Here is a 54,480-nt window from a genome sequence, read left to right as displayed (position 1 = left end):
CGGTATTAAAGATGTTTTGTTTATGTTGCTCACTACATCTTAACGCCCAGCCATATTCAGACGGGAACAGATGTTTTATGTCCGTTTCGTTGTGGATAGGATTGTTTCGTGCAACCTTGATAGATTTCTTATAAAATCTCAAAAGTATGCTCTTGCGCATCAAAACTCCGTGGTGATTTTGTTTGAAACCCACATAGTCAATGCTCCTATCATCAACCGGGAAAATCTGCCAATTCTTTTTGAACTCCACTTTTAACTCGGCCGCCAGATAAAGCCCTGCCATATCGAGAACGAAATGCAGTGCCTCCGAACTTTCAGAGAGAAACACCATATCGTCCATGTAGCGGAAATAATAGAGCTTGCACCCGAAAAGCCGCCTAACCAACACCGCCAACTCCTCAACAACCCAGTGGTCGAAATATGCGAAATAGAGATTAGCGAGATATTGGCTTGTGTAGTTGCCGATTGGCAAACCTTTTTCTTTACCGTTGCTATCAATAATCTTATCTAACAGCCTCAAAAGTTGCTCATCTGCAATGGTTATGCGGATAATCAATTTGAGCGCGGCATGGTCTATGTTGTCGTAACATTTCTTAATGTCCGTCTTGAGGCACATTCGAGTGCCTTTCTTATCACGCATAAGGGCGTGTCGCACGTCAAGCATACATTTGTGGGTGCCGCGCCCCTTAATGCAAGAATATGTATTCTTTATAAAAATGTGGGTCCAGTGTTGCCCCAACACGTTTATAATGCAATGATGTATAATCCTATCTGGAAAGAACGGCGCAATCATAATTTCGCGCTCTTTCGGGTCGTGGATTTTCTTTATGCGATATTCGCCCGGCTTATACGTTTCATATCTTAACATATACCAAAGAGCGTACATATTCTCCAATATGTTTCCATTGAATCGCTTTATGTCGGAATGGTCGCCTTTGCCTTTCTGTGCCTTGTATTGTGCAGAGCAAAGGTTGTCATTGGTATAAAGCAGCCAGTATACATTGCGTAGCTTTTTGGTCGGCGAGCAAAAGAGTTTGCTTGTGTTACCAATATAAAGCCCGCAATCCTCAAAGTCGGAGTATTGGGAGAGGTATGTATGCGGTTTGTCGCTCATTGTGCCGTTAGTCAAAAACAGAGCTTTGGATTTCCTACTCACACTGTCTTAATCACTATTTTTTTACCAAGAGGTAAGGTGTCGGCGGTCAACAGTCTGGAAATATCTTATTCAAGAAAGTCGAAACCACGGTAAAAGCGGAACGCCCCATTCGCATTCGTCCACGAGCTACGATTATTCGCATTCAGATAACCGAAACCCGCATTCGCGCCATTGTTCGCATTGGCAGACAGGAGGGCACCCCTGACCGCCGACACCCGTATTTCGTTTTGCGTTAATTCGTTTTATTCCATTGTCTTATGTGTTTAATTGATAATATTTTCGTTGCTCCGTGTACCGTTGGTTTGCAGTCCGTTAAAAACGGCACAAGCGGAACGCCCCATCCGCCTTCGTCCACGAGCTACGATAATACGCAAGCAGATAACCGAAACCCGCAACCGCGCCAGCGTCCGCAACGGCAGACAGGAGGGCACCGTACCAACCATTTGCGGTTGCTTTTGCTACACGCCAAAAATAATCGCACATTCCTTGATTTGAAGCACCCCCTACGCTTGTAGGCAGTGTAAATCCATCATACGAAAAACCAAAATTCCAAATATAGCCCTCAGTAGTAGGTAACTCTGTGATAGGAACATATCCATCTGGAATAGAGGTTGCCGTATCGCTTGGTGAGGCGAATTTCGCAGGGTCTGTGCAACCGTAAGCAGTGCAATGTCCGGGGTCATCGGCAGTTTCGGGTGAACAGTGAACGAGCAAGTCATCAGCAAGTAGCCATAGATATTCATAGGGCAATTCAAGCCCGCGATAAGAGAGGCACTGTACCACCTTATCGCCGCCGGTCCAGCCCTTGATAGTATAGGATATGCGGCCGGTGTTGTTACCGAGCGGTGCAGTAACTCCACAAGGCACAAACGGGCGATAGCCCCCCCATGTATTCCACTGACCGCCGTCCACCGCAGGACCGCTTCCTAAGCCGCCTTGATGAAAACCATCGGCCGTGAGCGTTTCGTTGTATGCCTCTTGGCAATGGAGCGAGGCATATTCGATACGCTGGAGCCATGCTATTTCCATATAGGCACGAGCTACACCTAAGTGTGTACCATTCTTACAGAATGGACGTGCGCCGGCCTTAGAAATAGAGGTGCGGGGCATACCGAGCTGGGAGCAGAATGTGCCGTCTTTGTTTGCGTCCGAGGCTCCACTACCACCGCGGAAATTAGCCGCGTTGGGGAGTAAGGAAATGAAGCCATTCGCATCACGCAAAAGCTCATCGTCTGCGCCCCACTGGAGCCAGCAGCCGGAAACAGCAATAGAGTTAGCAATGTTGATTGTGGCACACCACGGCGATAGTGTTTTACGACTCATGCGCACAAATCCGGGCAAAGCATATTCTGAAATGCACATAGCCCACCTTGTACCCTCAACTTCAAAGCGGCAAAAGTATTCGGGCTTTTCCAACATCACGTTTCCATCCGTGGTGTCGAGCTTTGCAGTTGCACCAGAATCCTTTTTACGGGAATCGTTCTGGTGGAGATAGTATTTAACGGAGCCGTCCGTGTTTTCCACGAAACGCCTCAGCTTTTTCTGGATAGGTAGTGTGCGGTGCAAGTCCATATTACCAATGCGAGTGAGCTTATAGTCCTTGCTGGTAAAATCGCCTTGCACACCATACCACATATCGTAGGGGTATTGCGGCTTAGTGGAGCCGCTGCCTAAGATTAAGCCCATAGTGTTACGGTTTAATAGGGGTTATCGCTTGCACCCCAATAAATCTCATATTTGTCGGTGTCGATTGCGTTGGGGGGCAAAGCCACAATCTTACCGGGAGTCCAATCACCCACAGGCACGGGGAAATCGCCTATCTCCTTGTCACAAATAAGGCGGCATTGTATGAGAGTATCATTCTCAACAACACCCGTTTTGGAACGTAGGTAGATAGAGAATGGCAGACTTTCGGGTAGTCGAAAGCCTTTGGAGAGGTCTTTTATACGACCCTTTGCTACTATTCTTACATCTTCCATATTGTTAACTGGGTAAATTCAACTGCAAATATACAAAATAATGTGTTCATAGAACACATATTAAGATATAAATAATTGCCATTTGAAGCATTTGTCCCACAATACCGCCTAATATTGTGGCTAAGAGGTCAAGCCAATCCCACACTCCACCATGCGCCTTATCCTTAAACTCCATGCCGGCGGCAAGTCCACCGACAAAGAGAATAGTGAGGATAATAGCGCATGGTATAGCGTAAAGAAAATGCTTGAGGCGGTTGCTTTCAGTAATCCAGCTCATTGTTACGTTATTAGTTTAGTCCAACTTGTCCCGTTTTTGGAAACGGAAATATCACTACTCGTTACTCGAAAGTGGTAGTTACCTATTTTCACCGCTAATCCATCGGTAGAGTGCATTCGTAGATAATTAGCGTTGTATATTGCCATGAAGCCATCTTTAGCAATAATCATTTCGGTTTTAGCCGTGATAGCCCAAATAGCTTGTGTCGCAAAGGTAAATTTACCGCTATAATCGGTATATAGCGTTTGGTCTATTGTTCCATTGAACGACACTTTTATACGACCTTTCTTGGGTATGGTTATCTTTGCCGTGCTACTATCTTTGAGAGAAACACTGCCAATTGTTTGCCATTGAGTACCTACTTTTAGAAAAGCCGTTGCCGATAAAGAGCAATCTAACCATTCGTATTGTGTGGAATTTGTGCGTTTTACACCACAACCGAATTGAATACTACTTAGGTCTAACAATGTGTTATCTTCGGCTATATCAAATTCAATATAGGCGTATATGGAATCGTGCATATCATCTTCATGGTCATCACGCCCATAATAGCACCAGACATCTTCCTCAAAGCTCACCTCCCAATTAGTTGTGCCTGTATATGTTGCATCACCTCCAGTAGCTTTGATAATTACATCTTCATGACTGGAAGCACCACCGACACTTGGCAAAGAGCTTGGAGTAAGTCTTAATCGTTGAATACCGTCATCATCAAAACCGAGCAATTCTCGACCTACGATATTTAGCCAACCAAGTTTTGCACTTGCTCCGTCAAAGACTGCGCTTCCTGCTCCAAATGAGGCGATATTCTTTAATCCGTCAAGAAAGAAATTAGGAACACCGTTTGTCTGGCTTTGGCTTTCAAGTCTTTCATTGCGAAAAATAAGATTTGCGATATTGGCATTTTCAGCAAATAAGAACCCGGTAGCTATTGTTTCAAACTCCGCTCCAAAATCATTCCATTTCGCTGTGTTTGTTGGCAATACGTTATAAAATGTTCCCGCATCAGTACGAGCAACATAATAATGATTATTGTACTTTACGACATCAACACGTTTATCAGAGCCAACGTATGATTTTGAACTACTATATATGCCACGAAATACAAGAGCGGGACCAACATCACCATCTTTACCCGGAGTACCGTCCACACCATCATAGGGGGTTACACGAATCGGAGTAGTCCAATTCGCCCTCAAGGCATTGGTTTCTCCATTGATTTTTGCAGTAGTGAGCCAAAGATATTGCAAGCTGCCAACAGAGGGCATTACAGTTGTCCAGTCACTGCCGGGGTTTCTATCGCTGGCGGTAAATGCCTTTCCATGCGATAACTTGCCGCCACTCACAGCATAGCGATATTCGGTAAAATCGCCATTCTTTCCGTCATCGCCTTTTTCTCCGTTCAATGGCAACACCATCCATAACACAGGTGTAGAAAACGCGCCCCATTTACCATCTTTCTTTTTACGAACACTTTCATATTCGTATCGGTAGGCATTTGTTACTCCTGTTGGGTTATCAGACCAACCCTTGCGAATACTCCAATCCACAGATATAATCCAAAACTGGCCGCTCTTGGCTATTGGAGTTTCGGTTGTTGTGGTTACAACACATTCATAATAATTACCATCAGCACCAATAACGACATCGCCACGCTTGTACTCCTTGCCGACAATGTGTGTTTCGGTAGTAAGCGGTGGTACATAGTCATCAACATAAGCATCACTACCCGGAGTTGTAGGGGTCGTTTCGCTACCCATAAGGCGATATATGCGCTCCACATCTGGAGTGTCAATAGAGAATGGCACAGGGTCGCTCCAAGATACGATTTTTCCATCAGAGCCGATTGTTCCAACCGACATCCAGCAATTTTGAGGGGTGACAATGCGATAACGTCCGCAATCATTAAATCTCTCATTGGAGCTGTCTTTGGCGTAAGCTACATCAACGAAATGTGTGCCGGCTGTGGGGATAGGTAGATATACAACTTTCTTAACCTCATCACCACTAATGCGGTCGAAATAGTTTGCAGTTCTGGTAAGCCCCTCGGTGTCAAGTTTGCCAACAAGCACGAAGTCAAAGCCACTTTCACTTGAAGCCCATAGCTCAATTGCGAGTAGCTGGTTTGGTTTGCTTGTGGTAAATGTAAGCCTGTTTGTCGATATGCCATTGGCCGCGACAGCCGGAGATTTATAATAGCCATCCTTGAGGGTGAAAGCTGTGCCATGTGTGACTTTGATTGTGTCATTATCTGGGGTATCACTCCAGCCCGTGGGGTTAGGGTCTATTCCTGTTGGCTTTGCTGGCTTATCATATCCATAGCGGTATACCAATTTATTACCCGCGCCATTAACCCCGTCTATGCCCTTTGCCACAACTCCCCAATACACAGATTCAGTAGGCTTGTGACCTTTTGTCGGTGTATTGTGAATGTAACGATAGGTTGCAATCGCGCCTTTCTCATCGGTATAGCTTACCTCATCATTCTTGTAGTATGTGTAATTGACGTTCCATACGCCACGATATACGCCCAACGGTGCAACATCGCCACTCTCACTAATAACACTTACGTTTTTGAGAGTTATAGTGTTGTTTCGGCTCACATTCCAATCAATAGAACTTGACCTATCGCCTATGCGGAATTTATTACCGTCTAAGTCCAGATAGCACTCTCCATCACTCGTAATAATGCGCCCCGTGGTTATAGTATTGCCGTTTATGCGCGTAAATCCATAAGTGGTTGTGAAATCACGGAAGTTGTCATCTGCGTAGAGCGTTGAAAGAATACCCACAAGGAAATAGTAATTGTTTGGGTCATCGGTCGGCTCAAACTTATATTGCGTCTGGGTCATTATCCATGTGCCACTCTCTCCAGTCTTAGAGCATTTGGCAAAGAGATAATATCCGGCATTGCTTGGCAATTCAAATGTGAGTGCGCCCATTTGCCATGCCCTTATTCGGCTTGGGTCAATCGTAAGGTGTGATAAAATGCCGGCGGAGGCGGCAAAGTTATTTGGGTTGCCGTTTACATTGGCTTGGAGTATTACACCCGTCAACACAAACTGCTGGCTCTTTGAGCCGACAGTGAGCATATTTGTGTCAATAGAGTTGGGGCGAATGTTATCAACATCAAAAAAGCCGTCCGTGTCATACACCATATTGCGTAAGTCCTCGGTGGTGCGCCACCCGCGGCGAGCTTTGTTAAGGTCCCGTAGGCGGTTGTTATTTATAATCCGCTCATGGTCGATAACAGAGAGAACGGTCTGGGTCGAGATTGAAATTGCAGTCGTATCGGAGAGCGTGAGCTGATAATCCTGCTCCAAAAGTAGATTGCGGGTAATCTTTTGTATGCGTATTTGTTTCTCTATGCCAAAGCGAGTATCACGCACAGGTGCATAATCGCCCACTTTGAAAAGGCAAACATCAACGCCTCGCTCCAACGCCTCAAGGAAATACAAACGGTCCAGTGTTAGGCTGTATTGAGCCTTAGCTTGTGTAGCCTGCTTGAAATCGTCCATAGCGGCATACCATAAATCTTCCTCAGCATTTTCCTCGTAGCTTTCGGGCAAAAATATGTCGGTAATTTTGTAGGTCGCTCCTACCTCAATAGGGTATGCGCCACCTTGCTCAAATGGTACAGTCGGAGTAGTTAGGCCGCGATTGTCGGTAAAAGGAATCAATCGGAATTTCTTTGTCGTATGGTCATAGCCATTCTTAGCCTCAAGCTCAAATTGCTGCCCAGCAAGTCGGCCGCTGGTAAAAGTGATTTTCGCGCTAACCTCATTCACTAAGTAAACGGTGCCTTTGTCATCTTTCTTGCAAAGGTCAAAATCCATAGTGTCATCAATGAAAGCGTTAATATCGCCGGCCACCAGTGCAGTCACGCGCCCCGTGCGTGTAGGAAAAATTTTGTCATAGGTCTTGCAATCTTCCTCGCTGCCTATTTTGTCGCGCAATGCCACGTCCTCTAAAAAGCGGTCATTGTCGTTTGTTATGCCTATAAGTTCGGTGTTTGGCTCAACCACAGTGCCGTCACTAAGGACGTGCCTTTTACGATTGTAACGGCGTGGATATGGCAGTTGCAATCTCTCGGCATACTCACGGTAGTTTGTGCGGATATTGGTTGTGCCACCCTCTACCCACAAGCGAGTAATCACAGCCTTGTCATCAACCTTTTGCTCTTTGAGCTTGTATAGACCGTTGCCCTTGCCCCACTCAAAGTATTCTGCTCCGCCGGGGGGATTGACACGTTGCCCGAATTTACCGATATGGATTGTTCTTACATTCCCGTTTTGGGATATAAGAAATTCCAGATTGAAATTGTCTTTGTTGCAAAGCGTCTGTAACACTTGCAAGCAATTCACCCCGGAGAATTGGATTGTGATAGCCTCGGTTTCGGGGCAATTAAGCTCATCGAAAGCCCACATACCCGGATAATCGCGGTTAAGGTTGTATATAAGCACCTGCACAAATTCCTTAATTGTGTAGGTCAAATCGAATGTCGAGCGGTCGGATTTTCCGTCTTTGTCGCAATTTCGATATATGGTTTTCATAAGGTCGTACATCGGGCCGTAGAAAACAGGTTCAAAGATGTTGTAATCCTCGCCTTGAATTTCACGAGTTGTTGTAGTCCTTATGGTGTAGTCGAATCCGTCCACAACGATTTTATCCCCCTTGCTGAAAGAGAGCATTTCGGAGGAAACGATTTGTAATGTGATATTGTCATCGCCCATAAGGGAGCTATTTTGCGTAGCCTGCTTGACTACGCAAAACGGCTCCTTTGTATTGAGCTTGATAATCTCGCCGTTGCGTTTGATTATTTGAGTAATTCCCATACCATTATGGCGTTGGTTTCAAACTTTTCAATATCTTCTATCACCCCCGTTACGATAATGTCATACTCGCCGGGGAGAGCGTAGGTATGCTCCACGGTAGTATCATTGCCCCCCACGTTGAATGTGTGAGTGCCATCACCCCAGTAGATGTTAAGGTACTTGTAGGTTGACACGGTGATAGTGGCTTTTGAGTTATTGTTGTTGGAGATATGGCGTAGTACCTTTTTCACCGGCTCGTCCTCTGTTAGTTTGAGTGTGAATGTGCCTACCATTAGTTCCTCGTTGTAGCTGCCCCACTTTTTATCAACTGCCACATCATCAAGCAAATCCACCTCATACACAAGGGGCTTTGCCTTGCCGTCATACTCTACGGTAAGGCGGCGCGTATGGTCGCCGTCAAAGAGTGCGAGAAAGCGGTTAAGCCACTCTACAAACGCACTACGGCTTGAGGCTTCAATGAAACATTTGAGCGATATTGTGCGCTCTTTGAAACGCTTGCGCTTGCGGTCGCGCACAACACCGTGGTAGTTGTCGTAGTCTACCGATAGGCTTTCTTTCTGCGCCAGCCTGCCAACAAGCCCGTCAGAGGCCGACACATACACGCCGTAGTCCTTGAAATTGTGACCGTCAACATAGTATTCAACATCGTTGTTGGCTTGCATTTTGAGGATTTCTTTCTCGGTCTTTGCCACGTTGAACACTCGCACCTCATCGAGCTTTGCAGTCGTGGTTAACAGTTCCTCGGTGCAGAGAGCAAGCCCCGTGGGATTAGCGGCCAGATTGCCAACGTATGTACAATCAGCATTGAGAAAGACTTTGAACGTAGAACCAGAGCGCACAAAAGAAATAAAATACCACTCACCCGGCACCACATCGACCCATTGCTCTTTGTGCTGCTCTATACCGGGTAAATTCAAGAGCCAGCCCAAACGCCTCTGCTGAATCTGAACATAGAGTGATACGGTAAAATCGCCCGTAAATGGAATATTCTGCTCAGTGTTTACCTCTCCACCGCACAAGTCAAGAGCCTTACCGGCCTTTGCTTGTTTGGTAAACATCGCTCCACCAGAAAGTGTTGCGTCATGGCGACCCGCGGAGTAGTCGTAAGCCTTTGAGCCGTCCGGGTCATCAAAAGGCAGATACAAGATTAAATTTTTATCAACCATATCAGTATGTGGGTTTATCGTGAAATATTGTTTTAATTCTCGCAAACGATGAAATGCCGATATAATCTACCGTGGTATTACGACCATAGGCATTGATGTTGACACGCGCCTCGGTGCCTATTACGGAGATATGTATTTTCGCATTATCGAATAGGTCAATGGTAACAATGGCATTGTTGGAAACAATCACGGCCGCCTCGCTATCATGGCGCATATATAGACGCGAAACAGAAAAATCGTCATACTCCAACATGGCTTTGCAAGCCCCGTTAAGCACCATATCGGGCTTGTTGGCGGTCGAGGGTATCTCATCATCGACATACACCCCGAAAGGCTCACACTTGCCCTTGAAATGCTCCCGGAGAAAATTGAGCGTAGGGTAATCCTCGGAAATACAAAAGTCAATGCCCTTAATGTAGAGCTTTGCAAGTTCCTCGGTTGAAAGCCCAGCTCGGAGTTTCCCTTGCCATAGGCGGCATAGCCCTTTGTCTATGCCGTCTTGTTTGAGTTGTTGAATCAGTTCCATAGCCTTACGATATTCCTTGTGAGAGTAAAGAGTTGTCTTTGGTTTCTATCCGTTTGAGAGTATCGCGTACCTCGGAGAGAATAGTGTTGGCGGTTGCAGTGTTTTGAGCGATTGCCGATTGTGCCAAAAGCTGTTCACGCAACACACTTGTTTGCTCGGTCTGGTTTATGATGAAAGCGTTAAGACGGCCCGCAATCACACCGCCTGTTTCCTCACTCATTGAGGTAACGGCACCCGTCAAGGGGTCTGTTGCGACATCTTCAACATCTTTAATCCAATCGCCTACCGCGTCAAGAGCATTAGTGAATGTTTCACCGGCTCTTTTTGTCATCAATTCAAATGTTTCTTTCTCGCGGTCAGTCAAAACACCGTCCGACATTGCCTCTCCAAGATATTTCACGGCTTCGTCCATAGCCTTAGCTAAGAATTGGCGTTTGAGCGCATCTATTACAGCCTTTTTCAATACCTCTCTCGTGGTATCACCAAGAGCCTTTGCCGCGTCCTCTCCGGCGCAATATGCGTCAACAATAGCGTCTGCGTATTGGTCGAGAGCTTCTTGGGTTGTGGTCCCGGCAAAGGTTTCCATCATTTGCCGGTCTAAGTCCTCAATCTGCTGTTCAATCTGCTCTATTGCGTCATTCCACTGTTGGATTTTGTCGTTGTCGGTCTTTTTCTTTGAGCGTTCTGCGTCTATCTGTTGGCGCATCAAATCCTGTTGCTCACGGAGAGATTTTTTTTGCTGCTCATATAAGCCCAGCATATCATCACCCTCTTTGGCTTTTGACAACTGGCCGTTTAAGTCCTTAATTTGGGCTGTCAACTTTGCATACTGAGCAAAATCCCATGAGCGACGGGCAGTTTCGCGTTGTTTCTCCAATGCGGCTATTTGGTCTTCTATGAGCTTAATGTTTTGCTCAAAACCAGCACGTTCCTCATCATTAAACACCCAATAGGTGTTGTTAAAGGCCCGTTCAAGTCTATTGTATGAGCGTTCCAGCGCGTCAATCTGCTTTTGTAGGTTTTGTATTCGTTTCTCATACTTTGCATCATGGAGCTTGGAAAATATACCTATAACAGATGTTATAGATGAAATCATGCCAGTAACTCCACCTATAATATCGCCACTCATAAACTTGCCGACCGAGGCAGCGGCATTACCCAACTGCCCCATGAGTTCTATTGCAGTTCCCAGCCCGTCAGCCACACCGTCCATGCCCAGTGCGTCAAACATACTTTGTAGCGAAGATGCGCACTCTGTGGTAATATCCGTTACCTTTTCTACGGATTCTGTAATACCATTGGCGGCCGATTTCACCTCACGCTCGGCACTCTCAACATCTTCTTTGCTACCCTCGCCCCTTGCAAGCGCGGCCTTTGCTTTTGCCAACTTGTCTTTGGCTTTTAGGTAGTCATTAAAGAATGTATCTAAGGCGGCAAAGGGGTTGAGCTGCTGAATACGTTCCTTTGCTTGTGAAAGGCTGTCGATTACCGCTTTGAAATCAATAGGCGAAAGCTGGAGATTGCCGGAATTGAGTTGCTTTTCGACATCGCTAATCAGCTTGGAGATTTGCCCTACTGAAAGGGTGTCAAGGTCGCTAAACAACTTTTTCCAGCTATCGGTCTGCTGGAGAAACGATGTATTGAGAGTTGACAGTTCCTCGGTTTCGCTCATTTTGATAAGGCGTAGGCGTTCCTCGCGTGTACTCTTTACGATGTTAATGCGCTCTTGATTACCGCTTTCCTCGGCTGCTTTCAAGTCGGCCGCGGCCTGTCGCTCAACTTCTTCTCGCAAAAGTATGTGCTTGTTGATTATGCGACTTTTTTGTTCCTCAAAGGTGCTATAATCATTCAATACGGTTTCTCTAAGTTCCTTTTGCAGTTCGATGTTACGCCTTTCAAGGTCGAGAGCGGCGGCGGCTCTGTCATCATCATTGACAATGCCACTTTTGCCATTCTCTAATTTCTCTTTTGCTTTTGCGACTGCTTCTATCTTTTCGGCTAAAGTCTGGGCGCGTCCTACTGTCTGCTCCACTTGCTCCTTAAACGCCTCAAGAGCGGTTTTTGCACCAGTAATCTCATCGTATTGTGCTTTAAGCGTGATAAGGAAATTGCCCTCACCTTCGGATAGTTCCATGCCATTCTTTTGCTTGTTAGTAAGTTCGGCTATCTGCTTTTCAAGATATTCTTTGAATGAGCCGCCGGACTGGAGCAAAGATGCAAATTGTTTGTCGGCCACGTCCTTACCCATATTCTCAACCCAACGCCAATATAATTCATATTGCTTACGCTTGTAGTCAAGTTCATCGTCAAAGAGTTTGGCACTATCACGATTGTAATTCTGTTGGGCGTAATCGCGTCGCTGCTGAAATTGCTTTGTTTCAGTAGCGGACAATCCACCCTGTCCAGCTTCCTTTTTGGCTTTGGCAAGTTCGCGTTCCTCCTTATTTATGCGGTCAATCTCCTGCTTAAATTGCAAATCCAACAGAGCCTTGCGTTTGGCATAACCATCTTCCATTACCGTAATACGAGCCTCTTCCAAACGCCTATCGGCTTCAAGCCTTTTTTGACGTAAGGTTTCTGCATGGCGTTCAGCACTTTTTGCTTCCGTTTGCGCATTGGTATGTTTTGGTAGGCGGCCTTCAAGTTTTGCAATCTCTTTGTTTAGCTCTTTATATCGGGCTGTTGTCATATCCGTAGTCGAGCGTTCCTCTTTTAGTTGCTTTATACGATTAGATATGCCCTCCTCGGTATTGAGGTTGGTTTCTTTTGTGGAGATTGTACTTTTAATTTCTTTGAGCTTGCTTAACAACTCATTAAGCATGGTGTTGTCAGCGTCAACCTTGACGGTTTTTCCATTGATTGCATCTATTTCTTTTTGTGTTTCTACAACCAATTTATCCAATTCCTCAAAAGACATTTTAGCGTAGTCGGTGACACTCTCAGCTCCGCTTGTATCTTTTGGAGAAAGAAAATTATTTAGACGCTCATCAACTAATGCAATGGCTCTGTCATATACTTGAATGTCGCGTATCTGGTTATCCAAATAAAGAGTCAATTGTGTCTGGAAAGCCTGCATTTCGCGTTCAGTGGCTTTTGTTCCACCTTTTACACCTGCTACTATTTGGCTAACAATAGCATTGTATTTCTTTGTGTATTCATCGCCACTTAACTTTGAGAGTTCCTTAGCACCACTTTCTACCAAAGTACGCACGGCCTCCTTTACTTCCGGTGCCATACTGCGTATATTTTCAGCGGCCGCCTGAATATCTACCTCATAGGATTCTCCATGCTGTTTATCGTTTACAGTTCGTTTTTCACCCGTATTGTAGGTAAGATTATTTATACGGGTTTCAAAGCCACCATAGTTTGTATCGCCTTTTTCATTGAGCTTGTTTAATTCTTCCTCAATACGCTTGGCTTTTATTTTCTCTGCGGTTGTAGCTTGAACGGCTGCTTTAACTTCGAGATAACGAGCCTCTTGCTCTTTGAGAGTCGCGTTTTCATCAAGTAATGTTACATTATATTCTTTGCATATAGCATTGATTTTCTCCAGCATTTCCTTATAAGTTTTTGACTCCTTATCGGATTTTTGGAGAATAGCGTAATATAAATCAAGCCTATCATTTACCTTTTTAGTACCCTCAGCAAACTCCTCCATTACATCATTGGTTTTCTCTGTCTTTGAGGATAGCATGGTAATAATGCTATATACTGCGCCGGCAATAGTTAGTACCCAACCTAACGGATTTGCTTTAAGTGTAGCCCATAGAGCTTTGAACATTCCAGTCAGCTTGCTTGTGGCAAGTGCAAGAATATTGGTGCTTGCCGCTTGTGCAGTCTTTGCCGCGGTGTCTGCCACAGACGCATTACGCGAGGCTTGTGTGGCGGCTGTTTCAAGGGCTTTTTTCTTGGCATAAAAATCCGCTTGCGCTGCTAAGGCTGCTTTGCGAGTAAGTGCGGCATTATCCTCAGCCGCTTCAAGTTTCTTTTGGGCTATAAGGTATGAGTCCACTCCGGCCGTTACAGTGGCTCGGTGGAGTTCCATTTGTGCGGCTTCAAGTGCGCTCTTGGCTTTTATTGCGTCCATACGGGCCGATTCAGCTTTGGCGGCGGCCTCTTTTACAGATAGGCGCATTGATTCCAATGAGGCGGCTTGATTTGTACGCTTTGCGGCTACCTCTTGGGTCAGAGCGGCACGATAGGCGGCACTCTGAGTTGTAAGGTTGATTTTCGACAATGCCTCTCTTTGGTCTGCGTTCATCACACCAATAGCCGCAGCCTCGTAGCCCGCACTTGCAACAGTAAGCCCCAAAGTTGATAGATACTCTTGCTGTTGAGCGGTCAAAAGGCTTACAATAGCCCCTAAACGTACTTGTTTGGCAACATTCACACGTTCCTCTGCGCTCAACATTGCCTCAAGTGCGGCGGTTGTTGCTTGTGTAGAAACAGTTTCAGCGTTTTGCGATACAGCTAACTTGCCGTTCAAAATGATTTCCTTTTGGAGCAATGCAACTTTGGCGGCTCTTACGGTATTGTCAAGCACTGCAATGCCGGTCTGCCCTTTCATTGCTACGCTGGTAAGTATCATCGCAGCTTTATAGGAGCCGTAGGCAATGGTAATGGCTTTCACAATGCGAAGCACATCGTCCATGTGTTCAACAAAGTAGGTTGCTCCAGATATGCCAGCGGCAAAAATATCTTGCCCGGACTTGCCAAAATCATTAAGCACCGTATCCCATGCGTCCTCTAAGTTGGCAATCTGTCCCGTAAGAGAGGCAGATTGTTTTTCCATGAGGTTATAGAATTGACCGCCGGCATTTGTCATTTTTATTTAAGACTTCCTCAACATCTTTAAAGCCAACTTTGCCGGCCGATACCATTGCATTTATCTCATCGGTCGTTTTATGGTATTTCTCCGCAAGCTCTTTTACAAGCGGAATACCACGACCTGTAAACTGGCGCACATCTTGGGCGTAGAGCCTACCCTGTACCATTGTAGTACCATAGAGATAGACAATATCATTAAGAGGGATAGAGAGGCCGCTGGCGATATTTCCAAGCCTTACAAGGGTGTCATTGACTTTTTCAGCACTAACACCATACGCCATAAGCTGCTTTGCACCCTCGGCAACACCCAAAAGGTCAAATGGAGTTTTGGCTGCGGTGTCAATCATTTGCAACATAAGAGTATGCGCCTTTGAGCCATCACCCAGCATTGTTTCAAAGGCAATCTCTAACTGTTGAAACTGTCCGCGAGTCTGTATGACGGAATTTAAAAGGCCGTGCATACCTTGTCCTACAAGATAGTAGGATATGTATTGCCCTGCTTTTTCAGCCATGTGCCTAAAAGAGTCCTCAACCTGTCCAACCTCGCTAATAGCGTTATCGGAAAAATTCTTAATCTGTCGTTCCATAGCAAGTGCCGACACATTAAAATCGTCTATGTTGAGCGTTGCCCTAAAACCTAAGCTGCCGCCTATATTTTCCATTACATATAACCTTTGAGGTAATTTTTAATATCTTCTTTTGTCGTGAGTTCCTGTTCCACTATTTCGTTTTCATCAATAGGGTTGCCGTCCTCGTCTGTTGGTAAATCTTTTGTGCGTGGGCCGTCTGCAATCATTAATTGGAGATTGAGCCATGAAATGCCCCATAGCAAATAATCATAGCTCCATCCAAAGTTTCGCAATAGTTCACCACGGTTGCCCCACGGAGAGTTTAACCCGATTACTCTATTCGCTCGTTTTCGGTCTTGGGTCGGGTCGTTCCCATCTCCCGTATCAATCGAATAGAGGACGTAAAACCCGCGGGATTCATCATTTGGTTAATCACCTCAGCGAGCTTGCGTAAACGCGCCACAGTAAGGTGTTCCATAAAGAATTGTTTAAGTTCCCGGACGGCTTTATTTTTCGGGTCAACAACAGTTGGGTCGTTAATGACTGCAACGGCGGCTATCTCTGCCATTTGGGGTATGTACTTGAATAGCCTTTTGCTTTCTTGGATTGGCTGCTCTTGCACAGTTTCCTCATCATATTCTATGAGAATATAGAGTTGGCGTAGGCGGTCAATAGTACCCAAATAGAGCGGCTTGATATGAAAGTTGCGCATATACACCTCTTTCATCTTTCCCAACTCAACATCGGGTATCTCGGTAAGCGTAACGTCCCAGCCTTTGGGTATCTGCTCATCGCGCCATACAACTGTGCGGTTGCGAAATATGCGTTTTTTGAGGTTAAACCATTTGGACGGCTTAACCGGGTTAATTTTCAAAGGTACGGAGAATTTAGCCCCCATTGACAAGAGAGCCTGTATCGCCTTATCCTCTAACTCTAAACGCTGTTCTCGCGTGAGTTCCTGTTCCTGTTGTTCCATTGTCAATAGATATAATCAAGCCCCCTAACCGAATAGGGATAGGGGGCTTGGGTTGGTTGGTGTTGCCCGGTTTACGCTCCGGCTTTAGTGGGGTCGGTTATGCCCTCTTGGGTCGTGAGCTGGTCTTGGAAATTGATTTTCATAGGCACGAGGCAGATACCCTTGGCTGAATAGGTGATTTCAAACTTAGGCACAACTACCACATTGGGGCAGCCCACGAAAAAGCCCTCTTCTGGCATAAGCCAGATAGCCCATTCCTTGTAAACGGGCTTGAGGGGGCGTAGCCACTTGCGTTTGCCCTTGGTCCCGGAGAGTGTGCCACCGAAATAGCGGGCGAGCAACTCCATGTCCGGGTCCATAAGCGTGAGATTTACGGCTGTTACATACTTGCCCATGAGAGTGATAACCTTTGCGGACGTTTCACTTTCGTGCTTGGTCTGCTCTACGTCATCATCTACGAGTTGGCAGGTGTCTTTGTAAACATCGCCTAAATCGAGCCATGCGGGGCCGTTGGCGGGCATTTCGCCGGGGGTTGTGCCGGCAGGGGTGATGTAGATTTTTTTCAACCCCATTGTAGATAAAATAGGCATAGCTATATGAGTTAAAATTATTATTGGTTACTTTTCTTATCTCTCACGGTCAATTCCAGCGCAAACGAAACAAAATGCTCATCGTGGTCTGGCTCTTTGATTGGGGGATTTATAAGCCCTACATTCCAGTTGTAGCCTTGCCCGATTTCATAATGGTTTTGCAGTACTTCTATAGCTTTGGCTCGGATGGCTATCAACCGTGAGTGATTGATACGAAAGACGGATTTGCCGCACCCAACGGGTTTTGCAATGTCCGGCACATGGATATTCACATTGATTTGCCCGAAACGAACACTACCCTCACCGTCTATCGTGTGAGGCACAATAATTACGTCCTCTTTGGTGTAGTCGTTCCTTTCGTAGTCGATTACACCGCTTATCATGGTCTTTACCTCGCTTTCTTGGAGCACTTGGTAAACCCTAACAGCTATTTCTTCGGTCGTTATCATATTGTCGTTCCAAACATTTCATTTGCTTTGGCTTTCGCCTTATCCATTAGCTTTTTCATCGCTTGCGGAAAGTCGGTTTTGGCTTTCAGCTCGGCGGGGAGTATCACGTTATATCCCTTTGCCTCCACATAGGCGGCATAGTTCATACCAGCAACGATTATAAGAGAAATGCAATCAGGCAACGTGTCAATCATTTTTAGAGCTGCTTGCAATGCCGCTGCTTGCCCTGTGCTTGATTGGTCTGGACCGAAAACTATCTCTTTGTTGCGCACTACCACATAACTAATTGAGTTTGTAAGATTGCCGGTACGGTCAGTGTAGTTGTGTTTGTCCTTTGCATACTTGACAAGTTCCTCGCCTAAGTATTGCATGAGGAAAATAGCGGCTTGCTCAACGCGCTTTTGAAACGCGGCGGCTTGTGCTGCTATCAACCCACTACCAAACATCGGTGTTATCCCCATACCTCAATGTGTTTGCGGTTTAACGTATCAACGCCCTGCGCCTTAAACTCTGCTATCACGGAATGGTCAGCACCTACAAGCTGAATCGTATCGCCCACACTAATTTCACCCCGGAAATACTTTGGAATGAAAACATCGTATGTGTAGGTGTATTCTTGCCCGTCTGTGCCTATGAAATGTTTGGCAGGAATAGAAACATCAATCTGGCACTCGCAACCATGCTCAAAGGTCGCTGTGTCGCTTTGAACGATAAAGCCGGTTGTTGGGTCGGTTATGACCGTACCACCATGCCAATAGTTGAATGAGCCGTTGTATTTCATATCCTACCAATACATTGAGCCGTCCGTGATTGAGGAAATTTCCAATATCTCATCAGCATCAAGCCCAGCCTCGGCGCACAAGTCTTTGATACGCTTTCTAAGCTCCTTTGTATCGTAAGACTGTGAGGATTTACCCACGCTATCGCTGCTCAAAGGCAGAAATTTTTTAAGCACCTTGATTGCGGCGATAGTTACATATCGCTTGCAGTCTTTGGTGTAGGGTGTATCGTTGGTAAAGTCATCAAGCCCCGCGTCTATGAGAGCTTTCTTACACACCACTTGCGCAGCGGTGTAAGGCTCCAGCTCGGCCATAAGTGCCTCAAGAATGGTTATCTCCATAGCTTAATCAGTTGCGGTGTTGGGGTCGGATGTGTCGTTGTTGTCGAGTGCTTCCGTGAGTGTCTGCGCCTGCTCATCGGAAAGAGCGGCGAGAGCATTGTTTACGGCCTTTTCTTTGGCATTGTGAGCCACGCGAACACCGATAACGCCTAACGCGGCCTTAACGGTTTCGATATGGTAACGCTTGCCTTGAAATTCAACCGTGGTGTTGCTCTCCGCGATTTCATCGGCAGGGTCGGGAGTAGTGGCGGCCGTGGGGCTATCCAGCGCAACGATTACGCAAAACCCACCCGAAACGAGTGTGTTAATGCGTTCAACATCGTTGCTCTGGATAACATCGCCGGGGCGCATAATTCGACCCTCTGCTTTGCCGTTGAATGTCTTGATTACTTTAAGTTCCATAGCAAAGCATTAGATTATACGGTTGCAAGCTCGGTTTCAGCGTCATACTCGGCTTTTGTTAGGTAGTAGTTGGCAACACCGTTTTCATCGGTTGTTTCAACCGCTTTCTCAGTAATGCCGCGTACCTGTAAGCACACAATCTGCCCTATCTCGGTGATAAGGGGCAGCAAGCGAGCCGCACCTTCGGTGTACTCGCCAGCGGTCTGGCCCGTAGAGGCACCAGTGCGCCACTTGGAGATACGAACACCATTACCAGCGTTGATATAATCCACGTCATCTTCTTCGATAAGCTCGGAGTCCTCAATTGAGGGCTGGATTTCACCGATAACGCCGGCAGGCTTGATAGCAATAAAGTTGGGATTCCACGGGTTGATAACCTTGTTTTTGCCATCGGGCGCAATACCCATTTTACGTTTTATGACCGTGATAGTGGGGATTTCGTTTTCTTCCAGAATGGCGTTAAGCTCTGACTTGGTTACGACCTGTGCCTGCTTGTCGCTACCATGAGCGAGGAGGCGAGTGGTGCTATCCATACGCAGCCATGTGTAGAGTTCCTGCGACATGAGGATTTCACCCGGCTCTATGCCGCGGTCGCGGAGATTGGAGCAAAGGGCGGCGAGAAAAAGGATTGGAATGAGCTTGCCGGCCTTGGTGTTTGCAGTGGTCCAGTTGACGAGCGAAACAAGTTTATTAGCCTCGGGCATGGAATAATCCACCTCATATTCGCGTCCACCGGGATTGTTGAGAGTGGGCTTGAATTGAGCTACACCCCAGTTGGAGAAAGCCATCAGCACGATAAAGTCCATAACGTCCTTACAGCCGAGGTAGGCGTCCTGTATATCGTGCGTGAGTGTCTTTTCAATCTGTTTCACCTTGTCGGCTTCCTTGAGGCGGGGATTTTCGTAAACCTCCATGAGTTTACGATAATCACGGGCAAACATCACGAATTTGTGGCCGACACGAGGGATTTCTTTGGTCCAGACATCGAAGCCATCAGAGCGGCGCAGGGGTGTGGGGGATTCATCGCCTATGAGCGTAGCCATAAAACGAATGTTGTATTTTCCGACAATAGCCTCAGCAGTCAGCGACATTTGAGGTGTATTGTAGGTAAACCAACTATCGGTATACATCTTCTGGAAAAGAGCTACCTCTCGCTCTGAGGCTTTGTCAAAGGTCTTACGCCACGTTGCAAGCAGTTCGAGCGGGGAGCCGTTCTTGTGCAAGCCTTTGAAAGTAGTGTAAATTGACTTAGGCATTAATCGTTGATTTTAGAGTGATACTTACATGGATTTTGTCAGCTTGACGTGGGGATTGGCTTTAAGGAAAGAGCCGGTTTCGTCTTTCTGGCTGGCGGGGATAGGAGCAACGCGCCTCTCAAAGAGTGCGTATTGCATGGTGTCGGCCGTAACGTCAATAGCGGTTTCAAACTCGCTAACGGTTACGTCCTTAATGGTGGTGGAATTGGCGAGACCGCGCTCTGCGGCGTTCTCTCCGCTTTTCACTACCTCCACAATGACATCGCCCTTAGCTGCGCCTGTGATTGCCTTGTCGAGCGTGATACGATAGACATTGCCCTTTTCCTCTACCTTTGTGATAGCGGGAGCGGCTGCGAATGTGCCAGAAACGGCATCAGCTTTAAGCACCTTATCGCCAACCGCAAAGAAAGGAGCATAAAACTCATCTACATAGAGAGTGAGAATTTTGCTATCTTCGGGGTCAACGTCTGAGATTTTTGCAGTCTTAATGACCTGTACCTTGCGGGTTTCCTCATCGCGGATTGCGAGTGTTCCAGCGGGGATTACATCGTCCACTGAGAAATTGCCGCTCTCTTTGTCGAGATTAAAGCCACCGGGTACAATCGAGGGGCTACCCGTGAAAATCGGGCGCGTACCTACAAAAGAGGCTTTCTTGCGTTTCATTGTTGAAAAATTTATTTAGCGGTTATTGTGTCCAGCAAAGCGTCAGCGGCTTCGTCAATCTGCTTTTCGCTTGCGGCCTTTGCACCCTGCGGCTGGTCGGACATAAGACCGTTTGTGATACAATCCTGTTTGAACGCCGCCACAACGGTTTCCGCGTCCTCATCATCGGCAATAGACTTGCGGAGAGTTTCACGGAGATACGCGGGGACTTTGTGCTTGTCAAGAATGGCATTGATTTCCGAGGTACGCGCCTCACGGGTGCGCTCTGCCTTAGCCTCTGCTAATTCCTTTTCAAGTGTTGCAATGCGCTCATTTGTGGAGTTATCACTGGACTTGCTTTTACCCTTACCTTTGCCTTTGGTGTCGGTGTCATCGTCCGTGTCGGTGTCATCGTCCGTGTCATCGTCATCTTTGGCGGGCTTGGTTTTGGCGTTGCCCTTAGCTTTCTGCGCCCAGCGGGTAGCCTCACCTTGACTTTCGGTTGCTACCTCTGCGATAAGGGTCGCAGTCTTTTCGATTTCCTCCTCATCGGTAGAATCATCTTCAACGCTACCACCGAGCTTTTCGGTTATCGCTTTGAGGTACTTCTCCGATAGGCGGGTGTCTTTGGTTTTGTCCTTGACCTTTTCGTAAAGTGCTTTGTTCATATTAATAGTTATTTGCCCCGACAAAGGGGCGTTAATGATTGGCTTATCTATTATTAAGCGCAAAGATAGCTAAATTTTATGATATGTGTTTATAAAACACACTAAAATTTTACTTGGTAAATTCATTATATTTCAGCTCATTATATTTACTTGGTAAATTTTACCGAAAAATATTTGCCAAAATATTTGGTATATTCAATACAACACATTAACTTTGCAATGTGTTTGAGAAACACAGATAGCTCAAACCGATTGCAACACCGAATAAAACTACAAGAAATATGAAAAAGTTACTCACAAAAGCCGACCTCGCTAAAATAGCAAAAGCCTACAACCTCAACAATGAGGAAAAGGCAGAACTTAATGACTACGCCGAAACGCTTAATGATGAGCAAAAGAATACTCCCGATTGTTCGGAAACTCACTTTGAGCTTTTTAATAGCATAGGACACAAACCAACAGCCGAAAGACGCGCCGCAATTATAGCAACGATACTTTATCTTACTAAGCGTATTCAAGACGCAAGAGCGACCGCCAATGAACTTTGCAAAGAGGTTTATAGCCTTAGAGGTATCTCTGTTGAGCTTGCTATCATTCTCAACGTGTATTCCGACAATCTCAAATGGTTCTTTATCGGTCTTTGGAATAACCCCCGTTTCAATCGCTCACTCTACACAGCTCATGCTTGCGGACTTGACACTCTGGAAATTTATTAACTAACTCTACAACTACAAGAAAATGGCAACTCTCAATACATTCAAGAAAGGCGATAAGGTAATAGTTACCAGACGCAACGGTGAGAAAGTATCTGGCACAATATCCGATTGGGATTACAATGTATGCACCTTTGATGTAGAGTATAGCGTGGACTATCCCAGAGATGGGAAAAAATTTACCATAATATGTGTTCCACAAACAGCTATCGCCCTTAATCAATAATAGTATGGCAAAATTCAAACGCTGCTCAACGTGTAAATTATTTGAGCCGAATTTAGACAATCCCAAAGTTGGCAAATGCCCCGTAGCCAATAAGAAATACGATTGTGAGTGTCGCTGGCTTGCCAATGGTAGAGCTTGTACCTCATATCAACCCAAGAAATAATATCGCAACACCAACAAGAATTATGGTACAACAAATCAAATTCACAATCCCCGCTTGGCCGGTTGAGCAAATGACCGGCTACAAGCCTTTCACTACCTTTTGGCAAGACTTTTCTATTGCCGACCGTTTCGGTGTAAACGGAATCAAATCCACATTCACACGCGCTTTCCGCGAGTGGAAAGATAACTACAAGTACCTCACCGAGCTTTCAATGGTACTGAACCACAAGATAGGCTATTTCTACGACCAGAACAAACCTATGGACGCACGTTGCAACCGCATAGCCGCCTTGTATAGCGCGTTGTGGGAGCAAGTCAATGACTACGCCTATGACAACTTGAAAGGCGAGGAATTGCAATACTACTATCGTATCACCGACTAAACGCTACCGAAATGGATATATCCGACTTTATGGCTCTATCACCAACGGAGCGATTAAAATTTGCTCCTATTATTGCCAAATATAACCCCGCTGGCACCAGTGCTTTTGAAACCATTATAAACATAATCAACCGTTGGGGATTTGATGCGCTTAGACCCTGTTTTAAGATAAGTTTTCTGCTCAATCTCGCCAACGTACCAAATTCCGAAATAAACAAATAACCTACAACTATGGGAATAATCAAAGACGCTATACGCAAAGTGTTGACCGAGGAAGCACAGCGCACGGGCCGCGATATTCGCTTTATCGACAGCCCCACACAAGTAATTGAAACTCCGGCACAAGCCAAGTATAACGATATTCGCCGTGTTGAACGTGGATATGTTCAAGGCGTTCACAACGCAAGAAAGGAGGCTGCAAATGGCAACAAGTAAATCCCTATGCGCCCAATGTAAACATGGTATGCGTTACGGTTATGGTTACTTTTGTAGCTATCGTGGGCGCACAATGACAAACAACAAATATAAATGTGCTGACTATTGCACCAAACCCACAACAACCAACGCAAATGGGAAACGAATGGATTAAAGTAAGTGAGTGCTTACCCCCAATGGGTGCGCGTGTGTTAATGTGCATAAAAGAACCTAAAATGGCACGTCAAAGTATTATTATCGGAAAGCGCATACCTCACGATACAACCGACCCTAATAACCCACGTTGGCACTGGAGCCAAGTTGTAAGAGATACAGATGTTACACACTGGCAACGCTTGCCACAACTCCCAAACGACAATGGATAAAGCCCTTATTTCCGAATTGCAAAGTTTTTTTGATGGACGTAGCAAATTGAACTACGCCGCAATGGCTATCAAATGCTATACCCAAAAGCCCTCGCTATTTTATGCTTGTGTAGATGGTTTTGGCAACAAAAAGACTATTAACATACCGATTGAACCAACCGACCTTTTGCCTATTATAGAACGGTATCTTGATAATATTGATAAAGAGATAATCAATATTTCCACAATAGCAGCAATGCCGGTGGATTACAATGTATTTATAGAGGGATATGATAGCCTCAAGGAACATATTAGCGACTATGAGCAAAGATACCCCGAAACATTCACGTCCTACGATAAGATAGTCAAAGAAATATCCGAATCATATAAGGCAAGACTACATGACAAAGAACATCCGGGTTGGGAACAAGAGGATTACCACATACCCGTATGCTCTGACTGGGAGGATAAAATTTATGTGTTTAATTTTCACAATATAGATGAGAAAACTATATGTGTAATATTTAATGGAATTTACAAACTATGATAGTCAAGCAATCCGAAATCAACAGTATTAAGATGAGCGTTAACCCGCCACAATGCGTTATAGATGCCGACTATTGCGTTATCGCCAATGGAAAGGTGATGCAATATGTAGGGATAGGGTGGACTGAATTAAGAACCGCAACCCCAAGCGACTATGATACAATCCCCCAGATACTCACACCGCATTGCTCTCAATGCGAACACTACGACAATATAGGTGATACGATGTATTGCTCTAAACTCCAAAAGCGCATAACAGCTCGTAAGCGACCATGCAAACATTATAAAGAAAGATGAGAGAGGAAAGCCCAACAACCCTTAAAGAGGCTCTTGACAACCTAAATAATGCTTTTAGAGAGTTTTGCATTACGGCCTTTGAATTGGATAAAATCATGGAGAGAATGAGTAAGATTATCAATAGTGTAAACTCTCCCTCAAGAAAACGCAAGCACTACCATTCTCCCTATGCGATATTTGACAAATTCAGAAACAAAAAACATACCAAAAGATGAAACAACAACTAATTTCAGCCGTGGGTGTAATCCACGTTCACAATCTCCAAACCAATCAAGTTGAGCCTAATGTATTGGGCGAAATCTACTATATGCGTACCACACGCATACTTAAACGCAGAGTGCGTAAGGTGATATACTCGTGCGCGGTGCCTCTTGACGGGTACACCTTGGAGCAAACCAAGAAAGAAATGCGCGAGTTACTAAATGATACAGTAAGACGCTATTATGAAAAAGACCAATGAATGAAACCGAAATAACGGCTATGGTTAGCGGCTTTGCCAAAGCCAACCCCGAAACGATAAAGCGACTAAATGCCGCAGCACACGAAATGCTCAATTACAGCCGCGAGGAATTGACTGCAAAAGAGCTTGAGGCCGCACAGGTGGCGTTCTGCTTAGGCGGTGCGTGGGTAATCATTAACCAAGTAAATATAATAAAATGAGTTACTGTCCGGATTGCGGGTGCAAGATGTATAACGGCATTTGCACCAACTGCCACGAGGATTTGATAATCTTCGATGAGTGTTTGGAATACGACATTCCAATGAGTGATGAATTTTTAGATAGTGTCAATGATTGCCGACAGCGGCAACAAGAATACGCTAAACGCCCAGATGTAAAACGAGCAATGGGAGTAGATGAGCGATAAGTGCCATTACATAAACGTCCCCGATGTTGGGCGTGTCCTCATTCCGGGGTGTATGGCGGTGGCGGTAAGTGGCGATTTATCGCAATGCACTTGCAAAGCCCCGCTGTCCTACCCGGAGCAAATAGACAAGCTCCAACGAGAGAACAAAAGGCTTAGAGAGGAAATAACACGCCTCAAAACCTTGTTAGCACCACAAAACAACAAGACCAATAAAAGAAAAGTGCAAAAATAGTTTGTTATATTAAATATAATTCATATATTTGCGTTCAATAAACACAACTAACAATGAGAGATACAAATTTGATACTCGCCCAAATAGAAAGCACGACACAAAAACTATCCATAAAATTACGCCCGTGGGAGGATAACCCCAGCGTAAGTGTTCGGAATGATGGTGATGCCTATGTAATATCTATTGGCTATGATAATTTAGGCAGAATATCCCAGTATGAAAATGGCGATTGGTTTGCTGATTGCAACCCTATCTATGGGGTAGGCATGAGTTGTAGCTGTCCAACATTAGAGTATGCAATCACCGTTTTAATAAAACGCTGTTTCGGTTTACAATGACAAAGGCGCGTAAAGTAATCCACGTTGAGCTTAAAGAGCCATACAACGGCCGGCGTAACTACTATTTTGGGAGCGCAAAAGCCATATACAACACTCTACCCACGGAGATAGTGGGTATTGGTTTAGGCTCACTCTGGAATTGGTTTAGCAAGTCAAATACTTACACCGGTTCACTTGCGACAATCCGAAAAAGAGATTTAACCACAACACCAACCAATAGAGGAAAGAGAAATGAAAACCAGACTCACCCTTGAACAATCACTAAATCTTATGGTGAGAGGTGTAAAAGCCTCCGAAGCAAGTACGTTTTTGGGAGAGCCTTGTTTTACTCTCACCGAGTTGCTTGCACTTGTGCCTACACAGAAATCATTTGCTAACGCGGAACTTTATCTAAACCTATATTTTGAGCTTGCCGGCCATAAGTGGGTTGCTCAATATCTGGATTATGATAAAGATGATGATGTAATTGTTGATTATTCCGCTAATGAGCTTATAGACGCACTTTATTCTCTTTGCATATGGTGCTTAGATAGGGGGTATATAACTTTATAAAACGAATAATATGTTAGGCGCAATCGTAGGAGATATAGTTGGCTCACGCTTTGAGTTCAACAATACGCATAGGAGCGATTTTGAGCTATTCCATAAGGCTTGTAGCTTTACAGATGATACAATATGCACCGTGGCTATTGCGGACGCGATATTGCGCAAATGTAGCTATCAAGAGAGCCTATTGCGTTGGTGTCGGTCATACCCTAACCCTATGGGCGGTTATGGCGGCCGTTTCGGTCAATGGGTAGCCTCCAGCAATCCCCAACCCTACAATAGCTATGGCAACGGGTCCGCGATGAGAGTTAGCCCGGTGGCATGGGCTTTCGACAATCTCGTTGATGTGTTGGACGAGGCCGAAAAGACTGCATTGCCGACACACAATCACCCGGAGGGTATTAAGGGAGCGGTAGCGGTGGCTCACGCTATCAACCACCTGCGCTTGTTTGATGACATGACCGGCTTTATTGATATTGTCGATTCATATTATCCCGACTTACAAGAATTTACGCGGGGTAAATTTGATGAAACGTGCATGGGTACGGTCCCGTTGGCGTTCAAAATATTCTATCAGAGTAATTCTTTTGAAGAGGCAATAAGAAAAGCTGTGGCATGGGGTGGCGATAGCGACACAATCGCGGCCATTGTCGGCTCTCTTGCGGAGGCTCGGTGGGGTATTCCGTGGCATATCGGAGAAAAGGCATTGAGTTATTTACCCCAATCAATGCAAAGTGTTATCCGCTTATTCTACGGATTATGAATTTTGATAGACGCAAATTCTTCGAGGCTTTGGATAAACGAGAGGTGGCAAAAGCACTCGTGCCAGTTCTCAACAAGACCGTCAGCAAAGGGCATACTTGGCAATGTGATGACAATGGAAATATCTACATCTTGCGCGGCCCGTTCATCGTAATAAAATTATAATAACTATGGCACAAAGCAATATAATTGAAATGGTAAAGAGCCTTTGCAAGCTCTACAAAGGCGGTGAGAAAAACCCCTACAACCCCGATAGTGTGGAGCAATCGGAGTGGGCTAACGAATACCTCAAATTCCAAATTTGGGACGCGGAGTATTCAGTTGTACGCGGTTTTGAATGGTGGTACGACACTTGGAAACGGACGCGCCCCAAAGAGCTTGCCAATAAGGCGGAGAAAGCGGAGGAGGTTTACAAACTCGCAATCTTCGACAAGCTCCAAAAGATGAAACGCGATGATATAGACTTTCAAGCAATGTATTTCGCGCTCTAAGCCCTATCACTTAACCAATCTCTTATCGCGGCTCAATAACTCAACATAGATAGTTATTGAGCTGCCCTTTTTGCCCCCTGCTTCAGCCTTGATAAAGCGATACTCATAACCTCGATGAACGATAACCTCATTCTCTCGCCCTTTGTCAAATATTCTGCTTGCGGTGGACCCGTCCCAGCCTGCGCCGTGCCTATCGCCATACCCGGAAATTGGTTTAGCGTAGAGGGCTTGTGTGCCTTTTGGCGCATAGATACGCAAATCTACGCTTTTCCAGAAACCACCGCTCATATCGAAAGAGGTTGAAATGAAGCCCTCGTTGATACCTCGACAACCAGCGACTGCATTAAGGCCGTCAATATCACAGGCTCTTACCATGCGCAAAAATTCATCGCCAAAAATAGACCCCATTTCTGCCATATCACACCCACGCCTAAGCACTGTGTCCTTTGAGAGTGCGCAACCGTCAAGAATACTATCCATAAGCGTACCGTCTGCGTGTGTGCGCTTGTGCTGCCAGTAGGAGCGGTTGATTGTGTCATAGGTACCGTTTGTGTAGGCACTCACGGCTTTCTTTGCCTCGTCCGTGGCTGCTTGCCATGCCGGGGAGCTATCGGTAATCATTCTATCTTGGAATGGCACAAAAGTTTTATCGCTCTTAACCTTGCTATCAAAGGTGCGGTGTTTGTCGCAATACTTTTCAAGTTTGGTGGTACTATTCAAGCCTTGTTTCATTAATTCGGCTTTATATTCCTCGATAGCCTTTTGAGCCTCGCTCAATAATCGCAGGGCCGTATCTACATCGCCAGCGTCATAGGCTGCTTTCAGTTGTGGAAAGAGAGCATTGACCTTATCCACGCTATTAGACGCAACAAAAGCCTCCACGCCTTGAATGTCGGCCGCTATGCGCTCTCGGCGCATTTGTAGCTCAACATTTCGCAGGGCTTTTTTATAAGCATTGGCCGCGCCCTCCCATGTTGGATATTTCTTGTACTTTGTTACCCAGTCAATCTCAAACTTGAGGGTGTCGGCTTGGTGTTCAAGTGAGCCATTGAGCATTTGCCCCAACTTTGATTGCACAGCGGAGTAAAGTTGCTTGAGGCTATCCATGCCGTGTTGAGCAAGCAAACCCATAGGGTCATCAAGTAAATCTCCCATAGCCCTTGCCGCTTGTTGCTCCGGGGTCAATCCGTGGAGTATCTTTTGAATGGTGCTTTGGTTATCCTTGACAAAGTAGGGTAATGTGCCGGCGGCCACTGCTTTCTCCATGCGTTCCTCATTGTCCTTAACCCACGCCTTGAATGTCGGCGGCGGTGCCGTTACCTCTCCAGCGCAATCCACGCTTGCGGGGTCGGCCCCATCAAGAATATTATCCAACATCTTATCAAGCTCGGCAGGGCTTGACAACACCGGCTCTTGATAACACCGGCAATTAGGGTGCCAGCCCGTCCACTTGAAATTTTTGGGATAGATACCTTTGAGGTCATCACAAATATCCGGCTCCGGGTGGTTATTGCTCAACTTGATTTCAATGCCGATAACAAAAGGCATTTGTTGCCAACGCTCATAGTCGGCCGTGCGATAAGCTATGTTGGTTTCAGTTCGCGCCAGTCGTTGAGCGTTGCGGTAAGAGCTACGATATACACCCCGGCCGGGGTGGTATTTGCGAGGGTCATCATCAATCCACTTGTAGGACCCGCTTTCAGCGTCATAGACGCGCCTTTTCCAGATACGCCCATATTTGGGTGTGCCGTCCTCATTCTCGCCAATCTTGACACGGAAACGCCTATAAAAGCGGTCGGGGTCGTTGAGATACTTTTGAATTTGCGTTGCAAGTCGGTAGGCCGGTGTTCCCTCTCCAATAGCCAAATCCAAAGCGTCCTCTAACTCATCTTTGTAAATTCCCGTGTATTTCCATACCTTTTGCGAGAGATTAAGCCCCGTGCCGGTCTTACGCGCAAAAAAGGCGTTCATTGCGTCCATGTTGCGTTGAAAGAATCGGGCAAAGTGGTTATCCTCTATTGAGTGTTCGCCAAATATCGCCTTGACAAGTCTATCGTTATGCTCGTTGGCGTTGAGCCATTCTTTCTCTACGCCCCCTCGGATAATCTGGTACACGCGAGAATACATAGAGCGGAGTATTGGCGTAACCTCATCGGAATAGCCATACTCGGCAAATGAGAACGGTTTGCCCGCCTCAAGTTCGGTGCCTTTTACCAAGTTAATTATTTCGGTCAACGCAGAACGATAAGCCGCGCCCACATTGGCAGCATAGCTTTCAGTGCGCTTGAATAGCTCGGCTTGCTGCTTTTTGTAGTCTATGTATTTTCGCTTTGCCATTAGTCTTTATCAGTTAAGAATGATAGGCATAACTCTCGTTTAGTCGCCTTAATCTTATTCTCCCATACATTTTTCTCATGGAATACTCCACGGAGGGGCTGTGGGTCGGTAGTGCGTAGGTCATAAGTCGGCATTGGTCGGTGATTACCTTCTACATCGCCTAAGTGGATAACCTCAACTATCCACTCTTGAGGCTCATTATCGTGCATTATCCATACACGTTGCCCCACATCGAATTTTGTTGTTATATTCATCGCTTTTGAAAATGGTCGCAATAATCGTATTTGAGAAATTTGCAATATTTCTGGAATTGGCACCGGCAAAATATCATGTTGCCGTCAGCCCCTTTGTTGTGCCAGTCTGTCGAGTGTTTGCAGTCCTTACAGGTGTAGGCGGGCCGCTCTGCTTTCAGTGCTTTCTTAGCCATAGTTATTCATCTATCATGTCAATAGTTTGCCCAGCAAGAGCATGGTCGCAATCAGATAAGTATTGAATTTTGCCATCTCGGATAAATGAGTGACAACGCATTTCCCTATACTCATTTGCAATGTTTGTTACCGATAGGACAGCCAAAGAGGGCGTGAATGTTGGTTTATCCACGTCCCCGTTAAAGCCCCATATAGGTTGCTTATAGCCCTCGTCCTTTGTGTTAATAGTGTGATACTTGCCGCAGCCGGGGCAAAAGAAAGAGTAGATGCCGCGTGTGCCAGATACTAATTTAATTTTAGTCATTGGTGTTCCATTAGTCAGTTGGTTCAAAAGCGTCCATTCTTTGTAGAGCCATTTGTTGCTTTAAATTCTCTTGCTGCTCGGCTTTGATACGCGCTATCTCGGCTTGTGCGTCCTTGATTAAGTAGGAAAGCTCCACATAGGTTTCTCGGCTCATTGCGCCGTCATTGTATTGCTTGGAGCAATCAGCAAGCAACTCGCTCACGTCATCGCCAAACGGCTCTTGAAATTCATGCCCTAACTTGAGGGCTTCATGTTCGGCACGGTGCGCATAGTCCAACACGTTACCCATTATCGCTTTCATAAGCGAGGCGTGTCGGCTCATATAGCCATCGTGTTTGTCCTTGTGGCGTTCTGCCTTGATAACGGCCAACAACATTACTTTGCGAATTGCCTTAGCCGACAGATTGCCGAGGCTTTTCATGTTGTCAAAATCAATATTAGGAGTGAACGACTTGGAAAGAATGTGCTTATCCATGCGCTCAAACTGGTTGCGCTTGCTCTCGCTTGCCTCGTTCCATGTTAGGTAAGACACGTTGCCGCCATTTTTGAGAATAAGCAACTTTGCCTCTTCCTCTTGCTTAGGTAAGGAGTTGAGAATTTCGGACGTTGCAACCATTGTAGGATTAGCAAAGCGGTCGATAACATCAGCCTCCACGCTTTCGGAGTTCTCAATCTTTTCAATGAGCGGTTGCACATCGGCGTGTTCTGGCTCCTGCTCAAAGAGCAATACGGGGATTTTGCCTATTGGATTAGGTCGTGCGTCCACGTCCCAGCCGACAGCCCCACGCTTACACAGATAGATTGTGTCGGCCGTGTAAATGTCGATATGGTGTACAGTGCGATTGCCCTGCTCAGTGAGATAGTAGCCCCACGCAAACGCCCTAAGACGCTTGTATTGGTCTTTGATAGTGTAAATGTCATCACCGTTTTTCTTGCTCAATACGTTAAGCAAGAGCTTAGGCGTTTGGGTGGCTTCCTCTCGGTAAACGTGGTAAAGAATAGCCGACACACCCTCCGCGCCAGCGGTGCGCTTGGCTTCACGCACGGCACTATCAAAGCGAATTTCGCTCATCAACTCTTTGTAGTAGTTGTATGAGTAATCGGTGCTGTCAGATTGTTGCGTCCACTTTACAGGGCGGCCGTAGAGAAACACCAACGCAATTTCGTTGATAAATTTTTGGTAGGGGATAGGAATTTTGTTGCGCCTGCTCCAACGTAAGAATTTGCCTTTTTTGTCATAAACAGCCCTATCCTCACGCTCCATTACCTTGTGGCTGCTCACCTCATACTCTTTCAAGTGACACAAAGCCTTTTCAGAGTGAAGGGTCATCATTGCCACTGCTCGCGTTACATCTTTTGACGTAAGCAATTCATCAAAGCTCTGTTGATAGCCAACAGCGGCTTTAATATTGTTCGTGATTGATTGAATGATACTCATATTATTGGGGGTTTAATATTTGTTCTATGTTATCGGGTATCTCTATTTCGTTGTAGTCAAACCAACAGCGCATTAGAAACATATCGCGCCAGTCCGGGGAGCAACCAATATCGAGCTTGATTTCCTCTTTGGGCTTTAATTGGAGCTTGCCATCGCTATCGCCTTTCCACGTTTGCAGTTGTTCAAGCTCTCGGATAATCTGCTCACGTTCCTCTTGGCTCAATAAGTCCTCATCAATGCCTACCTCATTGGCGTTAATATGTTCAGCCAGCTTGTAGCCGCATTGCGTTTGTAGGTTTCGGTAGTTCTCGCCATTGAAAGCGATAGAGCCATTAACAAAGCCGTTAATGTCGCAATTATCTACCACGCCCCCGCCCACGCCGTCCTCATCGACAATGCAACGGTGATTAGGTACACGATACTTGCGCTGCTTGGTTGTTATCCATAGCTGAATATCCGTTAGCTTGCTCTGTGGCATACAAATCTTGTCTATGATATGATAGCCATCCCACACAGCCAAACGCGCACAGTCGGCACCGAAACGCGCAATATCGCCCGTTATGTAATACTTGCCCGTGCGGATAGAGAGCTTGTTGCCGAATATCGCGCAAATGTCATCATACGAGCAAAGGGCGTTGGGGTTATCATCGTAATCCCAATTACCCTTAAACAGTCGCTCAAATTTAACCTTGTCGCTTGTGCTGCGTAAGCCCTCTATATAGCCGGGGTCTATGTATGGATTTTCTTGCACCAAACAAGCGATATAGTAGCGATACGCCTCAAGCTGATTGGTCTTATAGGGCTTGTAGAAAATATCATACATCCAGTTCTTTTTGGGATTGCAAGTGATAAAGATTTTTCGCATTAACCCATACTCCAAATTCATGTGGCGGCCGACACGGGTTTTAAGTGTGTCGTATGCTCCAAAGTTCACCTCTCCACCCTCTTCAATCCAACCGCCGGTAAACTCAATAGAGCCGTAGCGTTCATATAGAGGGTCAGAGGGTTTATATTGCAAGTCCAGAAAGTCAATGCGTGAGCCATTGAAAAACTGAATGTAATTGAGTTGTCCGTTGAAAGTGAAAAGGTCATCGGTGCAACCATACATCGCGCAAACTTTTTTGAACGTGATATAGGTTGATTGTGTGATACGCTTTAACTCGGCTCGACCGATAAACCATTTCGTACCCGGATAAGCAAGACACATAAAAAGCAACCACGCGGCACCCGTCCACGACTTAGCACCGCCGGCGGCTCCACCATACAGCACCTCAACGTGTTCGTTGTCGGTTAGTATCTGGAGAGCTTGCCCTTGCTTTTCGTGCCTTTTGCCATCTCGACAAGTGATAAAGTCGAAACAACCGCGCTTGAACAATTCAACTTTGACTGCAAGCGACAAAGGCATGGATAGTGTCTTAGTTCGCGCCATTGTTGCCTGCCTTGATTTTGTCTAAGAGTGCATTGTATTGTATAAGCTCATCGGTGGATAGTACCGACAAATCCACCGTATTTGTAACCTGCGCATTGATTTCCCCCTCAATGGTCTGCGTTGCTTTGCCGAATACTCGGTCAAAGAGCATTTCGATTGTGGACGTGCGCCCGTAGCGCATATCGGTGTTGATAGCCGATATAATGCTCAATACCCACATCGGAGTGTTGGGATTGGGCTTGTGCGGGTCCGTGGGGTCTTTCAACAGTGGCTCCAGCTCTGCGGGTGAGCTTTCGTAGATATGTTGGATAACTTTTAGAATTTCCTCTTTGCTGCTCTGGGGGTCAACTTTCTTGCCGGTGGTCTGACGTATGTAATTAAGCACGGAGAGCTTGCCACGCCCCTTTCTCTTGGGCTGGTTCTCGGACGTAAAGCGATTGCCTTTCTTATTTCCTTTTTCAAAGAGTGCCATTCGTTGTAATTCCGTTGTTTTTAATTCCCGTGTTTGACAAACACACATAAACTGCAAAAGAAACCGGACAGCCGTTAAACTGCCCGGCTCATTTACTCGGTGAACGTGTAGTTAGGCGTTAGCCTCCTGTGCTTGGTATTCACGCCATATCCACGCTACAAGGTCATCGCCAAAGTCGTAATCATCGGGGTACTCATCAAGACGAGCCTCAGCTTTATCAATCACGCTTGATAGGTGTTTCTGCTGCTCATCGGTAGCACTCCACACCTCAATCTCGCCGTTGAGTTGCTGCTGGATAACAGCCTTTTCCTCGGTTGTAAATTCAATTCTTTTCATTTTCTTATTGTATGTAGTTAGAGTTTATATTTCTTGCATATAGCTTTAACGCGGCGAGTGTACTTGTCGGATTTACCGTGTACTGCCTTAGTAACAGTTTCAGCCCAAAACTCGCTCACATTGGTACGAGCATATTTGCCATAGCCCGTTTTCTTTTTATCTCGCATCCACGAGCGGTAAAGAGAGCGGATTTCCTTGCCGGCTGCTCTTTGATTGGCACCGCTTAGATGTTCGTTCCATGTAGCGTGTGCAAGCTCATGTGTAACGGTGTGAGCCACGGGTTTATTGGTGCGCGTACTCCAACCGCTTGTATAATTGTCAGAGTGCGCCCTACCAACGGCCTTTGCGCCTTGATTGAAATGTGTGCGATTGAGATAAACAGCCTTAGACGCGCCACCAGCGGTAACATGAACACCATAGGCACCCGGAAAGTCTGCCAGCTTAACCTCTCTTTGTCTAACACCCAAAACAGCGTGATAGCGTGATATGGCTTGTTTGGTTGCCTTATACATCTGCGGGTCTGTCATTTCCACGAGAGAGCCGACATTGGTAATTTTGCCCTTGTAATCGCCGCCACCGTCTTTTGTGCCGCGATTGGAGCCGGAGTTTCTACCCATATTATTATGCTTTACAGATTATACAATATCAACATCTACATATATTGAGCCGCGCTTACCATAGACAGACTTAACTTTGTATCTGGTATTGCGTTTCAACAAAACTTCTTCCTCGCCGATAGAATGTTTGTCTAAATCCATTCCTCTTGCTTTTTTGCCCGGACTTATCCTAAGCATAATCGGTTTTATCGCAAAGTCTAAATCCTCGGCAATGGACGCGCTTTTTGATGTACTCATAAAGCCCTTTTCGGTAAATGTACGTCCTGTTGCCTTAGCAATTAATTTTCTCATATCGCCACCGCCTGCGCCCTCTACAACGTGCATATAGAGTTTATCGTAGTCGGATTGGCTTAGATAGCCAAATATCGACTTCGCCTCGGTTTTACGATACAACACGTCATTGGTAACGGGTGCAGTCAATATCGAATCCAGCACCTTTATGTTGGCTCTATTGGCCGGCGATAGCGTATAGTCGCTTGGTGAGCGTAGCCAGCCGTTGATTTCAGAGGAATAGCCGTTTACATAGTCGCTTAACGCATTTTCAATTTGAGCCTGCGAGAATGAGCCACCGCCACCACGGACACCACCACTATTTCTTCCCATAGCTATTTCTTTTTGGAGTTGATAAAGTCGTGAATGTAAACCAGTCCGTGTTGGCGGCAAAACTCTTTAATCTCATCGCCACCACCATAGACAACAAGATTAGGCCGTTCAAGCCCGCTTATCTCTTGCGCCACCTGTAAATCGCTCTTGAGGCTTTCAAGCCACCCGTCAAGTCCACGAGTGAAAAAGGCGTTGTAACCTTTCGGAATACCCATTTTGTTGTATTCGATAAACTTGTGGGCTACATTGAGGTCGGCGTAAACCTTAATGCCACACTCTTGCAAATAGCGACAAAGCCACCGCTTTTTGTAGATAAGGCTTATGCCATACGCGATTGGCGTTTGGTCGTGACAACTACAATTAGGCTCAACCACGGCTTTGCAACCGCTTGTGAGCAATTTTATTGGGTCTTTAAACAACGCCTCAAATCGGTAGTCATCTACATAGAAATGGTAAGTGGCTACATCTTTGCGGAGGCGGCTATTTGCGCCCCACGGGGTCAATGGCAACTCAACCTTGCCGGCTTGCATTTCCAGCAATAAGTTGGGAATCTCATAGATGTTGTCGCTCTCATACAGCACATCTTTCAGCATGGAGCGATAGAAAGCCTCTTTGTCATCGGAATTGTCATCATCGCCCGGCTCATTATCGTTGTCATCGGTCCCGTCCTCATCATCGGAATTGTCAAATGGAGCAGCGGTTGCAGTATTGGCACTGGCTTTCTTGCCTTTCTCTTTCGGAAAGTCCAGCCCGATAAAGCCAAAATCAACATCGCCAAAAGCGGGGTCAGTCTGTAATGCGCCAAAATCCCACTCTCCGTTGTTGATGTTGGAGCGTAGGATAAGGTCGTTGCGCTCATCGTCCGAAAGCTCGGAATAAAGCACGGTCGGGACCTCTTTAATTTTAAGTCGCTTTACAGCCTTGAGGCGTTGGTTCCCGTCCAGAACAACAAGGCGGCCGTCCTGTTCCTCTAACGCCATAGGTCGGTGTTCCCAAAACCCATTGAGCTTGATAGACTCAACAACACGGTCCAGCCCTGCTTTGTCGATAGTGCGTGGATTGTTAGGCAGAGGGTGCAAGTCAGCAGCCTTGCGGTATTTCATAGGCTCACTTTTCATCTTCCTCTGCGCCCTCCTCGGCCACCTCGGTTAAAAGTTGCTCATCATCGGCATAATCGGGATTGAGGTTGCTTTCGTCCTCAACCAGATTAAACACCTTGCGTATCAGTTCAGCCACCCGGATAAGGCGGTAATAGCCACGATTGGAAAGATAGATAAGCCGGCTACCATCGTTGCTATCAACGCCTATGCCATAAAAGCGGGCGCGATAGTCAAGCGGTAACTTAACCTTGTTGTCGTAGATATACACCGCGTCTGCCACAACTCTTGTGAGTGTGGCGGTGCGATTATAGCGACCATTGAGGTATATATGCGCTTTATCGCCCTTAGAGAGCGTATCGTGGGGCAAGAGATTTGCCACCTTTTCGCCTATCCATTCGCGGCCGCCTAACAGCCACAAACCTACCAAAGCCACCATAACACCTCCAGCGGCGCAAGCATACATGATGTAATCTCCAATATGGAGAGTTGCCATATCCATACGATAAAAATTAACTCGGTTAATAGTGCAAAGATACAAAATAATGTGTTTATTAAACACATTTTAGGCGACAAAATTTACTATCTCCCAAAAACCAACATAGCAGCGTCACGTTTATGCTCATTCGTGCGTCCTTTCCACTTGGTGATGTTCACAAAACTTTCGTGTGAAATCTTGGTAACATTGCGCTTGGGAGCTACCATTTCAAACCACACGCCCAAATCAGAGAGAAAGCCCTCCCAGATTGAAGCGTCCCGCTTGACAGAGCCAACGCCTTGCAGTCTCTTTCGTTCTTCCTCGCGGCTCATTCGCTCAGTGCCAAACCACGTTCTTTGTCGCGGGTCCTCGACACGCACATAAAGCCTTACCCCCTCTTGGTCGGCTATCTCTTTGTAGTGAGCCACCATTTCCATAGCCTTGTGGATTGCCATATCCTCAATGGCTCGGAAACACTGGCCCCGGCTATCCCACACGGCAATGCCTGTGTGGGTGCCGGTATCAATGCCAATGTGTATCATACCTTAGTAGCGGGCGCAAACGATGTCATAGATTGCCTTGCAAACCTCGATGTCGTAGAGAGCGTCATGGAGCTTGCTTTCATCAATAGCAATGCCGAGGGTCTTGGCTACGGTGCCTTGTTTGAAATTCTCCATTTCAGCGCGGCGGTCGGCGAGATAGGGGGTTGCCATAACCATCACGTCAATGCAGTTAGCCCAGAACCATGAGCCAAAGAATTTATCCCCGTTCTGGATAAACCATGCGCGGAGAAATTGATTGTCGAAAGAGGCGTTGTTGTAGCCCACAAGAAAAAACTTGTCTTTCTTATTGTAGCGGTCAACGTACTTTGAGAGCATATCCACAAATTGCTTGTAGATTTCGCCCATAGGCGGGTAAGCCTTGATTTGAGCCTCAGTAACATCAGCTACCTCTAAGGCGGCCGGCTCAATGAGAGCTTGGGGGTTAGGCTGAACGTGGAGATTGAATTTCTCCTTGATTTCGCCGTCTATCACAACGGCCCCGGAAATTTGGTGTATTCCGTGCTTGTTTACCAGCGTTCCAGTGGTTTCTAAGTCGAAAAATAAGAGTTTCATTTCGTTGTATTATTTTATTTAACCTTGCGGATTGAGAGATACTGATTGCCTCCCATGAGGACTTGCAGAGCCATATAGCCCATAATTTCGTAGTATGCCTCGCGGCCCGATGTCTTGATGATGTCCTTTTTCAGCTTGCGCGGTAGGCGCATAGGCTTGTGGGGTCTTTTGGTGCGGACACATACCCCTTTGATGTCTTGTGTCATTGTTCGGGTTGAATTTTGTTGTATGTGAATAGGTCGTTATTGTCGGACGTGAGAAACAGCGGTGGGATAGCACCCCCATACGTCATTTGTGATACATATATCCGCGGCTTTCTCTTGAGGCGTTCAAAGTCTGCCTCGGTAAGCTCCCAACAAGAGATTACTTGGGTGCCGTCCTCAGATATGCGACAGGGTAGCGGTTGCACATTCGCGTCCTCGCTTGTTGCGAGCGCGTTCTGTTCTGGAAATTCTATTGGTTTCATATCTTTATCGGTTATCGCCGGTGCCGTGGATTGTACCACGTTCAACACGGCCGTTTATCTTTTCGATGTTCATTTGTGCAATGTCGGAAAGGTCATACCCCAACACCTTAGCGAGATTGGCGGCATACCAGAGTATATCGCCCAATTCAAGCGCGATTGCGCTTAGGTCGGCAATGTAGAATTGTCCGTTCTTATCGCGTATCACTTTCTTAACCTTATCGGCTAACTCTCCGGCTTCGCCACAAATAGCAAGCGCGAGATAACTAATATTGTTATCGTTGGGGTAAATAGCGGTGGAGAGTGCCGCCTTTTGGTATTCGTTGAGTTCCATGTTACTTGTGCGATGATTTATATTCTTTCATAGCTGCGTATAGAGTGCCGTGCTTGTCGAGCAATTTAATGAGAGCGTCCACCTCAACGGTCGGCTCACCGTCCAGATAGGCAGCGACACACCTAAGAGCGTCTGCGATTGCTTTACCCTGCTTTGCGTCCTTGAGGGAGCGTTGTACCTCTTTGTTGGTAGCGGTCGCACGTCCAGCCGCTTTTGCAGTCCTCACCGCACTTTTGGCGGCTCTCACTTGGTCGTAGGGGTCGGTATAGTTACTTGCAAGTTCACGGGCCGCCTTAGCCGACAACTCCCCACTCGCTATCTTGTCTTGCATATACTGAGGCAGGTCGAGCAATGCGAGGCACTTACTTATGAAAGCCGGGGATTTCTTGAATGTTTCGGCAATTTGCACCTGTGAAAAGCCAAATTCCTCTTTGAAACGGCGAAACATGATTGCGCACTCCAGCTCAGTAAACCTCTTACCCTCATTCCTCATCATCTGCTCAATGTAGAGGTCTTGAACGGTTGCGTCTTTCGGAGCTTTGAGGGCTGGTACATAGGGAATATCAGCACCCTCAGAAATTGCAAGCATAGTCGCACGATAGCGACGCTCACCATCCACCAGCTTGTAGCGTTCCAAACCGTCCTTATCCTTGAAAGCTATTACAGTAATGGCATTAAGCACCCCTTTTGCCTTGATTTGCTCTTTGAGTTCGTCTAAGTCAAAATCTCGGCGCACGTTAAACCCGTCCATCACCACGATGTTACGCGGGTCCACAAGAAAAATGTCCTTGCGTTTGGTAGCATTTATTACGTTGGTTTCCATATAGTAACTAATAGTTATTTCGTTAGAAAAGGGATTGTTGAGCGACAGCACCAGCGAGGCGTCTCATTGCCGGCTCAAAGTATTTTTGTAGTATCTCACACCCGATAAACTTACGCTTTTCCTTGTGGCAGGCTATCGCGGTGGAGAAAGAGCCGGCATAAGCATCAAAGACAATATCGCCTTCTTTCGTATGGAGCAACAAAAGGTGTTGTAGTAGGCTCACGGGCTTTTCTGTTTCATGTATTCGCTGGGCGGCTTGGGGCGGTTGATTGCGAAATGTTTTCAGTTGCATATCATAACCGAGGGAGTTGTAGGTAACGCCTTTCTCGCGCACATACACGATAAATTCCAGATTGTTAATGTAACACCCATTACCTAATGGTATAGGATTAGGCTTATCCCACACCAAAAGAGTTGCCACATAGCCTCGCTGCTCCCACCATGTCATTATGCGCCCTATCTGCTTATTAGAGCAAAACACACATATATTCACGCGCTTGCAAATCCGCTCAAACTCGCTAAAAATCTTGTCGTAGTCAATACCTTGCGACACGAAATATAGAGAGCTATTCTTACGCGATTGTATCTGCTTGCGTGTGCAGAAATCCCCATGTGCGCCACCACCGTTAAGGTCTAAATCGTAGGGTATATCTGACAATATGAAATCCACGCTGTTATCGGGCATATCGCACATGACACTTTCGCAATCGGCATTGTAGCATTTGCAATCTCCCACCATTAAGCCAATCATAATCAATAGCGAAAATCGGTGAAATGAATAATCTTACCTTTGAACACGTTACCCTTGTGTACGCTACCAAAAAACCACTCTATAAAGTCAGAGAGTTCGAGGCCGTCATTCTTGGCGAGTAATTCGACCGGGACCGGCTTTCCGTCAACCCATGCTTGAGGCGTTTCATCATCAACCCCGTAGGTAATTGTGATGTCTTGCAGTCCTACTTGCACGAATTGTTTTATGTCGGCTTGCTCGGAGTTGTAGGGGCGGCCCGTCCATTCACGCACACAAAGGATTTTCTTGCCCTCGTTGATGTCGGCAATCTTTTTCTCCCATTGCTCTTTCTCATCTGCGCGTATGGTGTGGATTTTGCGGCCGGCAAAGAGCTTGACCGCAAACAGGGTGTTTATCCCTCTTTTGGAATGAGTGGCCGGGAATACTCGGCACAATGTCAATATTACTTTTTTGCGTTTCATTTCACTTGGTTAATTTTTGATAGCCATTGTTCATAAACTTGTGTAGCGATTTGAGCAATCATTATTGGCGGTACACTCATTCCGCATATATAGTGTGGCTTTTGTGAGCCGAAATCGTAGTCTTGAGGGAAAGATGATACTTTGCAAATGTCTGATTTGGAGAGCCATTTGCGCTCCCATGCCGGCATAGGGCTTGCCTTATCACGATAGCTTGCTAAGAGCGTTGGGTGTACGTCTGTTTTTTGCACTAATGCACATTGCTGATATTTCTTTTCCTCTCCACGCTGTAAGCGGCCGTAGTCCTCAACATAGCATTTGGTGGTTATCTCATCGCCCAATTCAAGTTCTGCGTCCTCACACGTTATGCGTGGCTCGTTGAAAGCGAGATTAAGGTGCGGTACCACGTCAAAAAGATTGTATCGCACTGGCACATGGTCTATGAGGTCTTTTCTAAGGCACACGAAAAAGACACGCTCACGCCTTTGTGGTACGCCCATATCCTGACCGTCCAGTAGCCAGTGTTGGCAATAATAGCCCGCTGCGTCAAACTCGGCATAGATACGTTGCACATACTTTTTCGCGTCTCCTTGTAAGAGTCCTTTCACGTTCTCAGCGATTACAACTTTGGGCTGGAGCTTTCGCGCAACCTCTATGAAATCGAAAAAGAGCGTATCAAGCACTTGGGTTGCTTGACCCTCACGAAACTTTTTCTCAACGCCCCATGCCTCCTCTCGGCTGCCTGCCATTGAGAAAGCGGAGCATGGCGGGGACCCGTCCAGAATGTCAAGATTATAGAGTGCGTCCGGGTATGCAGTCCTCTCTCGGAATGTCTGTATCGGTTCCAGAAACGGATAGCGTGGGTGGTGATTTGTTTCGTATAAGCTCATAACGCGAGGGTCAATTTCATTACAACCTATTACATCGTAACCAGCTAATTTATAGCCCATTGTTGACCCCCCCCACAAGCAAAGCACGAAAACACCACACCCTTATCTTTGCTGAAATGAGCGTCTTTGAGAGTCCAGTTGTAGTTAAATTTATGCTTCATTTTGCTTTGTAATTGTTCGGTGAACACACTTTTAGGGAGAGAAAGATTAACGCCGGCGGCTACCTCCGTGTAGCTCTATCACGTTGAATGCTTTGAAGCGGTCTTGCAAACGCCCCTCAAAGCGTTTTTTTAGCTCCTTGACGGTCAGATTGCTTGTGATATGATAGCGTTTACCATACTGCTGATATATCTCATAGCGGGCAAAGAGAAATTCATCGGTAACTTGGGTTAAAAGCGTACCAAAACTCTTTTGCTGCTCGGTCGCAATACCCAAGTCATTAAGACAAATGTTATACGGGTCCACACCGTCATAAGCCTCTTGGCGGCTCGCTCCTTTAAGTTCGTTGTAGGTGTACTTGTCAATATGCCCGAATACCTTTTGATAGTTCATTAGCTGGGTCATACTGATATTGCGAAACTGGTTGTCGTTCTGAGTCGCTTGGAGATAGTCAGCGAAAATTTGCATAAGCATAGTCTTACCCGTACCCGGCTCACCGATTAAGAGTATGTTCTTGTGAATCTTGTAATCCTCATTTGGAAACACCGTTTCAGCGAGGGGGCAATTGTTGAAGTAGTAGAGCAAGAAACGCAACACGTTCTTATTATGCTCATCTACTACGAATTGCGAAAACTCGCGTAGCATATAGTTGTTACCCATTTCAAGCACCATAGCGGCGTGTACGTTGTATTCCTCATGGTCGGTAAGGTCATACTTAAAACCTTTCAGAATAGTCTTTCGCCGGCGCATCACCAGATTGCGGGCTTGTTCCTGTTGTAATTTGTACCGCTCTTGTTGCATTTGGCGCAAAAGCTCCAATGCCGCCTGCTGGTTTTGCGGTAGTCGTAATTGTTGGGGGTCGAGTGCCATATCTTAGTTGCTCATCGTTATATCTGTTTACTACCCAATTAAGGATAGCTCTATAATCACTTCTGTATCGCTTGCCATTCTGCCCTTTGTAGTTGTCAAGAATTTCTATCATACGCTTTACTACTGGCTCGGTGTGTTCCTCACACAACTTGGCGTATTCATCTCTTGTAAGGCTTACATTTTCAGCGTATTTATATTTTCTCTTTTTCTCGGCTTTCGCCTTTTGTTCGGGCGTAAGCTCTGGGGGCATTTCGGGAATTTCCTCATTATTGAATAATTGAGGTATTGGTGTGGCTTGCTTGCTTTCGGGGGGTGGCTCTACAACCACGGAGGCTTGCTGATTGGGGGTAATTTCTTGTATAACCGCAAACACCTTGCCTTTGGTTATCTCTCCACCTTTGCGACCAGCATTGCGCCTTACACTACTTATGCGCTCCTTGCGCACCATTTCGGGAGAGTGGTAAACTCCGTGATTGTCTATTGCCAACAATCCGCTCTCAATGAGAATTTCAAGCGAGATAGAATCTATTTGCAATTCTCGTAGGATTTGCCCCTTTGTATAGGGCTTTCCGTTAGAGTGCGCCATAATTCCCCGTGTGGGGCTTTCCCACATATAGCAAAGCAATGTAAGCCATATCCCCCTTACATCGTAAGAGAGAGTATTGACACGGGGGCTGTCTAACCATTCCCCCGTGTCAATAGGCATTAGGGATTTAATCCGCTTGTTTGCCATAGGGGAGTTGCAGTCGTTATGCTTCGATTATGGCAATGTCGGGGGCAACCCCGCGGATTTTGTCAAGCACCGCGTCAATGGTCTTATCGCAATATTGGTCGGTGAGTTCCTTTGCGCCCGGAGAAACAAGCTGTAAGAACACCTCGCCGTCCGTGAGGTAGTGGTCAAATTCCACGTCAAACGTGGTTTTTTCCGGCCCCTTGAAAATGGGGATTTTAACGGTGAACGACTTGGGGAGATTGCTTTCTACGGTCTGGCGATACACCTCGGCACGAGAGCCGGACGGGTCATGCTGCTTTTCGATTTGAGATTGTGCGTTAGCCTTGAAATTCTTGAGGGCAGATACAAGTTTCATACAAATCTCCTTATCTTCAAAGGCTGCGCGATTGAGGCGAATGAATTGCCCCAGTTTTGCCGGTGTCCAGCCCACATTGGGGTTGTTAATACCGAATTTTGTAAAAAGCTCGGAGAGTTCAGCGGAGCCGGTTATTGTGCCTTTTTTGTAGGGGTCGCTTTCGTTGATTGTGAGAGTGATTGCGTATTTGTCGCGCTCAACGAGAATAAACGCCTCTGCTTGGTTGATTGTGTCAACGCGCTTTTCCAGCCAGTCAAGCGGAATTGAGAGTACGCCGGCGATTTCGATTTTTTCCGGGGCTTTCTGGTCCAGCACCTTGCTGGCAATACCCTCGCGGTAAACCACCACAATAGGCTTTTCGCCTGTGTAGTTTTCGATTGTCAGATTGATTTTGTTGTTATCTTCCATTGTGGTTTGAATTATGGGTGATTATTACTTAGTCATCAGTGCCGGTGCGATTGAAAAAGCGCGTGGCTTGAATGATGTTGCGCTGTCGTTCTTGTGGTGTCATGGCACGTTCTTCAATCTTGTAACCCTCAGCGGAGTAGTAGGCAGTCTTGCCCTCGTCCACATCTACAAATTTGAATGTGTCGGCCGTTACCCACTCGCCACGAGCTTTCAACTCATCGAGTATCTTGCCGCGGCGTTCAAGCAAAGGCTTGATACGCCCTTTTATGTCGGCGCGGACTTGGGCGAGTTCATCTTCAAGCTCAGTGATTTGGATTGATACCTGCTCCAATTCGGCGCGGCGGTCATTCACCTCATCTTGGGAGAAAGAGCGCGTAAAACTACGCGGCTCTATTTGGTCGCAGTTATCCCGTAGCATTTGCTCACGAGCTTCGACCGGGTCGTTGGGAAACATTACATCTTGCATATCCTTATGTATTTTGGGATTGTTGGTTGCAGTTATTCAAGATGACCGCCTACCGTGAAATTGTAGGCATAGGCTTCAGCCCACAGCTCCACGAATTGCTTGCCAAAGTATTCTGCCTTTTCCTCGGTGTCAAGGCACAAGCGGAACGCCCCATACGCAGTCGTCCACGAGCTACGATAAGACGCAGACAGACAACCGAAACCCGCAGTCGCGCCATAGTGCGCACCGGCAGACAGGAGGGCTTTGCGCTGCTCATCTTCCATGCCTGCTATCTCTGAGGGTGTCCAGAGTGCAAGTACCGGGTACCACCATACTTTGCTCCCGTCAGCGGTAGGCTGGCATTTGTTCTCTCCACCCCAAAGAGCTTTGCAAATAATTTCTAACTTCATCTGTGCGACTATATGCTTGGGGAGAGTGAATAGGTCTGCTATACCTTCTCCATCACGCACGAGTAGTGATTTGTTAAGGATTGGCTCTATTCCAAGAGCCTCACAAGCGTCCTCATAGGAGCGTATGGTGGTGTAGTCGGATAGACTGGGTGCCGGTCGAGCCGGCGTTGCAGTTGTGTCGTTATCGCCCACGAGTGTGGCGAGAATTTTGCGCGTGTTGTCATCGGCCATTGCATAAGCAGCCTCATAATTCGCGGTTGTGATTTTGAGTTCTTTGTTTTCTCTCATCGTCTAATTGTTTTAATTTATTGAGGTTTATCTTTGTCATTCGTATTGCATTTGCCGCTCTTAGGCTCTTGGTAGGGTTAGGCGGCAAGAGGTCTAATATCATCGGAATGTGTCTTACCAACTCCGAGATTACGTTGTCAGCTACTTGTATCATTCGTGCGCCAATATTTATCCGGGTCCGGTATTTCGATTCCGAGAAATTCACGCCCATACTCTCTTAGTTTTTCGCAATATGTCGAGAATTGCACGGTATTCATTGTGGCTGTCGAGCTTGGAAATTCCACGATTTCGCCCGTGTGTCGGTTTACAACGCTATCTTTCGCAATGAGAGCCTTGAAAAACTCATGCACTTGCTCCACCGTTGTAAACTCCCAACCAGCCTCTAAAAGCCCGTCTAAGAGCATTGGGTAAATACAGCCCCAGAGCCAACCGTTTTGGTCGTTGGTGCGCGGCTTGCGGATTTTCTTTACCTCAATGAGATAAAGCCCATCGCATACCTGCGCAAACCACTCATACAGGGGCCGGAGATTGAATAGCCCGTTAATCTTTTCAACCATCACCTTTGCCATGTCAATACTTAGTAATGTCAATGGTTAAACCCGGACTTGCGGCATACACAACCTTACCCGTATGTCGCTCTATCTCGCTTATGAAATGCTCACGGTCGCTATTGTGAGCAGAGAGGTGGAGCAATACAATCTCTTGTACATCGGTAAGGTCATGTTCACGGATAACTCGCTTGCAAGTGTCAAGCTCCATGTGAGAGTTTGGTAGTCGCTCAATCTGGCTTTTGAGTGTGTAACCCTTATTCACCGCCTCAAGCAAGTTGAACGTGGAATAGTTGCACTCTATAAGCAAATGATTGAGTTGTGGGAATATTTGCAAACAATCGCAGCTATCGGTCAAGAATAACATACGTCCGCAATCGGGGTGGATAATGTGATAACCCACACAGGGCACATCGTGGCAGGCAGGGAAAGGTAGCACCTTAAAACGCCCCAGCTTGTAGCCTTTGTATGGCTGGACAGCAACGGCCCGTGAACTTTCGATTTGCTTTGCAGTCCATACCTCCGGGAGTGCCAGTGTTGTTATACCACACTCCACCACATTGCGTATGTACTTGGCGTGGTCGTTATGCTGATGTGTAATTAGGCAGCCCGCCACCTTGCGGAGATTAAAGCCCAAAGCCTTTTTGACTTTCGCAAAAGCCACACCAGCCTCAAGTATCAAAGCCTCATTGCCATTGTCAAGAACATAGCAATTTCCAGCGGACGAGCTACCTAATACTTTCAATTTCATTAGTCGAGCGAATTAAAAGCCACATTCAATATTGTCCGTGGGTAATTCTGACTCATCGGCTGGAGTCATGCCTACGTCCTCATAATCCACCGTGGTAACGTCAATAGCCTGCGGCGCGGTCGTGGAAGCAATAGCCGGCATGGATTGAGCGGCCGATAATGCCAATTTAGCATCATCGGTGATGTCATCACTCGCCAAAGCCTTTTGGAGTTCAACCGAGAGGTAGCCATATTTACTAAGTAGATTTCTTAGTGCTGTCTTAATAGCCATGCCATGAAAGTTGCCAAGCCAGCCCAGAGAGCCACTATCTGCTACCACGGGGAGCTTTGCAAGCTCCATAAGGGATTCCACGGTAACATCTTTGGAATACATAAGAGCCTTTGAGTAGCGTTTTGCGTGTTTCGCAACGTCCTCTACGCTCATGTAGAGAGCCTTGTGATAGCCGTTGAGCAATTCGATATAGGCAAAGTAGCCAATAACGGTATCGCTCTTTTTATCACCCTCTAAGTCGATTTCGCCGGTGAGCTTTGATTTCTTTTGGAGTTCGCCCTCATACACCACATCGGCGTTGATGATACGATATTGGCCGGTGCGCATTGCAAGCTGATACAAGCCTTTATAGCCTATCTGGAAAGTAGGCTCATACTGCTTGCGCTTGTTTCCGTGTTCATCTTTCACGGTGTTGTTGTAGGCTATAATAAAAGCCTGTCCGAGCGATTTGTTGATAGGCAAGCGCAATACGGCCGCTTTGAGAGCCTCTTTTACTACGAGGGTAGGGTCACAAAGCTGGAGCTTGCTATCGCTGCTGAAAAGCTCCAATATGCCTGCTATGAATGTCGGTGCGCCCGCTCCGAGGGCATTGTCAAACTGCTTGCGCATTGCTCTATTGTTGAGTAAGTCATTAAGCATATTGACCGGCGTTTTCTGGACTTGTGTTGCTGTCGGCTGTGGAGCAACGGCCGGTGCAGTCCTTTGTGTCTGTTGCGTCATTGTAGTAACTTATTGGATTGTTAATGCTTTGTCGTAGCTCACGCGGAGATTGATAACCTGCGAGATTGTGGGGATAGCCTCGTTAACGCTCTCGCGGTTGTCAATGAATATTGGCGCGGAGTAGCCTTTGGCTTTACATAGGGCGTTGATGATGTCAAGACCTGCGTTGAGCTTTCCGGCGGCGTTAACATCGGGATAGGGGGTGCCGTCCACGGTGCATACACAAGTGATTTTCTCGCCACCGTTCTTTTGCTCTTTGATGAAAGAGAAAGAAACATAGCTGAAAAGGCCGTTGATACGCTGATAGAGCAATTCATCTTTGGCTTTGAGGAAACGGGTATAGGTGTCCTCCCAACGCTCCAAATCGGCAATGGCTTGGTTATTGGCTATGCGCTTTTCCTCTAACTCGGCGAGTTCCTTTTGGGCGCGGTCAACGGCGGCTCGCTTACCCAGTCGCTGATTGAGTTCTGCGATACTATCGGCAAGCATAGCCTTTGCCTCTTGCAGTTCGCTTGTGTCGGCCGGCTTTACATCGGCGTTGAGTTGGTTGTTAAGCTCTTGGATTTCGTTGGTAAGAGCAATACATTGTGCGTCCTTGCTGATTATTTCCTCGGCGTTGAGCGCGGCAGGAATATGAGCTTTGGCGTATTCGATTTTACCTTTGAGTTCCAACGCCCTATCCTCTAAGGTCGAGATTTGCCCCGTAAGGCGTGTTTCATTGGCTTTGGCGGCTTCTAAGGCTTGCCCCATAGGTATGCCGCGGGCTTGGATTTCCTTTTGGCGTTTGGCTTTGTGCTGCTCAAAGTTACCACGGAGTGTTTCAAGCTGCTTTTTGAGGTTTTCGCCCCTAAGCGGTTCTCCGCAAGTAGGGCATACGAGATTGTCATGTGCCGGCTCTTTGTAGGTTTCAAGAGCCACGGCCTTAAATTGCGCACGGAGTTCTACAATCTCGGTGTCGGTCTTGGCGATAGTGGCTTTTAATGCCGTCAGTTCGTTACGCTTGGATTCGATATTGCGCTGTATGGTCGCAAGCTCACTCTCCATAGCTTGAACATCTGCCATAGCCTTGTTTCGGTCAGAGCTGGCTTGCACTCGGATTTCATTTTCACGATTACCTAACGCAATTCGCTTTTCACCGCACATACGCACAATCTCGGTCTTGCGCTGATTTGCAGCCATAGCCGCATTGTTCACATCGGCGAGTTGAGCGTCAATGTTGGCGAGGCTCGCTTTCTTGGTTGTAAGCTCACTTTCAAGCGCGGCCCAGTCTTCTATGTCGTTCAAAAACTTTTGGGCTGTTTCGATTGCCGCCGGAATGGTAGTTAGCGCGTCATTACACCCTTTTTTCTTGGCGGCTACCTCGGTAGCGTATTTTGCAAGAGAAGTGCCGTTGATATGGTCGAGCAATGCCATAAATTCCGGGTTGAGCGCGGCCACCTCATTATCATCTATGTTGCCTACGATTTCAAGCAACATATCTTTCTGGTCCTCGGCTGAAAGACGGGGGAAAAGATAGGGATTGGTTATAAGCCTAAACACATCTTCGGGTATAATCTCGGATATTTCGGCTTGATATTCCTTTTTGGTGCCGCAACGTACATCATTGATGAAAAATTGGGTTTCATCTTTCATCGTTTCCTCGGTGGAGCCGTTAACCTTGTTCCATTTCTCAACAAGGCAGCGTTGCAGTTTTACCTCTCGGCCGTCTATTACAAACACACCTGTTACCGAGTGTTCCAGACGATAGATAGGCTTGCCGTTCTCATCGAGCGTCTTAATGTTGAAATCGCTACGCCCTGCGCTATCCTTTCCGAATAGCAGCCACAGATAACCATCATAGAGCGTGGTTTTGCCCGTGCCATTTTCGCCAGATACCAGCGTTACTGCATTGGAGAAATCGGCATGAAACTCGCGCACACCCTTAAAGTTTACCAGTGTAAGGGATTTTAGAAAAATCTTTTTCATGCTTATTTGTGAATTATTGTGTTTAACCTTTCGGCTTGATTAAGAGCCATAAGCTCTGCGCGTGAATAGTAGCGTTTGGAATTTTGTGCAGCCCCGTTGCGTTGGGGTGTTATCAATCCATTTTCGACCCAGCGTTTAACCCTCACCTCTTGGAATTGGCGATACGCTTCCCGTTGGGAAATGAGGTCAGTTGCCGGAGCCGCTTCCTTTTGGTAAGTAGCAACACCCAGAGCCGCCATATTCGCGCACAGCGTTTTGAGTTCGTACAATTCCATAGTGATTGTCATAGCCTATTTTCTATGCGCTTTCAATTTGCGAATTAGTAAATCCTTGAGGCTTTCTCCGTCCTCATTATCAAGAAAGAGCAAACCAGAAAAGTAGAGAGAAGCGACCACGGATAGCCAATGTGCCGGATTGCCGGCGCAAACTCCCCAGATTGCCCCCACAAGACATAAGAGCCAAATGAAAAGCCAAACGGTGTTAAAGATTTGTATTCCTGTCATCGGTGTTGCGTTTTTAGGTGAATAATTCTTGTTCGGAAATACCTAACTCTTTGGCTATAATAGAGGTTTTAAGTGCGTCCGGCTTTTGGGTGCCGGCTATCCAGCAGCGCACCGTTACCTCATGCACTTTGCACATAGCCGCGATTTTCTTGACGAATGCCGTTTTAGGGGCTATATCGGCCTTTGGTGGCAGTGCGTCATAGAATTGTCGAAACTTAGTTTTTTTATTGTTCTCCATTATAAAACTTATAGTGTTATGTGTTCAGTAAGCACAAATTTTTGTATCTTTGCGCCACTACAAAACTTATTATGGTGCAAAGATAAACAAGTTTATCCGAATCGCCAAATGTTTAGTAAACTATTTTATAAGAATTTTTTCCATTAAAACGCTAAATGGCTGAAAATACGCGAATTAAGACAATAGTCCACTGGCTAATAAGTCAAGGCATAATTTCATCACAACAAGATTTGGGTGAAAAATTGGGTATCTCAAACAAAAGCTACCTATCACAGCTCGTTAATGGCAGAGCCACAAGCCCGGATTTTATAAACAAGTTAAGTAAACTTAGCGCACAAATCAATAGTGAGTGGCTTGAAACAGGCGAGGGAGCTATGCTCATAGGCTCACAAGACAATCACGGTGGCGGCCAGCATTTCCACGGGCCAATAACGGGACCCAACCCTCAGTTTGCCGGTCACGATTTTACTAATAATCCACCATGCTCCTTTGGAGCGGAGATAGACAAAATCATTGCTGCCATGACTGCTCAAGCAGACCTCACAAAAGAGGCTCACGAGTTAACCCGTAGAGCGCAAGACCAAGTAGACCGCGCACAAGCACAAGTTGATGTGGCGCAACAACAGATGAACCGCCTATTGTCTATAATCGAACAAAAACTAAATATTGATATGGCATGAATAAATACTACCGTATGGTGTTGGAGCTTTACAAGGAAAGCCTCACCAGTGTAAACCGGGTAAATCCCGATGAGAGCCTTAGAGTGCTTACCGAGCTTGAAAAGGCGATAACGACTGCAAAGATAACCAACCAGCCCCTCGATGAGCTTTACCAACTTAAAGCGGACGTTGAGCTTATCCGGGCATTGAACGAATAAGCCGATGAGAAAGATACTCACAATTATTGCGATGGCAATCTTACTCTCTGCTTGCCAAAAGCCATACGAGAAAGCTGTTGAGAACTACGTCAAGGAAAGTTTCAACGACCCAAATAGCTATGAGTGTGTCGAGCTTGGAAAGCCTCAAGAATGTACCGTTGTGCTTTATGCAATGGAGCAAGTAAGAGCAAAAGGCGAAGCCGAGGGGTGGACGCCCGATTCCATTTTCAACAAGACAATGGAGCTGCGCCCGTATCTTATTGAGCATGGTGATGACCCGGACGCGGTGCTTTTCCGTTATGTTAGCCATACATACAGAGCCAACAATGCTATGGGGGCAAAGATACTCCGAAAAGAGAAATGGTATCTCAACGATGATTTAACAAAAGTAATAAGAACAGAGCCGGAATGAACACCCCAGTAAGCAAGCAAATCATGGAGCGTTTTTATTGCGCTTTGGACGCGATTGTAGCGATGAAAAGAATTAGGGGTGTAAACACCTATTGCCGGCTATACGAGATAGACCGCCGGAATCTTATCGCAAATCGCAAAGACTTGGATAGAGGTTGGTTTCAAGTGTCGTGGCTCCAGCCTATGATAATCGACTATGGCGTTAATGCCAAATGGCTCTTGACCGGCACCGGCAAGATGTTCGATGAATAAGAACAGGGCAGCACTTTCGGAGTGTTGCCCTGTTTTGTTCTTTCCCCCACACCCCCTATTTCATATACTAACACTTTACTTATACTCTCTATATAGAGTATATATTTTTACGCGCGCAGGCGCATAATGCGCGCAGGCGCGAGGGAGATTTTTTTGCCTAAGCAAAATTTTATCCAAAATTTTAAAAATTGCGCTTGATATTCAATGCGTTACAAACTTTTGCCTAAGCAAAACGGCAAACGAAAGATTTTGCCTAAGCAAATTTTGTATTTCACTATAATTCAACGTGTTATATGTTTTGCCTAAGCAAAATGAAAAGGCGTGGAACATTTTGCCTAAGCAAAATAAAATCATTAAAGCATTGATTTTAATTGTGTTGTAAAATTTTGCCTAAGCAAAACGACCTTAAAAAAGTGTGTTTGAGAGCCTATTTTTAGGGGCGTTTTCTCCGTGGAACATTTTGCCTAAGCAAAATTAAAAAGGCAACTTTGAAAAATTGCCCTTATATATCAGTACGTTACGAACTTTTGCCTAAGCAAAAATTTCATTTTGCCTAAGCAAAACTATCTAATTTTAGGCTCATCTACACTTGGTAAATCCAATGCCAACAAGTCAAGTACGGCACGGTTTGCCTTATCTATCTTATCCCAACTCTTACGAATGTAGATGTCGGTTACGCGCATACTCTCATCTACATGGTTGAGTGCAGAGTGGACGGTGTATTTGTCTATATCAGCATCATTGTTGGCTATCGTAGCCCAACTATGCCGGGCTGCGTAAAACTCCAAATCATCAACACCGATAATAGCACCAATCCTTTTCAGCCCCTTATTGATTGCTGCGCAAAAAGTGTCAGTCGAGGAATAGAGCTTATAGAAATTGAACACCCTTTGCCCTGTCGGGTCCCGATACTTTTCTACGAGAGCTTGCGCCTCCGGCTCTATCTTAATAGAGATTTCGGCTTTGTCAGCTCGGCGGTTGCGCGTCTTTTGGCGTTGGTATGTAATTCGACCGTCCTTGTAATCGGTGGCGGCGTATAGGTCGGCCTCATTCATACCCACCAGAAAGAAACTCAAAAGGAATAAGTCTTTGGCAAAGTTGAAGCGATTAACACCGGGTTGTAGAATGGTCGTGTAAGGCACTTTCGCCAATGCCCTCATCTGCTCCACTGTCAAAGCGCGTTTGCGCGATAGCGTGGGCTTAGGAATGGTAATCTTATTGAATGGAGAGAATGGTATGCGAATTATGCCGGCCTCTTCATCGTTGAACTCCAATTTTGCACGATTATACATTGCCCGGAGTTGAGCGAGATATAAGCCTTGCGCTCGGTCGCCTTTCTTGCAGTTTCTCCGTGGTGGCTGCTTACCAATCCAATCTATCCAATCGTTGAGAAATTGCACCGTGATTTCCTTAATGCTTACAACATCACGCTCGGCAAATCGCTTGAGGCTGTTAATGGCAACTTGGTAGGCTTTGGCGGTGCCGCCACGACCCTCTTTTTCCAGCTTGACAATGAAAGCCTCAGTATATGCCACAATATCCAAATCAAAAGGCTGCTCAGTTGTCTTGCGTGTTATAAGTTCAACGACTTGCTCCACGGTCATATCATCAAGCCCCTCGCCCACGTTATTGCAAATGGCGCGATAGCGGCGCAATGTGTCCTCTACCATGTCGATGTACTTTTGGTTTTTCAGTTTGAGGGCACGGGTCAAATCCTCTTTACCCACATACCACGGAGTAGAGAGATACTTCTTGCGTTGCTTATGCGTAACGCGGATTTTGATATTATAAGTGCCGTCCGCTCTCTTTTGATGAGCGTAAATCTCAGCCTTGAATGTAGCCATGTCTTTTCTTGTAGAACTATTGTAGAACTTTCCACCGCAAATATAGCTAAATTCTGCGGAAAGTGAGGAAATAAAAACGCCCCACTCTGTATGAGTGAGGCGATATTTTGTAGCCCTGTGGGGAATCGAACCCCAATCTATGGTTTAGGAAACCACTATTCTATCCGTTGAACTACAAGGCTTTATGACGAATTATCAATATCTGTTGGCTCAGTTGTTCACTTAGTAAACGGCTTTGAGCTTCAATTTTATGCCCTTGAATAGCTCATACGTTTAGGAAAC

General features: G+C 46.2%; 70 protein-coding genes and 1 tRNA gene (1 of these 71 only partly in view). 19 read left to right on the top strand and 52 right to left on the bottom strand.

Annotated elements, in window-relative coordinates; all coding sequences use genetic code 11:
- The 20 genes from E4T81_RS14880 to E4T81_RS14795 all read right to left on the bottom strand — a co-directional run.
- Positions 1-868 carry the 5' portion of a reverse transcriptase domain-containing protein gene (locus E4T81_RS14880; RefSeq protein ID WP_245207105.1) on the bottom strand. Its footprint begins 68 nt before the window's first position, so 868 of the gene's 936 nt are visible here — the first part of the coding sequence; its start codon is at positions 866-868; the stop codon falls past the left edge of the window.
- Between the two features lie 600 nt (positions 869-1,468).
- Complete coding sequence (locus E4T81_RS14875; protein WP_135045941.1) at positions 1,469-2,842, bottom strand: hypothetical protein; 1,374 nt, start codon at positions 2,840-2,842, stop codon at positions 1,469-1,471.
- Between the two features lie 11 nt (positions 2,843-2,853).
- Complete coding sequence (locus E4T81_RS14870; RefSeq protein WP_135045939.1) at positions 2,854-3,135, bottom strand: hypothetical protein; 282 nt, start codon at positions 3,133-3,135, stop codon at positions 2,854-2,856.
- Between the two features lie 46 nt (positions 3,136-3,181).
- On the bottom strand, positions 3,182-3,412 hold the full coding sequence (locus E4T81_RS14865; protein ID WP_123481593.1) for a hypothetical protein: 231 nt from the start codon (positions 3,410-3,412) through the stop codon (positions 3,182-3,184).
- 2 nt (positions 3,413-3,414) lie between these two features.
- A complete protein-coding gene (locus E4T81_RS14860) occupies positions 3,415-8,145 on the bottom strand; it encodes a hypothetical protein (protein WP_135045937.1) in 4,731 nt (1,576 codons plus the stop codon).
- Positions 8,146-8,228: 83 nt separating this feature from the next.
- Positions 8,229-9,413 (bottom strand): hypothetical protein, encoded by a 1,185-nt coding sequence (locus E4T81_RS14855; protein WP_104404916.1) that lies wholly within the window; start codon positions 9,411-9,413, stop codon positions 8,229-8,231.
- 1 nt (position 9,414) lies between these two features.
- Entirely contained in the window at positions 9,415-9,939 is a 525-nt protein-coding gene (locus tag E4T81_RS14850) for a hypothetical protein (protein ID WP_104404915.1), read from the bottom strand.
- Positions 9,940-9,943: 4 nt separating this feature from the next.
- Positions 9,944-14,764, bottom strand: a complete 4,821-nt coding sequence (locus E4T81_RS14845) for a phage tail tape measure protein (protein ID WP_245207104.1) — start codon at positions 14,762-14,764, stop codon at positions 9,944-9,946.
- Positions 14,736-15,428: a tape measure protein gene (locus tag E4T81_RS15965; RefSeq protein WP_245207103.1), complete on the bottom strand. Its 693-nt coding sequence runs from the start codon at positions 15,426-15,428 to the stop codon at positions 14,736-14,738. Before E4T81_RS15965 ends, E4T81_RS14845 begins: the two co-directional genes overlap by 29 nt.
- Positions 15,428-15,562 carry a hypothetical protein gene (locus E4T81_RS16015; protein ID WP_256371521.1) on the bottom strand — a complete coding sequence of 45 codons (135 nt, stop codon included), beginning with the start codon at positions 15,560-15,562 and terminating at the stop codon, positions 15,428-15,430. Before E4T81_RS16015 ends, E4T81_RS15965 begins: the two co-directional genes overlap by 1 nt.
- Positions 15,563-15,666: 104 nt before the next feature.
- The gene (locus E4T81_RS14840) at positions 15,667-16,311 is read right to left on the bottom strand and encodes a hypothetical protein (protein WP_135045935.1); all 645 of its coding nucleotides are present in this window, start codon (positions 16,309-16,311) and stop codon (positions 15,667-15,669) included.
- Positions 16,312-16,382: 71 nt separating this feature from the next.
- Positions 16,383-16,883: a hypothetical protein gene (locus E4T81_RS14835; RefSeq protein ID WP_245207102.1), complete on the bottom strand. Its 501-nt coding sequence runs from the start codon at positions 16,881-16,883 to the stop codon at positions 16,383-16,385.
- Positions 16,884-16,921: 38 nt separating this feature from the next.
- On the bottom strand, positions 16,922-17,350 hold the full coding sequence (locus E4T81_RS14830) for a hypothetical protein (protein ID WP_123481599.1): 429 nt from the start codon (positions 17,348-17,350) through the stop codon (positions 16,922-16,924).
- Positions 17,347-17,811 (bottom strand): hypothetical protein, encoded by a 465-nt coding sequence (locus E4T81_RS14825; protein ID WP_123481600.1) that lies wholly within the window; start codon positions 17,809-17,811, stop codon positions 17,347-17,349. The genes E4T81_RS14830 and E4T81_RS14825 overlap by 4 nt, the downstream gene beginning before the upstream one ends.
- Positions 17,802-18,131, bottom strand: a complete 330-nt coding sequence (locus tag E4T81_RS14820; protein ID WP_123481601.1) for a hypothetical protein — start codon at positions 18,129-18,131, stop codon at positions 17,802-17,804. The genes E4T81_RS14825 and E4T81_RS14820 overlap by 10 nt, the downstream gene beginning before the upstream one ends.
- Positions 18,132-18,134: 3 nt before the next feature.
- Positions 18,135-18,470, bottom strand: a complete 336-nt coding sequence (locus E4T81_RS14815; RefSeq protein ID WP_123481602.1) for a DUF6706 family protein — start codon at positions 18,468-18,470, stop codon at positions 18,135-18,137.
- Positions 18,471-18,473: 3 nt separating this feature from the next.
- The gene (locus E4T81_RS14810) at positions 18,474-18,872 is read right to left on the bottom strand and encodes a hypothetical protein (protein ID WP_135045934.1); all 399 of its coding nucleotides are present in this window, start codon (positions 18,870-18,872) and stop codon (positions 18,474-18,476) included.
- Between the two features lie 14 nt (positions 18,873-18,886).
- The gene (locus E4T81_RS14805; protein ID WP_123481604.1) at positions 18,887-20,128 is read right to left on the bottom strand and encodes a hypothetical protein; all 1,242 of its coding nucleotides are present in this window, start codon (positions 20,126-20,128) and stop codon (positions 18,887-18,889) included.
- A gap of 24 nt (positions 20,129-20,152) precedes the next feature.
- Positions 20,153-20,791 carry a hypothetical protein gene (locus tag E4T81_RS14800; RefSeq protein ID WP_123481605.1) on the bottom strand — a complete coding sequence of 213 codons (639 nt, stop codon included), beginning with the start codon at positions 20,789-20,791 and terminating at the stop codon, positions 20,153-20,155.
- An 11-nt stretch (positions 20,792-20,802) separates the two neighbouring features.
- Positions 20,803-21,438 (bottom strand): hypothetical protein, encoded by a 636-nt coding sequence (locus tag E4T81_RS14795; RefSeq protein WP_123481606.1) that lies wholly within the window; start codon positions 21,436-21,438, stop codon positions 20,803-20,805.
- Between the two features lie 281 nt (positions 21,439-21,719).
- Here E4T81_RS14795 and E4T81_RS14790 point away from each other — a divergent pair, with 281 nt between their 5' ends.
- The 15 genes from E4T81_RS14790 to E4T81_RS15695 all read left to right on the top strand — a co-directional run bounded on the left by E4T81_RS14790 (position 21,720) and on the right by E4T81_RS15695 (position 27,778).
- Positions 21,720-22,154, top strand: a complete 435-nt coding sequence (locus E4T81_RS14790) for a hypothetical protein (RefSeq protein WP_135045933.1) — start codon at positions 21,720-21,722, stop codon at positions 22,152-22,154.
- 22 nt (positions 22,155-22,176) lie between these two features.
- The gene (locus E4T81_RS14785) at positions 22,177-22,377 is read left to right on the top strand and encodes a hypothetical protein (protein WP_135045931.1); all 201 of its coding nucleotides are present in this window, start codon (positions 22,177-22,179) and stop codon (positions 22,375-22,377) included.
- A 185-nt stretch (positions 22,378-22,562) separates the two neighbouring features.
- The gene (locus E4T81_RS14780) at positions 22,563-22,922 is read left to right on the top strand and encodes a hypothetical protein (protein WP_245207101.1); all 360 of its coding nucleotides are present in this window, start codon (positions 22,563-22,565) and stop codon (positions 22,920-22,922) included.
- An 11-nt stretch (positions 22,923-22,933) separates the two neighbouring features.
- Positions 22,934-23,143 carry a hypothetical protein gene (locus E4T81_RS14775; protein ID WP_135045929.1) on the top strand — a complete coding sequence of 70 codons (210 nt, stop codon included), beginning with the start codon at positions 22,934-22,936 and terminating at the stop codon, positions 23,141-23,143.
- Between the two features lie 9 nt (positions 23,144-23,152).
- Positions 23,153-23,356, top strand: coding sequence for a hypothetical protein (locus tag E4T81_RS14770; RefSeq protein ID WP_135045927.1), 204 nt, complete (start codon positions 23,153-23,155; stop codon positions 23,354-23,356).
- Between the two features lie 134 nt (positions 23,357-23,490).
- Entirely contained in the window at positions 23,491-23,721 is a 231-nt protein-coding gene (locus E4T81_RS16145; protein ID WP_135045925.1) for a DUF551 domain-containing protein, read from the top strand.
- Positions 23,714-24,247, top strand: coding sequence for a hypothetical protein (locus tag E4T81_RS14760; RefSeq protein WP_135045923.1), 534 nt, complete (start codon positions 23,714-23,716; stop codon positions 24,245-24,247). The genes E4T81_RS16145 and E4T81_RS14760 overlap by 8 nt, the downstream gene beginning before the upstream one ends.
- 292 nt (positions 24,248-24,539) lie before the next feature.
- Positions 24,540-24,758: a hypothetical protein gene (locus tag E4T81_RS15800; RefSeq protein ID WP_135045919.1), complete on the top strand. Its 219-nt coding sequence runs from the start codon at positions 24,540-24,542 to the stop codon at positions 24,756-24,758.
- Positions 24,755-25,003: a hypothetical protein gene (locus E4T81_RS14745; protein ID WP_135045917.1), complete on the top strand. Its 249-nt coding sequence runs from the start codon at positions 24,755-24,757 to the stop codon at positions 25,001-25,003. The genes E4T81_RS15800 and E4T81_RS14745 overlap by 4 nt, the downstream gene beginning before the upstream one ends.
- Complete coding sequence (locus E4T81_RS14740; protein ID WP_135045915.1) at positions 25,000-25,203, top strand: hypothetical protein; 204 nt, start codon at positions 25,000-25,002, stop codon at positions 25,201-25,203. The genes E4T81_RS14745 and E4T81_RS14740 overlap by 4 nt, the downstream gene beginning before the upstream one ends.
- 491 nt (positions 25,204-25,694) lie before the next feature.
- Positions 25,695-25,979, top strand: coding sequence for a hypothetical protein (locus E4T81_RS14735; RefSeq protein WP_135045913.1), 285 nt, complete (start codon positions 25,695-25,697; stop codon positions 25,977-25,979).
- A gap of 231 nt (positions 25,980-26,210) precedes the next feature.
- Positions 26,211-26,531, top strand: coding sequence for a hypothetical protein (locus tag E4T81_RS14725; RefSeq protein ID WP_135045911.1), 321 nt, complete (start codon positions 26,211-26,213; stop codon positions 26,529-26,531).
- 10 nt (positions 26,532-26,541) lie between these two features.
- Positions 26,542-27,288, top strand: a complete 747-nt coding sequence (locus tag E4T81_RS14720) for an ADP-ribosylglycohydrolase family protein (protein WP_135045909.1) — start codon at positions 26,542-26,544, stop codon at positions 27,286-27,288.
- Positions 27,285-27,452: a hypothetical protein gene (locus tag E4T81_RS15700; protein ID WP_167761985.1), complete on the top strand. Its 168-nt coding sequence runs from the start codon at positions 27,285-27,287 to the stop codon at positions 27,450-27,452. Before E4T81_RS14720 ends, E4T81_RS15700 begins: the two co-directional genes overlap by 4 nt.
- 5 nt (positions 27,453-27,457) lie before the next feature.
- Positions 27,458-27,778, top strand: a complete 321-nt coding sequence (locus E4T81_RS15695; RefSeq protein ID WP_167761982.1) for a hypothetical protein — start codon at positions 27,458-27,460, stop codon at positions 27,776-27,778.
- Positions 27,779-27,784: 6 nt separating this feature from the next.
- Here E4T81_RS15695 and E4T81_RS14710 read toward each other — a convergent pair whose 3' ends face one another.
- From E4T81_RS14710 to E4T81_RS14570, 30 genes are all read right to left on the bottom strand, one after another.
- Positions 27,785-30,115 (bottom strand): ADP-ribosyltransferase, encoded by a 2,331-nt coding sequence (locus tag E4T81_RS14710; RefSeq protein WP_135045907.1) that lies wholly within the window; start codon positions 30,113-30,115, stop codon positions 27,785-27,787.
- The gene (locus E4T81_RS15690; RefSeq protein ID WP_167761980.1) at positions 30,115-30,345 is read right to left on the bottom strand and encodes a hypothetical protein; all 231 of its coding nucleotides are present in this window, start codon (positions 30,343-30,345) and stop codon (positions 30,115-30,117) included. The genes E4T81_RS14710 and E4T81_RS15690 overlap by 1 nt, the downstream gene beginning before the upstream one ends.
- A 199-nt stretch (positions 30,346-30,544) precedes the next feature.
- Positions 30,545-30,847, bottom strand: a complete 303-nt coding sequence (locus E4T81_RS16140; protein ID WP_123481709.1) for a DUF6527 family protein — start codon at positions 30,845-30,847, stop codon at positions 30,545-30,547.
- A gap of 10 nt (positions 30,848-30,857) precedes the next feature.
- Entirely contained in the window at positions 30,858-32,285 is a 1,428-nt protein-coding gene (locus tag E4T81_RS14700; protein ID WP_135045906.1) for a phage portal protein, read from the bottom strand.
- A gap of 1 nt (position 32,286) precedes the next feature.
- A complete protein-coding gene (locus E4T81_RS14695) occupies positions 32,287-33,714 on the bottom strand; it encodes a phage terminase large subunit (protein WP_135045904.1) in 1,428 nt (475 codons plus the stop codon).
- The gene (locus E4T81_RS14690; RefSeq protein WP_123481621.1) at positions 33,701-34,186 is read right to left on the bottom strand and encodes a hypothetical protein; all 486 of its coding nucleotides are present in this window, start codon (positions 34,184-34,186) and stop codon (positions 33,701-33,703) included. The genes E4T81_RS14695 and E4T81_RS14690 overlap by 14 nt, the downstream gene beginning before the upstream one ends.
- Positions 34,187-34,297: 111 nt before the next feature.
- Complete coding sequence (locus E4T81_RS14685) at positions 34,298-34,522, bottom strand: hypothetical protein (protein ID WP_123481622.1); 225 nt, start codon at positions 34,520-34,522, stop codon at positions 34,298-34,300.
- A 17-nt stretch (positions 34,523-34,539) separates the two neighbouring features.
- Positions 34,540-35,139, bottom strand: a complete 600-nt coding sequence (locus E4T81_RS14680; protein ID WP_123481623.1) for a hypothetical protein — start codon at positions 35,137-35,139, stop codon at positions 34,540-34,542.
- Positions 35,140-35,157: 18 nt separating this feature from the next.
- Complete coding sequence (locus E4T81_RS14675; RefSeq protein WP_135045902.1) at positions 35,158-35,742, bottom strand: ADP-ribosyltransferase; 585 nt, start codon at positions 35,740-35,742, stop codon at positions 35,158-35,160.
- A 2-nt stretch (positions 35,743-35,744) separates the two neighbouring features.
- On the bottom strand, positions 35,745-36,860 hold the full coding sequence (locus E4T81_RS14670) for a DUF4417 domain-containing protein (RefSeq protein ID WP_135045900.1): 1,116 nt from the start codon (positions 36,858-36,860) through the stop codon (positions 35,745-35,747).
- Positions 36,850-37,335 (bottom strand): hypothetical protein, encoded by a 486-nt coding sequence (locus E4T81_RS14665; RefSeq protein ID WP_135045898.1) that lies wholly within the window; start codon positions 37,333-37,335, stop codon positions 36,850-36,852. The genes E4T81_RS14670 and E4T81_RS14665 overlap by 11 nt, the downstream gene beginning before the upstream one ends.
- Positions 37,336-37,421: 86 nt before the next feature.
- Positions 37,422-37,859: a hypothetical protein gene (locus tag E4T81_RS14660; RefSeq protein ID WP_123481627.1), complete on the bottom strand. Its 438-nt coding sequence runs from the start codon at positions 37,857-37,859 to the stop codon at positions 37,422-37,424.
- 3 nt (positions 37,860-37,862) lie between these two features.
- Positions 37,863-38,432 (bottom strand): 3'-5' exonuclease, encoded by a 570-nt coding sequence (locus tag E4T81_RS14655; protein WP_135045896.1) that lies wholly within the window; start codon positions 38,430-38,432, stop codon positions 37,863-37,865.
- 14 nt (positions 38,433-38,446) lie between these two features.
- On the bottom strand, positions 38,447-38,638 hold the full coding sequence (locus E4T81_RS14650; protein WP_123481629.1) for a hypothetical protein: 192 nt from the start codon (positions 38,636-38,638) through the stop codon (positions 38,447-38,449).
- Between the two features lie 264 nt (positions 38,639-38,902).
- The gene (locus E4T81_RS14645; protein ID WP_123481631.1) at positions 38,903-39,229 is read right to left on the bottom strand and encodes a nucleoside triphosphate pyrophosphohydrolase family protein; all 327 of its coding nucleotides are present in this window, start codon (positions 39,227-39,229) and stop codon (positions 38,903-38,905) included.
- Position 39,230: 1 nt separating this feature from the next.
- The gene (locus tag E4T81_RS14640) at positions 39,231-40,052 is read right to left on the bottom strand and encodes a ParB/RepB/Spo0J family partition protein (RefSeq protein ID WP_135045894.1); all 822 of its coding nucleotides are present in this window, start codon (positions 40,050-40,052) and stop codon (positions 39,231-39,233) included.
- Between the two features lie 22 nt (positions 40,053-40,074).
- Entirely contained in the window at positions 40,075-40,737 is a 663-nt protein-coding gene (locus E4T81_RS14635; RefSeq protein ID WP_167761975.1) for a site-specific DNA-methyltransferase, read from the bottom strand.
- Between the two features lie 68 nt (positions 40,738-40,805).
- Entirely contained in the window at positions 40,806-41,264 is a 459-nt protein-coding gene (locus tag E4T81_RS14630) for a hypothetical protein (protein WP_123481634.1), read from the bottom strand.
- Positions 41,261-42,211, bottom strand: a complete 951-nt coding sequence (locus E4T81_RS14625) for a DNA cytosine methyltransferase (protein WP_123481635.1) — start codon at positions 42,209-42,211, stop codon at positions 41,261-41,263. The genes E4T81_RS14630 and E4T81_RS14625 overlap by 4 nt, the downstream gene beginning before the upstream one ends.
- Positions 42,212-42,358: 147 nt before the next feature.
- Positions 42,359-43,060 (bottom strand): AAA family ATPase, encoded by a 702-nt coding sequence (locus tag E4T81_RS14620; protein ID WP_245207100.1) that lies wholly within the window; start codon positions 43,058-43,060, stop codon positions 42,359-42,361.
- On the bottom strand, positions 43,026-43,766 hold the full coding sequence (locus E4T81_RS14615) for a hypothetical protein (RefSeq protein WP_135045890.1): 741 nt from the start codon (positions 43,764-43,766) through the stop codon (positions 43,026-43,028). The genes E4T81_RS14620 and E4T81_RS14615 overlap by 35 nt, the downstream gene beginning before the upstream one ends.
- A gap of 163 nt (positions 43,767-43,929) precedes the next feature.
- Positions 43,930-44,676 (bottom strand): hypothetical protein, encoded by a 747-nt coding sequence (locus E4T81_RS14610; protein ID WP_135045888.1) that lies wholly within the window; start codon positions 44,674-44,676, stop codon positions 43,930-43,932.
- A gap of 28 nt (positions 44,677-44,704) precedes the next feature.
- A complete protein-coding gene (locus E4T81_RS14605; RefSeq protein WP_123481639.1) occupies positions 44,705-45,142 on the bottom strand; it encodes a hypothetical protein in 438 nt (145 codons plus the stop codon).
- Between the two features lie 32 nt (positions 45,143-45,174).
- Positions 45,175-45,819 carry a hypothetical protein gene (locus E4T81_RS14600; RefSeq protein ID WP_135045886.1) on the bottom strand — a complete coding sequence of 215 codons (645 nt, stop codon included), beginning with the start codon at positions 45,817-45,819 and terminating at the stop codon, positions 45,175-45,177.
- 137 nt (positions 45,820-45,956) lie between these two features.
- A complete protein-coding gene (locus E4T81_RS14595; protein ID WP_123481641.1) occupies positions 45,957-46,388 on the bottom strand; it encodes a hypothetical protein in 432 nt (143 codons plus the stop codon).
- Between the two features lies 1 nt (position 46,389).
- Positions 46,390-47,118 carry an MBL fold metallo-hydrolase gene (locus E4T81_RS14590; RefSeq protein ID WP_123481642.1) on the bottom strand — a complete coding sequence of 243 codons (729 nt, stop codon included), beginning with the start codon at positions 47,116-47,118 and terminating at the stop codon, positions 46,390-46,392.
- Between the two features lie 12 nt (positions 47,119-47,130).
- The gene (locus E4T81_RS14585) at positions 47,131-48,108 is read right to left on the bottom strand and encodes a recombinase RecT (protein ID WP_123542489.1); all 978 of its coding nucleotides are present in this window, start codon (positions 48,106-48,108) and stop codon (positions 47,131-47,133) included.
- Positions 48,109-48,117: 9 nt separating this feature from the next.
- Positions 48,118-50,073, bottom strand: coding sequence for an AAA family ATPase (locus E4T81_RS14580; protein WP_123481644.1), 1,956 nt, complete (start codon positions 50,071-50,073; stop codon positions 48,118-48,120).
- A gap of 2 nt (positions 50,074-50,075) precedes the next feature.
- Positions 50,076-50,348 carry a hypothetical protein gene (locus E4T81_RS14575; RefSeq protein ID WP_245207099.1) on the bottom strand — a complete coding sequence of 91 codons (273 nt, stop codon included), beginning with the start codon at positions 50,346-50,348 and terminating at the stop codon, positions 50,076-50,078.
- Positions 50,349-50,589: 241 nt separating this feature from the next.
- The gene (locus tag E4T81_RS14570; protein ID WP_135045884.1) at positions 50,590-50,814 is read right to left on the bottom strand and encodes an XRE family transcriptional regulator; all 225 of its coding nucleotides are present in this window, start codon (positions 50,812-50,814) and stop codon (positions 50,590-50,592) included.
- A 155-nt stretch (positions 50,815-50,969) separates the two neighbouring features.
- On the opposite strand from E4T81_RS14570, the gene E4T81_RS14565 reads away from it, so the two are divergent.
- The 4 genes from E4T81_RS14565 (at position 50,970) to E4T81_RS14550 (ending at position 52,354) form a co-directional block, all read left to right on the top strand.
- A complete protein-coding gene (locus E4T81_RS14565) occupies positions 50,970-51,494 on the top strand; it encodes a helix-turn-helix transcriptional regulator (protein ID WP_135045882.1) in 525 nt (174 codons plus the stop codon).
- A complete protein-coding gene (locus E4T81_RS14560; protein WP_123481649.1) occupies positions 51,491-51,691 on the top strand; it encodes a hypothetical protein in 201 nt (66 codons plus the stop codon). Before E4T81_RS14565 ends, E4T81_RS14560 begins: the two co-directional genes overlap by 4 nt.
- Positions 51,692-51,695: 4 nt before the next feature.
- Positions 51,696-52,103: a hypothetical protein gene (locus tag E4T81_RS14555; protein WP_135045880.1), complete on the top strand. Its 408-nt coding sequence runs from the start codon at positions 51,696-51,698 to the stop codon at positions 52,101-52,103.
- 62 nt (positions 52,104-52,165) lie between these two features.
- Complete coding sequence (locus tag E4T81_RS14550) at positions 52,166-52,354, top strand: hypothetical protein (RefSeq protein WP_245207098.1); 189 nt, start codon at positions 52,166-52,168, stop codon at positions 52,352-52,354.
- Between the two features lie 563 nt (positions 52,355-52,917).
- On the opposite strand, the gene E4T81_RS14545 is transcribed toward E4T81_RS14550, so the two are convergent.
- Both E4T81_RS14545 and E4T81_RS14540 read right to left on the bottom strand, forming a co-directional pair.
- Positions 52,918-54,198 carry a site-specific integrase gene (locus tag E4T81_RS14545; RefSeq protein ID WP_135045878.1) on the bottom strand — a complete coding sequence of 427 codons (1,281 nt, stop codon included), beginning with the start codon at positions 54,196-54,198 and terminating at the stop codon, positions 52,918-52,920.
- Between the two features lie 110 nt (positions 54,199-54,308).
- A tRNA-Arg gene (locus E4T81_RS14540) sits at positions 54,309-54,380 on the bottom strand.
- Positions 54,381-54,480: the final 100 nt, after the last annotated feature.

The organism is Barnesiella sp. WM24 (assembly GCF_004570975.1).
Taxonomy (GTDB): Bacteria; Bacteroidota; Bacteroidia; order Bacteroidales; family Muribaculaceae; genus Muribaculum.
Note: the sequence above shows the minus strand (reverse complement) of the source record. Positions and strands in the feature narration are given on the sequence as shown.

Coding starts and splice junctions, on each gene's coding strand:
- E4T81_RS14875 (WP_135045941.1), bottom strand. CDS start 2,842: ATGGGCTTAATCTTAGGCAGCGGCTCCACTAAGCCGCAATACCCCTAC.
- E4T81_RS14870 (WP_135045939.1), bottom strand. CDS start 3,135: ATGGAAGATGTAAGAATAGTAGCAAAGGGTCGTATAAAAGACCTCTCC.
- E4T81_RS14640 (WP_135045894.1), bottom strand. CDS start 40,052: ATGGAAACCAACGTAATAAATGCTACCAAACGCAAGGACATTTTTCTT.
- E4T81_RS14760 (WP_135045923.1), top strand. CDS start 23,714: ATGGATAAAGCCCTTATTTCCGAATTGCAAAGTTTTTTTGATGGACGT.
- E4T81_RS14590 (WP_123481642.1), bottom strand. CDS start 47,118: ATGAAATTGAAAGTATTAGGTAGCTCGTCCGCTGGAAATTGCTATGTT.
- E4T81_RS14830 (WP_123481599.1), bottom strand. CDS start 17,350: ATGATAACGACCGAAGAAATAGCTGTTAGGGTTTACCAAGTGCTCCAA.
- E4T81_RS14550 (WP_245207098.1), top strand. CDS start 52,166: ATGAAAAGAATTAGGGGTGTAAACACCTATTGCCGGCTATACGAGATA.
- E4T81_RS14775 (WP_135045929.1), top strand. CDS start 22,934: ATGGATATATCCGACTTTATGGCTCTATCACCAACGGAGCGATTAAAA.
- E4T81_RS14725 (WP_135045911.1), top strand. CDS start 26,211: ATGAAAACCAGACTCACCCTTGAACAATCACTAAATCTTATGGTGAGA.
- E4T81_RS14800 (WP_123481605.1), bottom strand. CDS start 20,791: ATGAAACGCAAGAAAGCCTCTTTTGTAGGTACGCGCCCGATTTTCACG.
- E4T81_RS14605 (WP_123481639.1), bottom strand. CDS start 45,142: ATGCAAGATGTAATGTTTCCCAACGACCCGGTCGAAGCTCGTGAGCAA.
- E4T81_RS14670 (WP_135045900.1), bottom strand. CDS start 36,860: ATGAAAAGTGAGCCTATGAAATACCGCAAGGCTGCTGACTTGCACCCT.
- E4T81_RS14610 (WP_135045888.1), bottom strand. CDS start 44,676: ATGGAAGATAACAACAAAATCAATCTGACAATCGAAAACTACACAGGC.
- E4T81_RS14600 (WP_135045886.1), bottom strand. CDS start 45,819: ATGAGAGAAAACAAAGAACTCAAAATCACAACCGCGAATTATGAGGCT.
- E4T81_RS14780 (WP_245207101.1), top strand. CDS start 22,563: ATGGTACAACAAATCAAATTCACAATCCCCGCTTGGCCGGTTGAGCAA.
- E4T81_RS14650 (WP_123481629.1), bottom strand. CDS start 38,638: ATGACACAAGACATCAAAGGGGTATGTGTCCGCACCAAAAGACCCCAC.
- E4T81_RS14580 (WP_123481644.1), bottom strand. CDS start 50,073: ATGAAAAAGATTTTTCTAAAATCCCTTACACTGGTAAACTTTAAGGGT.
- E4T81_RS14555 (WP_135045880.1), top strand. CDS start 51,696: ATGAGAAAGATACTCACAATTATTGCGATGGCAATCTTACTCTCTGCT.
- E4T81_RS14675 (WP_135045902.1), bottom strand. CDS start 35,742: ATGGGAAGAAATAGTGGTGGTGTCCGTGGTGGCGGTGGCTCATTCTCG.
- E4T81_RS14720 (WP_135045909.1), top strand. CDS start 26,542: ATGTTAGGCGCAATCGTAGGAGATATAGTTGGCTCACGCTTTGAGTTC.
- E4T81_RS14645 (WP_123481631.1), bottom strand. CDS start 39,229: ATGGAACTCAACGAATACCAAAAGGCGGCACTCTCCACCGCTATTTAC.
- E4T81_RS14680 (WP_123481623.1), bottom strand. CDS start 35,139: ATGGGTAGAAACTCCGGCTCCAATCGCGGCACAAAAGACGGTGGCGGC.
- E4T81_RS14545 (WP_135045878.1), bottom strand. CDS start 54,198: ATGGCTACATTCAAGGCTGAGATTTACGCTCATCAAAAGAGAGCGGAC.
- E4T81_RS14805 (WP_123481604.1), bottom strand. CDS start 20,128: ATGCCTAAGTCAATTTACACTACTTTCAAAGGCTTGCACAAGAACGGC.
- E4T81_RS14635 (WP_167761975.1), bottom strand. CDS start 40,737: ATGCCCGATAACAGCGTGGATTTCATATTGTCAGATATACCCTACGAT.
- E4T81_RS14565 (WP_135045882.1), top strand. CDS start 50,970: ATGGCTGAAAATACGCGAATTAAGACAATAGTCCACTGGCTAATAAGT.
- E4T81_RS14835 (WP_245207102.1), bottom strand. CDS start 16,883: ATGGGGTTGAAAAAAATCTACATCACCCCTGCCGGCACAACCCCCGGC.
- E4T81_RS16015 (WP_256371521.1), bottom strand. CDS start 15,562: ATGATTGCAGACGGCCCACGCACAAAAGATTTACCAACAGACGAGGAC.
- E4T81_RS14770 (WP_135045927.1), top strand. CDS start 23,153: ATGGGAATAATCAAAGACGCTATACGCAAAGTGTTGACCGAGGAAGCA.
- E4T81_RS14585 (WP_123542489.1), bottom strand. CDS start 48,108: ATGACGCAACAGACACAAAGGACTGCACCGGCCGTTGCTCCACAGCCG.
- E4T81_RS14820 (WP_123481601.1), bottom strand. CDS start 18,131: ATGAAATACAACGGCTCATTCAACTATTGGCATGGTGGTACGGTCATA.
- E4T81_RS15695 (WP_167761982.1), top strand. CDS start 27,458: ATGGCACAAAGCAATATAATTGAAATGGTAAAGAGCCTTTGCAAGCTC.
- E4T81_RS14615 (WP_135045890.1), bottom strand. CDS start 43,766: ATGGCGCACTCTAACGGAAAGCCCTATACAAAGGGGCAAATCCTACGA.
- E4T81_RS14655 (WP_135045896.1), bottom strand. CDS start 38,432: ATGAAACTCTTATTTTTCGACTTAGAAACCACTGGAACGCTGGTAAAC.
- E4T81_RS14665 (WP_135045898.1), bottom strand. CDS start 37,335: ATGGCAACTCTCCATATTGGAGATTACATCATGTATGCTTGCGCCGCT.
- E4T81_RS14620 (WP_245207100.1), bottom strand. CDS start 43,060: ATGCGCCGGCGAAAGACTATTCTGAAAGGTTTTAAGTATGACCTTACC.
- E4T81_RS14785 (WP_135045931.1), top strand. CDS start 22,177: ATGGCAACTCTCAATACATTCAAGAAAGGCGATAAGGTAATAGTTACC.
- E4T81_RS14795 (WP_123481606.1), bottom strand. CDS start 21,438: ATGAACAAAGCACTTTACGAAAAGGTCAAGGACAAAACCAAAGACACC.
- E4T81_RS14790 (WP_135045933.1), top strand. CDS start 21,720: ATGAAAAAGTTACTCACAAAAGCCGACCTCGCTAAAATAGCAAAAGCC.
- E4T81_RS14745 (WP_135045917.1), top strand. CDS start 24,755: ATGAAACAACAACTAATTTCAGCCGTGGGTGTAATCCACGTTCACAAT.
- E4T81_RS15800 (WP_135045919.1), top strand. CDS start 24,540: ATGAGAGAGGAAAGCCCAACAACCCTTAAAGAGGCTCTTGACAACCTA.
- E4T81_RS16145 (WP_135045925.1), top strand. CDS start 23,491: ATGGGAAACGAATGGATTAAAGTAAGTGAGTGCTTACCCCCAATGGGT.
- E4T81_RS15700 (WP_167761985.1), top strand. CDS start 27,285: ATGAATTTTGATAGACGCAAATTCTTCGAGGCTTTGGATAAACGAGAG.
- E4T81_RS14850 (WP_104404915.1), bottom strand. CDS start 9,939: ATGGAACTGATTCAACAACTCAAACAAGACGGCATAGACAAAGGGCTA.
- E4T81_RS14855 (WP_104404916.1), bottom strand. CDS start 9,413: ATGGTTGATAAAAATTTAATCTTGTATCTGCCTTTTGATGACCCGGAC.
- E4T81_RS14865 (WP_123481593.1), bottom strand. CDS start 3,412: ATGAGCTGGATTACTGAAAGCAACCGCCTCAAGCATTTTCTTTACGCT.
- E4T81_RS14825 (WP_123481600.1), bottom strand. CDS start 17,811: ATGGGGATAACACCGATGTTTGGTAGTGGGTTGATAGCAGCACAAGCC.
- E4T81_RS14840 (WP_135045935.1), bottom strand. CDS start 16,311: ATGGAACAACAGGAACAGGAACTCACGCGAGAACAGCGTTTAGAGTTA.
- E4T81_RS16140 (WP_123481709.1), bottom strand. CDS start 30,847: ATGACTAAAATTAAATTAGTATCTGGCACACGCGGCATCTACTCTTTC.
- E4T81_RS14735 (WP_135045913.1), top strand. CDS start 25,695: ATGAGAGATACAAATTTGATACTCGCCCAAATAGAAAGCACGACACAA.
- E4T81_RS14740 (WP_135045915.1), top strand. CDS start 25,000: ATGAATGAAACCGAAATAACGGCTATGGTTAGCGGCTTTGCCAAAGCC.
- E4T81_RS15965 (WP_245207103.1), bottom strand. CDS start 15,428: ATGGAAAATATAGGCGGCAGCTTAGGTTTTAGGGCAACGCTCAACATA.
- E4T81_RS14810 (WP_135045934.1), bottom strand. CDS start 18,872: ATGGAACTTAAAGTAATCAAGACATTCAACGGCAAAGCAGAGGGTCGA.
- E4T81_RS14710 (WP_135045907.1), bottom strand. CDS start 30,115: ATGGCAAAGCGAAAATACATAGACTACAAAAAGCAGCAAGCCGAGCTA.
- E4T81_RS14860 (WP_135045937.1), bottom strand. CDS start 8,145: ATGGGCGATGACAATATCACATTACAAATCGTTTCCTCCGAAATGCTC.
- E4T81_RS14630 (WP_123481634.1), bottom strand. CDS start 41,264: ATGAAACGCAAAAAAGTAATATTGACATTGTGCCGAGTATTCCCGGCC.
- E4T81_RS14690 (WP_123481621.1), bottom strand. CDS start 34,186: ATGGCACTCTTTGAAAAAGGAAATAAGAAAGGCAATCGCTTTACGTCC.
- E4T81_RS14660 (WP_123481627.1), bottom strand. CDS start 37,859: ATGATACACATTGGCATTGATACCGGCACCCACACAGGCATTGCCGTG.
- E4T81_RS14685 (WP_123481622.1), bottom strand. CDS start 34,522: ATGAAAAGAATTGAATTTACAACCGAGGAAAAGGCTGTTATCCAGCAG.
- E4T81_RS14815 (WP_123481602.1), bottom strand. CDS start 18,470: ATGGAGATAACCATTCTTGAGGCACTTATGGCCGAGCTGGAGCCTTAC.
- E4T81_RS14595 (WP_123481641.1), bottom strand. CDS start 46,388: ATGGCAAAGGTGATGGTTGAAAAGATTAACGGGCTATTCAATCTCCGG.
- E4T81_RS14700 (WP_135045906.1), bottom strand. CDS start 32,285: ATGAGTATCATTCAATCAATCACGAACAATATTAAAGCCGCTGTTGGC.
- E4T81_RS14845 (WP_245207104.1), bottom strand. CDS start 14,764: ATGACAAATGCCGGCGGTCAATTCTATAACCTCATGGAAAAACAATCT.
- E4T81_RS14625 (WP_123481635.1), bottom strand. CDS start 42,211: ATGGGCTATAAATTAGCTGGTTACGATGTAATAGGTTGTAATGAAATT.
- E4T81_RS14695 (WP_135045904.1), bottom strand. CDS start 33,714: ATGGCGCGAACTAAGACACTATCCATGCCTTTGTCGCTTGCAGTCAAA.
- E4T81_RS14575 (WP_245207099.1), bottom strand. CDS start 50,348: ATGGAATTGTACGAACTCAAAACGCTGTGCGCGAATATGGCGGCTCTG.
- E4T81_RS14560 (WP_123481649.1), top strand. CDS start 51,491: ATGAATAAATACTACCGTATGGTGTTGGAGCTTTACAAGGAAAGCCTC.
- E4T81_RS14570 (WP_135045884.1), bottom strand. CDS start 50,814: ATGGAGAACAATAAAAAAACTAAGTTTCGACAATTCTATGACGCACTG.